This is a genomic window from Sphaerimonospora cavernae (assembly GCF_042435035.1).
Lineage (GTDB): Bacteria > Actinomycetota > Actinomycetes > Streptosporangiales > Streptosporangiaceae > Sphaerimonospora > Sphaerimonospora cavernae.
Genome location: NZ_JBHMQT010000018.1, coordinates 114665 through 171285 on the forward strand (window position 1 = coordinate 114665; position 56621 = coordinate 171285).

The following is a 56621-nucleotide window of genomic DNA, read 5'->3' on the forward strand; positions in this document are numbered from 1 at the left end:
AGCGGATGCTGCTCACCGAGGCGCACACCCTTGCCGAGGGCGCGGGTGCGGCCGCCCTGGCGGCGCTGCTGGCCCGCCGAGAGCGCTTCGCCGGACGTAGAGTCGCCGTCATCTGTACCGGAGCCAACGCCGGCCCCGCCGAACTCGCCCGCCTCCTCACCGCTTGACCCGCTGAAGCGTATGGCCCTGGTTAGCCATCTGTGACGATCGGCAACTAACGTGGGTCGCCGTTCGTCGGGATAAGTGCTGACACTTCCCCGGGTTGGCCATGGAGGACGGATGTACCCCCCACAACAGCAGAGGCGCCGCCGCAGCCTCGCCCCGTTCATCGTCGCGGTCATCATCGCGGGCGCGCTCATCGTGGGGCTGAAGATGTTCTTCGGTGGGGGCGGCGCGGGCGGTGACGGCGATGACAAGGCCGCCAAGAGCCGTGCCTGCGGCGACGGTGGCGTGACGCTGACCATCGCGGCGTCCAGCGAGAAGGCAGAGCTCCTCGGCAAGATGGCCAAGGGATACAGCGGGCGGAAGGTGGACGGGCACTGCGTCGACGTGGTCGTCAACTCCAAGGCGTCCGGCGAGGCGATGCAGTCCCTGGCCCGCGGCTGGGACAAGCGGGTGGACGGGCCGAAACCCGACGTGTGGACGCCCGCCAGCGCTGGCTGGATCACCCTGCTCCAACGGCGGGTCGAGGGCGACGACCGGGCCGGCCTCGTCTCCTCCGAGAACCCGACGATCGCCAAGTCACCGCTGGTGATCGCGATGCCGGAGCCGATGGCCAAGGCGCTCGGCTGGCCGGCCAAGAAGATCGGCTGGTCGGACGTGCTGGAGCTCGCCAACGATCCGAAGGGGTGGGCGAAGTACGACCACCCCGAGTGGGGAGCGTTCCGTCTTGGCAAGACCAATCCGAACTTCTCCACCTCCGGCCTCAACGCGACCGTCGGCGCCTATTTCGCCGCCACCGGCCTGTCGGGAGACCTTTCGGACAAGGACGTGACGGCAGCGCGTACGCGTGACTTCGTGAAGGGCGTCGAGCGGTCGATCGTCCACTACGGCGACACCACGCTGACGTTCCTGTCGAACCTGCAGAACGCCGACGACTCCGGCGCCGCGATGTCGTACGTCTCGGCGGTGGCCGTCGAGGAGAAGTCGGTATGGGACTACAACCAGGGCAACCCCACGGGCGACCCGGCGACCCTCGGCAAGCGCGCCAAGCCGAAGGTCCCGCTCGTGGCCATCTATCCGAAGGAGGGCACGCTCTTCTCGGATCATCCGTACGCCGTGCTGTCCTGGGCGGACGCCGACAAGAAGGCGGTAGCGGCCGATTTCCTGAAATATCTGCAGTCGTCGGACCAGCAGGACAAGTTCGCGGAGTACGCCTTCCGTCCCTTCGACGGAAAGCCGGGCAAGCTGATCACCAAGGCCAACGGTCTCGACCCCAAGGAACCCGCGACGACGCTCAGCGTGCCCGCGCCGGGCGTGCTGGACCGGGTGCTGAAGAGCTGGGCCGAGCTGCGCAAGCCCGCCAACGTGCTGATGGTCCTCGACGTCTCGGGCTCGATGGGCGCTGAGGTGCCAGGCACCGGCAAGACCAAGCTCGACCTGGCCAAGCAGGCGGCCGTCAACGCGCTGCCGCAGTTCGGCCCCAACGACAGCGTCGGACTGTGGATGTTCTCCCTCAATCAGGACGGCAACAAGGACTACCGCGAACTGGTGCCGATGGGACGGGGAAACCAGAGCCGGCTGAAGAGCCGGATCAACGGCCTCATCCCGAACGGCGGCACCGGCCTGTACGACACGGCGCTCGCGTCCTATCAGCACGTGCTCAAGCGGCAGAGCGGCGACGCCATCAACGCGGTGGTCCTGCTCACCGACGGCAGGAACGAGGACAACTACTCGATCTCGCTGGACGATCTGCTCGCCGAGCTGCACAAGGAGGCCGGACGGGACACGGTCCGGCTGTTCACCATCGCGTACGGCGCCGACGCCGACCTGGGGGTGCTCCGGAAGATCTCGCAGACCACGGACGCGGCGGCCTACGATTCACGCAAGCCGGGAAGCATCGATCAGGTGTTCACCGCAGTGATCTCCAACTTCTGAGCCGGAGCCCAACTTGTCCCGCTTCAGTGAGGAACTCCGCGACCCCTGGGCGCTACTCTTGGGCGCCACCGCGGGAGGCGCGGCCTGGGCCGTGAACGTGCACCCGGTCGGCGCGGCCTTCGTCGGCGTCGCCGTCTGGCTCGTCAAGGCGTTCGCCTCCGCGTGGCAGTCGGCCGGAGGCGAGAGCCGTACGGAGGAACGGGAGGAGTTGCCGGTCGCCAGAGGCAGCGCGGAGGAGGGGTGGCTGCGGCGGGCCGAGCGGGCGACCGGGACCTTCGCCGACCTGACCGCCTCGATGCGCGGGCAGATCCTGCTCGACCGGATCGCCGCGATGCGGCCCCAGGTGGACGACACGGTGGCGACGCTGCGCCGGCTGGCCGGTCAGGCGACGGTCACCGGCTCGGCGCTCGCCCGCTTCGATCCGCGGTTCCTTCACCAGGAGCGCGAACGGCTCACGCGCGCCCGGCGGTCGGCCCGCGCGGAGGTCGCCGGTGAGCTCGACCGGTCGATCGCGTCGCTGGCGGCCCAGCAGGAGGTGTACGACCGGGTGTCGGGCACACGGCAGCGGCTGCTGGCCCGGCTCGAGTCCGGCGCGATCAGCCTGGAGGGCCTGGTCGCCCGGGCGGTAGAGCTCTCCACGATGGCCGCCACCTCGTTGGAGGCGGACGGCGGCATGAAGGCGCTCGAGGACCTCACCTCAGAACTGGAGCTCACCCGGCAGAGCCTGCGCGAGGTCGAGGAGGCCACCCGAGACGATCTCGGCTGAAGCCGCGTTCTCTCCCCGGTCAATCGGGCGGGTCGGCATCGAGTGCCCGGGCGATGGGGACGCCGGGCCGGTACGGAATGTGCAGGTAGGTCGGCGCCTGCAGGACCGTGAGGTCGGCCCGGTGGCCGGGTGCGATGACCCCGATGTCGTCCCGGCGCAGCGCCCTGGCGCCGCCCGCCGTGGCCGCCCACAGCGCCTCCGCCGGGGTCATCCGCATCTCCCGTACGGCGAGGGCCACGACCAGCGGCATCGACGAGCTGTAGCAGGAACCGGGATTGCAGTCGGTGGCGAGCGCGACCGTCACGCCCGCGTCGATCAGCCGCCGGGCATCGGGATAGGGCGACCGGGTGGAGAACTCGACCCCGGGCAGCAGGGTCGCGACCGTGTCGCCGTCGGCGAGGGCGGCCACATCGGCGTCGGTCAGATGGGTGCAGTGGTCGACGCTCGCGGCGCCGAGTTCGACGGCGAGCCGCACGCCCGGCCCGGCGGACAGCTGGTTGCCGTGCACCCGCGGGCCGAGCCCGGCGTCCCGCCCGGCCGTGAGGATCTCGCGTGCCTCGTCCCCGTCGAACGCGTGCGGGCTCGCGGGTTCGCAGAAGACGTCGATCCAGCGGGCGTGCGGCGCACAGGCCCTGAGCATCTCCCCGGTCACCAGCCGCACGTAGTCGTCCCGGTCCACCCCGGCCGGCACGACGTGCGCCCCGAGATAGGTCGTCTCCGGCGTGACCTCCGCGGCCAGGCGCAGCGCCCGCACCTCGTCGGCGACGGTGAGTCCGTACCCGCTCTTGACCTCGACGGTGGTGGTGCCCTGGACGCGCATCTCCGAGATCCGGTCGCTGAGCAGTTCTCGCAGCTCGGCGTCGTCTGCCGCCCGGGTGGCGGCGACCGTGGTGGCGATGCCGCCGCCGTCATACCGGGTGCCCGCCATGCGGGCGGCGAACTCGGCGGCCCGGTCCCCGGCGAAGACCAGGTGGGCGTGGGAGTCGACGAAGCCGGGGATGACCGCCTGTCCGCCCAGGTCGCGCCGCCGGTCGGCGTCGGGGGCGCGGCCGGCGGGCCCGACCCACACGACGCGCCCGCCTTCGACGACCAGCGCGGCGTCCCGGAACAGGCCGAGGGGCGAGCCGTCGCCGACGGACGGGTCGTTGGTGACGAGCTCGGCGATCCCGGTGAGCAGGGTGGACGTCATGCGGTCTCCCACAGCGGTTCGATGGCCGCCGTCAGCAGCGCCGCGACGTCACCCAGGACATGGCGGCCCTCGGAGACGACGACCCGCCCGTCGACGACCACGGTGTCGACGTCCGCGGCGGTCGCGGCGAACATGATCTGATCCGGCGCGGCCCCGGCGGTACGCGGGGTGTCCAGCCGCACGGCGACGAGGTCGGCCCGCGCGCCCGGCTCCAGACGGCCCGCGTCCGGCCAGCCGAGGCCGTCGTGGGCGGTCGCCGCGCCGAGCAGCTCTTCAGGAGTGAAGCGGCCGCGCCGCAGCGTGCGCAGCCGCTCGTGCGTCTCCAGCGCGCGAGCCTCCTCCAGCAGGTCGATGACCGCGTGCTGGTCGGAGCCGAGCGACAGCGGAGCCCCGGCGTCCCGCAGCGCGCGGGCGGGGCCGAGGCCGTCGGCGAGGTCGCGTTCGGTCGTCGGGCACAGGCAGGCCGTCGTCCGGGTGCGGCCGAGGGTGGCGATGTCCGCCTCCGTCAGGTGGGTGGCGTGCACGGCGGTCGTCGACGGGCCGAGCAGGCCCTCGGCTTCGAGCAGCCGGGTGGGGCTGAGGCCGTAGAAGACCTCGCACGCGGCGTTCTCCGCAGGCTGCTCCGACAGGTGGATGTGCAGTGGCCGTCCCGCCGCGGTCTCGACCACCCCCGCCAGGGCCTCGCGGGGGACCGCGCGCACCGAGTGCGCGGCGACGCCGACGCGCATGCCCGCCGACGGCTTCAGCCCGGCCACACGGTCGGCCCAGCCCGCGACGTCGCCGTCGCCGTACCGCCGCTGCGGCCCGTCCAGCGGCGCGTGCCCCTCGGCCGTCAGGCCGCCGGCGAGATAGATCGTGTCGAGCAGCGTCAGCCGGATCCCCGCCTCGGCCGCCGCCTGCCGCAGCGCCTCGCCCATCGCGTTCGGGTCGTCGTACGGCGTGCCGTCGGGGCCGTGATGCAGGTAGTGGAACTCCCCGACGCAGGTGATCCCCGCGAGCGCCATCTCCGCGTACGCCGCCCGGGCCAGGGCGAGACAGCTGTCCGGGTCGAGCCGCCGCGCCACGCCGTACATGCGCTCGCGCCAACTCCAGAAGTCGCCGCCGCGGTCGTGGGTGCGGCCGCGCAGCGCCCGGTGGAAGGCATGGCTGTGGGCGTTGGCGAGTCCCGGCAGCACGACGCCCGGCAGGCGCCGCGCCGCGCCCGCCTCGCTGCCGGGGCTGACGGCCGTGAACCGACCGTCCTCGATCTCGAAGGCGACGTCCCGGGCCAGTCCGCCGGGCAGCCACGCGTACGGCGCGTGCCAGCGTGTCGCGCTCATCCGGCTCCTCCAGCCAGGTCCTCGATGACCCGGGCGAGTGCGGCCACCCCCGCCAGGCAGTCCTCGCGTGAGGCGTGCTCGGCCGGCGAGTGCGAGACACCGGTCGGGTTGCGTACGAACAGCATCGCCGTGGGGACGCCGGCCGCGGCGAGGATGCCCGCGTCGTGGCCGGCACCGGTGCCGAGCGCCGGCGCGTCTCCGAGGAGGGCGGCGAGCCGGTCGCGCAACTCCACCGAGAAGATCGTCTCGGCGGTGAACGACTCCTCTGCCGCTCCCGCGGCAGCGGCCCGCGCGACCTCCTCGACCACCGCACGGACGTCGGGCTCGTCCGGGCCCCGGGCGTCCAGCCAGGCCCGTACGGCCGAGGGGATGGCGTTGACGCCGTTCGGCTCGACCCGCACCTTGCCGATCGTGGCCACGCAGCCGCGCGCGGCGGCGGCCTCCCGCGCCGCGGTGATGGCGGACGCCAGCGCGAGCATCGGGTCCCGGCGGTCCGCCAGCCGGGTGGTCCCCGCGTGGTTGGCCTCGCCGGCCAGATCGAGTCGCCAGCGGCCGTGCGGCCAGATGGACGACGCGACCGCGACCGGGCGGCCGAGGTCGACCAGCCCCCGGCCCTGCTCCACGTGCAGTTCCACGAAGACGCCGATCCGGCGCAGCGTCTCCGGATCCGGGCCGACCCCGGCCGGGTCGTGCCCCGCCCGCGCCATCGCCTCCGCCATCGCGATCCCGTCTCCGTCGCGCAGCCCGCGCGCCCGGTCGGCGTCCAGGGCGCCGGTGATGATCCGGGAACCGGCGCAGGCCACCCCGAAACGGGCGCCCTCCTCGTCGACGAAGTTCACCACGCCGATCGGCCTGCCCGGCTCGAACCCTCCGGCGCGCAGCGCGTCCAGCGCGGCGAACGCCGACACCACGCCCAGCGGGCCGTCGTAGGCGCCGCCATCGGGCACCGAGTCGAGGTGCGACCCGACCACGACGCCCCCGGCCGGCCCGGCGGAGTCGGGGTCGCCCCACCACGCCCACTGGTTGCCGGCCCGGTCGACGACGAGGTCGAGACCCCGCGCGGCGGCCTCACCGGCGAACCACTCGCGCAGCGTCGCGTCCTCACCGGTCCAGGCGAAACGGCGGTAGCCGCCGGTGCGGCCGTCCCGGCCCACCGGCTCGATCGCCGTCCACAGGCCGTCGAAGCTCTCCACGGTCACGCGTCGGTCTCCCGCATCGGGACGCGTACCCCGCGCTCGGCCGCGACCTGGTCGGCTAGGTCGTAGCGCGCGTCGACGTGCCGGATGACGCCCATGCCCGGGTCGTTGGTCAGCACCCGCTCGATCTTCTGCCTGGCCAGGTCGGTGCCGTCGGCCACGGTGACCTGCCCGGCGTGGATCGAACGCCCGATGCCGACGCCGCCGCCGTGATGGATCGACACCCAGGTCGCGCCGGACGCGGTGTTGACCATGGCGTTGAGCAGCGGCCAGTCCGCGATCGCGTCCGACCCGTCGGCCATCGCCTCGGTCTCCCGGTACGGCGAGGCGACGCTGCCGCAGTCCAGGTGGTCGCGTCCGATGACGACGGGGGCCGACAGCTCGCCGGAGGCGACCATGTCGTTGAATCGGACGCCCGCCCGGTCGCGTTCGCCGTACCCCAGCCAGCAGATGCGGGCGGGCAGCCCCTGGAAGGCGACGCGCTCGCCGGCGGCGTCGATCCACCGGTGGAGGTGGTCGTCGTCCGGGAAGAGCTCCTTGACCGCCTTGTCCGTGGCGTGGATGTCCCGGGGATCGCCCGACAGGGCGGCCCACCGGAACGGGCCCTTGCCCTCGCAGAAGAGCGGCCGGATGTAGGCGGGGACGAAACCGGGGAAGGCGAAGGCGCGGGCGAAACCGCCGAGTCGGGCCTCGTCGCGGATGGAGTTGCCGTAGTCGAAGACCTCGGCGCCCGCGTCCAGGAAACCGACCATCGCCTCGACGTGCCTGGCCATCGACGCCCGCGCCCGCTCGGTGAACTCCTCCGGCTTGCTCGCCGCGTAGTCGTGCCAGTCCGCGACGTCGACGCCCTCCGGGAGATAGGACAGCGGGTCGTGGGCGCTCGTCTGGTCGGTGACGATGTCGACCTCGACGCCGCGCGCGAGCAGATCGGGCAGCACGGTCGCGCAGTTGCCGACGAGGCCGACGGACAGGGCGTGCCGCTCCCGCCTGGCGGCCAGGCAACGCTCGATCGCGGTGTCGAGCGAGTCGGCGACCTCGTCGAGGTAACGGTGCTCGACCCGGCGGCGCAGCCGGTCGGCGTCGACGTCGATGACGAGGCAGACGCCGTCGTTCAGGGTCACCGCCAGCGGCTGGGCGCCGCCCATGCCGCCGCAGCCGCCGGTGACGGTCAGCGTCCCGGCCAGGGTGCCGCCGAAGCGCTTGGCCGCGACCGCGGCGAACGTCTCGTAGGTGCCCTGCAGGATGCCCTGGGTGCCGATGTAGATCCAGGAACCTGCGGTCATCTGGCCGTACATCGTGAGGCCGAGCTTCTCCAGACGGCGGAACTCCGGCCAGTTCGCCCAGTCGCCGACGAGGTTGGAGTTGGCGATGAGGACCCGGGGGGCCCACTCGTGGGTGCGCAGCACCCCGACCGGCTTGCCGGACTGTACGAGCATGGTCTCGTCGTCCCTGAGCGTGGTCAGTGTGCGGACCATCGCGTCGTAGGCCGACCAGTCGCGGGCCGCGCGGCCGGTGCCGCCGTAGACCACGAGGTCGTCCGGCCGTTCGGCCACCTCCGGGTCGAGGTTGTTCATCAGCATCCGCAGCGGGGCCTCGGTCTGCCAGCCGCGAGCGGTGAGCGTGGTGCCCCGGGGGGCACGCACGGGACGGGCACCTTCCATCACGCTGTTCCTTTCTGGTTTACCGGAGTGGGTCTCACTCCGGGACGCCGGGAAAAGCCTCTGCCGGGCCCGGCCCGCCGATCAGGTCATGATCAGATCCGGGCCGTCGCCGGGAGCAGTTGGCGCCGCTCAGCTCATCCTCAGCCCTGGGCGTACTCGCTCAGGAAGATGGCCTCGGCGGTGATGACGCGACGCAGCTCGTCCAGAACCACCCGCTCGTTCGGCGCGTGGATGGAGGCGTGGTCATCCTCGGCACCGTAGAGGAGGATCTCGGCCTCCGGGAAGAGCCGGGAGAGCGAGGCGACCAGCGGAATCGAGCCGCCCTGGCCGACCTCGCGCGGCGCCTGGCCGAACGCGTGAGCCATCGCACGGTTGATCGCGCCGCGCGCCCGGCCGCCGGCACCCGCGCGGAACCCGGCGCCCGTGACGAAGTCGCTGAACGACACCTGCACGCCCCACGGGGCGATCTTCCTGAGGAAGTCGGTCACGTCCTGGAGTGCCGTCTTCGCGTCGCCGGACGGGGGGATGCGGATCGTGACGCGGGCCCGCGCCACAGCCTGGACCGCGTTGATCGCGCCATGCACATCGGGCACGTCGAGCCCGGTGACGGTGATGGCGTACGACGCCCAGATGCGGTCGGCCACGCTGCCTGTGCCGACGAGCGAGACCCCGTCGAGGACGCCCGCGGTGGCGCGCAGTTCCTCTTCGGTGCAGCCCTGGCCGGAGAACGTGCCGCGGGTCAGTCCGGGCACGCACACGTCTCCGGCTTCGTCGTGCATCGCGGTGAGCATGCGCATGAGCGCGGCGAGCGCGTCCGGGGCGGCGCCGCCGAAGGCGCCGCTGTGGACGGCCTCCGCCAACGTACGGACCTCCACCGTGAACGCGGCCATCCCGCGCAGTGACGTCGTCAGCGCGGGATCGCCGATGTACGGGTTGCCCACGTCGGCGATGACCATCGCGTCCGCGCGAACCAACTCGGGATCGGCTTCGATGAAGTGCTGGAGGCGCTCCCCGGCGTACTCCTCCTGGCCCTCGATGATGACCTTGACCCCGACCGGGAATCGGCCCTGGAAGGTGCGCAGCGCCGCCACGTGGGTGATCACGCCGCTCTTGTCGTCGGCGGTGCCCCTGCCGTACAGCACGCCGTCGACCCTGGTCGGCTCGAACGGCGGGGTCTTCCACAGCGCCGGATCGCCGGCGGGCTGCACGTCGTAGTGCGCGTAGAGCAGCACGGTGGGTGCCCCGGGCGGCGCGGGAGCCTCGGCGAAGACGGCGGGGAAGCTGCCCTCGATCGGGATCTGCCGGACGTACGGGAGGCCTGCCGCGCGCAGCAGCCGCTCGGTGAATGCCGCCGCCTCGTGGACCGGCGCCTCCGGATGGCCGGGGAAGGCGACGGACGGAATGGCGGCGAGCCCTTCGAGGTCCTCGATCGTCTGCGGCATGCCCGCCTGGACGGCGGCCTCGATCTCCTCAGGTGTCACGGCGTCTCTCCGGGTGGTGCGAGTTGTCGATCATGGTTGGCTGCCGGTCCAACCCATTGGATCACACCGCGGAGACACCGGAGGAACGGTCGGGAGGGCGGGTGGGCGCGCGGGCGGCCAAGAGTAGATCGACTTTGACGGATTTCGTTGTTACTGCCCGACGTCATCGCGAATTTCGAGGTGTTTCCACATTGACACCACGCAATCACTTGGCAAAACCTTGTCGAGACGGGCAGACTGGTGGGAGCACCGATCACATCAGGGAAGGTTGCGATGACCCGCGTTCCCAAGGCCGCGCAGGACAATCTCTGGATGCACTTCACTCGTCACGGCGCTTACGACGAGGTCGAGGTGCCGATGATCGTCCGAGGTGAGGGCGCCTACGTCTACGACATCAACGGCAGGCGCTACCTCGACGGGCTGGCGGGACTGTTCGTGGTCCAGGTCGGCCACGGCCGCGTTGAGCTCGCCGAGGCCGCCGCGAAGCAGGCCCAGGAGCTGGCGTTCTTCCCGCTGTGGTCCTACGCCCACCCAAGGGCGGTCGAGCTGGCCGAGCGGCTGGCCGGGCTCACCCCCGGCGACCTCAACCGGGTCTTCTTCACCACCGGCGGCGGTGAGGCGGTGGAGTCGGCGTGGAAGCTCGCCAAGCAGTACTTCAAGCTCCGCGGCAAGCCGCTGAAGACGAAGGTCGTCAGCCGCTCCATCGCCTATCACGGCACGACCCAGGGCGCGCTGTCCATCACCGGCATTCCCGGGCTGAAGCAGGACTTCGAGCCGCTGGTGCCCGGGGCGATCAAGGCGCCGAACACCAACGTCTACCGGGCCGACGAGATCTCCGGCTTCGACGGCCTGGACAAGGACGCCGAGGCGTTCGGCCGCTGGGCCGCCGACCAGATCGGCAAGGCCATCGAGATGGAGGGCCCGGACACCGTGGCCGCCGTGTTCGTCGAGCCGGTGCAGAACTCCGGCGGCTGCTTCCCGCCGCCGCCCGGATACTTCCAGCGGCTGCGCGAGATCTGCGACACCTACGACGTGCTGCTCGTCTCCGACGAGGTCATCTGCGCGTTCGGCCGCCTCGGCACGATGTTCGGCGGGCAGAAGTTCGACTATGTTCCGGACATCATCACCTGCGCCAAGGGGCTGACCAGCGGCTATGCCCCGATCGGCGCCATGATCGCATCCGAGCGGCTATTCGAGCCGTTCCGGCACGGCACGACGATGTTCGCACACGGCTACACCTTCGGCGGTCACCCGGTGTCCGCCGCCGTGGCCCTGGCGAACCTCGACATCTTCGAGCGTGAGGACCTGCTCGGCCACGTGGCCGCCAACGAGCCGGTCTTCCGCGGCACGCTGGAGAAGCTGCGCGACCTGCCGATCGTCGGCGACGTCCGCGGGTCGGGCTACTTCTACGGAATCGAACTGGTCAAGGACAAATCAACCAAGCAGACGTTCAACGAGGAGGAGTCCGAGCGGCTACTGCGCGGCTTCCTGTCGAAGGCGTTGTACGACGCGGGGCTCTACTGCCGGGCCGACGACCGCGGCGACCCGGTTGTCCAGCTCGCTCCGCCGCTGATCTGCGGGCCCAAGGAGTTCGACGAGATCGAGTCGATTCTCCGTTCTGTCCTCACCGAGGCGTGGGCTCGCCTCTGACGGTTACCCTCGTACGGCTGCGCCTATCGGCGCGCGGACTTTGCCGAGCACCGTATGAAAGGACTCTTTCATGAAAATCGGTGTGCCAACCGAGGTCAAGAACCACGAGAACAGGGTCGCCGCGACACCCGCCGGCGTCCACGAGTTGGTCCGCAGGGGTCACTCCGTCAGCGTCCAGAAGGGCGCGGGACTCGGCTCCCACATTCCCGACGAGGAGTACCTGGCCGCCGGAGCCGAGCTCGAGGAGAGCGCGGACCGTGTCTGGGCCGAATCCGAACTGGTCCTCAAGGTCAAGGAGCCGGTGGCGGAGGAGTATCACCGGCTCCACGAGGGCCAGGTGCTGTTCACCTACCTTCACCTCGCGGCCTCCCGCCCGTGTACGGACGCGCTGCTGTCGGCCGGGATCACCGCCATCGCGTACGAGACGGTGCAGGCCGGCGGCACGCTGCCGCTGCTCGCCCCGATGTCGGAGGTGGCGGGCCGCCTCGCCCCGCAGGTCGGCGCCTACAACCTCATGCGAGTCAACGGAGGCCGGGGGGTGCTGCCCGGAGGCGTGCCCGGCGTTCCCCCCGCCAAGATCGTCGTCATCGGCGGCGGCGTCTCCGGTTTCAACGCCGCACAGGTCGCGGTCGGCATGGGCGCGGATGTCACGATCCTCGACGTCAACATCGACAGGCTGCGCTACATCGACGCCATCTACCAGGGCCGTATGAAGACGATGGTGTCGACCTCCTACGCGATCGAGCAGGCCGTGCTCGAGGCGGACCTGGTCATCGGCGCGGTGCTGATCCCGGGCGCCAAGGCTCCGACGCTCGTCTCCAACGAACTGGTCGCCCGGATGAAGCCGGGCGCGGTGCTCGTCGACATCGCGATCGACCAGGGCGGCTGCTTCGAGGACTCCCACCCGACCACCCACGACCAGCCGACCTTTCCGGTGCACGGCGCCGTCTTCTACTGCGTCGGCAACATGCCCGGTTCCGTGCCCAACACCTCCACCTACGCGCTGACCAACGCCACGCTGCCGTACGTGCTGAAGCTGGCCGATCAGGGCTGGCAGAACGCGCTCCTCGGCGACCCCGCGCTCCGGACGGGACTCAACACCCACGCCGGCACGGTGACCAACGGGCCGGTCGCGGTCGCGCACAAACTGCCGTTCACGCCGGTCGACGTGGTCCTCGCCGCCTAGTGCCGCGACCTGGTTCAGCGTGATCTAGCGGAGGCCGAGACCCTTGCGCAGGTCGCGCGCGGTCACCAGGACGTGCGCGACCTCGGCGGGAGTCGGCCAGGGAGCCGTGCCCGGACGCAGCAGGGTCGCCCGCACCGAGCAGAGATGCTCGATGGACGTCGCGTGCAGACCGCTGGTCTCGGCGAGACGGCCGATCGGGTCCGCCTGCTCCGGCAGCCCCCGGATGACCAGATCCCAGGTGCCGATTATCTCGATCAGGTCGCGCTCGCCGGGTGCGGGCTCGCCCCGGCGTCCGGAGGCGAGCACCGCCAGCTCCGCCCGCGCGGACTGTTCCGGCGTCACCGGGCGGTCCCAGTACGGCGGAGGCGGATAGAGCAGGGGCTCCTCCCCATGGGGGCAGGCGAGCACGGCGCGCAGCTCCGAGGCGGCCCGGCGGTGGCCCCGCGCGGCGGCCATCCGGAACCAGTGCCGCCCTCCCGTGAGGTCACCATGCTCGGAGACCAGCAGCAGCCCCAGGTGGTAGGCGGCCTCGGGATCGTCGGCGGCGGCGGCAAGACCGAGCCAATGGCCGGCCACCGCCCGTTCGCCCATCTCCACGCAGACGATGCCCGCCATGCGCAGACCCTCGACGTGCCCGGTGCCCGCGGCCAGTTCGAAGTACGCCCTTGCGGTGGGAAGGTCCCTCCCGGCCAGTGCGAGGCCGCCGAGACGGCAGGCGGCGCCGGGGTGATCCGCCCGGGCCCGGAGCGCGAGCCGGTAGAACGTTCGCGCCCGATCGTCGTCCCGGAGTGCCTGCCGCAGCAGACCCAGATGGTAGGCGCCCTCCGCGTGCCCGCCGCGGGCGGCGTACTCCCACCACTGGCCGGCCTCGGTCTCGTCGCCGGCCGCATACCCGAGGACCCCGAGGTCGTGGGCGGACCGCAGCTCACCCTCCAGAGCCGCCTTCACATGCCAGGTACGGGCTGCGGTGATGTTCCCCTCGTCCTCACACAGCAGGGCGAGTCGCCGGGCCGCCCGGCCCGAGCCGTTCTCGGCCGCCGTCTCGAGCCAGCGCCGCGCGGTCGGCATGTCGTCCCGCCGGTCCAGCAGAAGAACGGCCAGGCGGAACGCGGCCTCCGCGTCGCCGGCTCCGGCCACGAGTTCGTACCAGCTCATCGCCTCTGACGGCGTGCCGTGCCGCTGGTGCCAGACGCCCAGGTTGAACGCGCTGTCGACGTTTCCCGCCCGGGCGGCCCGCTCCCACCACTGCCTGGCGGCCCACCGGTCCCCACGCTCGGCGTGCCGGCGGCCGAGACGGTGCGCCGCGTCCGGGTCACCGGCTCGGGCGGCGGCGAGCAACGCCGCCTCCGCCGCATCCCGCGGGACCTGGACGCCCTGGACCTGGATGCCCCGGAGTGGGATGTCCGGCCGGGCCGGCGCCGCCTCGGTGGTTCCCACGAAAGTCATGGGAGACAGCGTGACACGTAACCCGGCCATCACGGAGCGTTATTGCAAAGTCCTTTGGCCTGCGGGAATGCTCTCGAAAGTGACGAAACCGACGTACATCCCCATGCCGCAGGCGTAGCGGAGCCGTCCGGGTTCTCGCGGCGGAAGCCGTACCGTCTGCCGGCCGGTGACGGGCAGCACCACGTCCCGGCCGTCGATCGAGAGCGTGCGCGTGCAGCCCCGGTTGTCGTGGGAACGGAAGACGATCTCGATCGGGTGGCCCGCGGCGGCGCGGGCGATTCCGGGGCGGAATCCCTCGCCGGTGGCCCAGATCGTGAGGTGCTGAACGCCGTCCGGTCCCTGTCGGGCACGTGCCGCGGACGCCGACGCGGAGGACCCGGCGGCCGAGCCGAGGTCGGGGAGCCAGCCGCCCAGTCGGAGCCCCGACCCGATCGTGAAGACTCCGGCGACGAGGGCGGCGACCCCGGCCAGCGTGGTCAGCGTGCCCGACCGCCTCTCGGTGACCCCGCGCAGGAGCAGGCCCAGCGCGGCGAGGACAGGAGCCGTTCCGACGGCGAATCCGGCGAGAACCGCGGCGCCGCCCAGGGCGCTTCCCGTGGAGACCGCCACGATCTCCATGCTGATCGTCACCCCGCAGGGCACGAGGATCGTGGCGAGTCCGAGGAGCGCGGCACCGGGGACTCCTCCGGGTTCACCCGGTCTCGGCGCCCTGTTTGTCGCGCATTCAGCCTGATGCGCCGGGCGATCCGAGGAGCGTCCGCCCATGCGGAGCAGGCGTACGGCGAAGGTGAGCACCGCGATCCCGGCGGCGACGAGGAGCACCGCCCTGACACGCGGACCGATCTGTACGGCCGAGCCCACCAGGCCGAGCAGCGCTCCGGCGGCGAGGTGAACCAGCAGCCTCGCCGACAGAAACGCCCCCACTGTGGCGAGGTCCCGTCTCGACCGGCCCGATCCCTGCTGGCCCGATCCCTGCCGGTCGGGCTTCTGACTGTCCGACCTCTGGCAGGACGGGTTGACCAGGCCGATGAGCAGGCCGCCCTGTACCGCCGTGCATGAGGCGGTGCCGGCGGCGAGACCGGCGGCTACCCCGCCGACGAACAACGCTGCCGGGTTCATTCTCGCAACGTAACGTGCTCAATCGACAGCGACCAGTAACATTTGGCTGCCTCGCAGGCAAACGACTCCTTTCCGGAAGGAAGCTCGGTCTCGTCTCTCGAACCCGTTGCCGCGTGATGCCCCGAGCGGTGCTTATGCGCCGCCTTCGGCATGCGCGCGAATCGCGGTGGTGAGCCATTCGAAGGCGGGCACGCTCGGTTCGAACGGAGGCGTCCCGTTGATCACGCCCAGCAACTGCCAGTATCGCTCCACCCTGCGGTCGGTGAACCGCTCCATCTGGTCGGCGAGCCGTACGCGCTCACCGGCCGGCATGCCGGGATCGATCAACCGATCCAGGACCTCGCGGCCCCGGGTGGAGTCGGGAGCGACGCCCTCCGCCATGGCGGCGCGAACCCGATCGAGGACGGCCTGAGGGTCGTAGGGCGGCGGTTCCGGCACGTCCGTGCCGGCGCCCGCGACCGCCATCTCGCGGGCCCGTCGGCGGAAGTCGGGGTCGGCGACCAGCTCGGCGAGCTCCATCCAGGCGTCCACCTGCTCGGCGGTGGGATCATCGGGCAGCTCCGCCGGCAGTTGGCGCATGCAGTTCGCGATCGCCGCCCCGGGTGTCTCAGGATCGGTGCCGGCGAAGACCTCGTCGACGAACCCGTCGATGACGCGCTGTCGTTCGGCCGCCGACAGCCGGGCCAGTTCGTGCATGAGCTTCATCTCCTCAATGGTGCTTGCGCGTTCGGCGACCGACCGCAGCACCGCCCGGCGGGCACGGAGAATGCTGATCTCCGCGTCCAGGGCGGCGACATGCGCCCGCGCGACCTCCGCCACGGTGGCCTGTCTGGCCAGCACCCGCTGGACGGTCGGCAGGTCGATTCCCAGCTCGCGCAGCGTACGGACCAGGTCCAGCCGCGCCACCGATTCGGAGTCGTACAGCCGATAACCTCCGGCCGTACGGTCACTCGGCGGGATGACGCCGATGTCGGACCAGAAGCGGATGGTGCGGACCGGCACGCCGGTCCGGCGTGCGATTTGCCCGATGGTGAACACTTCGCCGCGGTCGGTCACGCACACAGCCTCCACCCTCCAGCAGGTGGAGACTCAAACTGTTTTCACGGCCCGTTCCCGTTTGAGTCTCCAGCTTGAGTCTCCAGCCGCTGGAACTCCTAGCGTCCATCTGCGCAGGAAGACCAGGAAGAACGGACGGAAGGGGACGGGCCGTGGCAGCGAAGCGCAAGGTTTTCGAGGCGACCATCCAACTCGAGGCGGGCGACGCCGCGGTGGCGGAGTTGGGGAAGGTGCTCGGGCCGACGGGTGTCAACATCGTCGCGATCAAGCGCGAGTACGACGAGAGCACATCGAGGCGGCGCGGTGAGATCGTGCCGGTCGTGGTCACTGTGCTCGAGGACCGGACGGTGGAGCTTCGGTACAAGACGCCTCCGACGTCGTTCCTGATCCGGCAGGCACTGGGTGGCAAGGGCGCGGCCAGACCGGGCCACGACGGGGCTCGTCGGCTGACGAACGCCCAGCTCCGGGCCATCGCGGTGCGCAAGCTGCCCGACCTGAACACCAACGACGTCGACGCGGCGATGCGCATCGTCGCGGGTACGGCACGCTCAATGGGCGTGACGGTCTCGGAGAGCTGATCCAGAGCGTTTTGGGCGACGCGTTTTGGTCGACGCGTTTTGGCTGGCACGAGCGTTTTGGCGGGCACGGGACCGGCGGTTGAGAGCATCCCGCTCCCTGGAGCGGTCGCCGCCGACGATCGCAGAGTGTGAGGGGTTGTGTCGACATAGTGTTCGAGGTAGGGTTGGGGCAGTCGTTACGGGTGAGCTTAGCTGGCGGGCCGTTCGAGGCCATGCGCCGAGTGATGAAGTAGCCGTTTCCGCATCAGGAAGGTCCCTGGTCCTGATGGCCGGGGGTGGTCGTTGCTTTCGACTCGGTGAGGGGGTGCCCGCCATGTCCGTTCCGCTGCGTGAGCCGGTCGTTTCCGGCGAGCCTGTCGCACCGCGCCTTGCGGCCCTGCCCGGTGAGGACGCGTCTGTATCCGCCCCTGCCGATGCTGCCGGTGCCGGTGAACGCGCTCCCGGTGAACGTGCGGCTGGTGTGAATGCGCGTGCCCAGACTGGGGGTGGCGAGGCTACCGGTTCCGATGCCGAGGTCGCGGCCGTTGAGGTCGAGGCGGGTGCCCGGATCGGGGCGGCGATCGGTGTCGGATCAACGGAGGGTTCCCCTGGCTGTAGTGGAGTGTGGGCGGGGTGGCTGGATCGTGGGGGTCCGGAGCCGGTGCCGTTGCCGGTGGGCGTGGCGGATGCGGTGCCGGGGGCGGAGTTGGCGGGGTTGCTGGCCGGGGTGGATGTGGGCCGCGTGTCGGGGTTCGACACGGTTGAGGTGCTGAAGGCGGCCTACCGGCAGGTGTGTCATGCGCGGGCGTGGTTTTTGCTGGCGTTGCTGGAGGTGGGGCTGCGCGAACAGGGGTCGGGGGATGGCGTGTGCCGGGTGGAGACGCCGGATGAGTTCGCTCCCGACGAGGCGCGGGCGGCGCTGGTGTGGTCGCGGCGGCGTTCGGATACGACCTTTGAGCTGGCGTGGAATGTGCATCGCCGGTTGCCGGTGCTGGGGGAGGCGATGCTGGCGGGGGTTTTGGACGAGCCGAGGGCGGTGGCGTTCGTACGCTGGACGGGAGGGTTGACCGATGAGCAGGCCCACCAGGTGTGTGAGCAGTTGGTGGGCCAGGCGCCGGGCTGGACGGTCGGGGAGTTGGTCGAGCGCATCCAGCAGATGGTGCTGGCGATCGATCCGTTGTGGGCGCACAAGCGGTATGCCGAGGCGGTGCGGCGGCGCCGGGTGGTGGGAGTGCGCGGCGAGGACGGCACGGCGAGCGTGTCGGGGTTGGATCTGCCGCTGGATCGGGCGGCGGCTGGATGTGAGCGGATCGATGTGCTGGCACGGGCGTGTAAGCGGGCGGGGGACCGGCGGCCGATCGACCATATTCGGGCGGATCTGTTTCTGGGGTCGCTGGACGGGTCGTTTGAGCGGTTGAGCGATGAGGAGATCATCGCTCATGTCCTCGCGCATCCCTTCATCGACCCCGATCCCGACGCCGGTCCCGGTCCCGGCTCTGGCCCCGATCCCGACGCCGGTCCCGGTTCTGGCCCCGATCCCGACGCCGGTCCCGGTTCTGGGCCCGGGTCCGGGTCCGATCACGATCCTGCTCCCGGTCACCATGACAGCTCTGATAGCTCTGGTAGTTCTGAGAACTCTGATGGCTGTGATGGCTGTGATGGCTGTGACGCTGACGGCTGTCTCGTGGCGCCTGCGGTTGGCCCCGATGGCGACCACAACTCGGGCGAGATCTGGGATGGCCTGAGGATGGCGTCCGGCGGCTGTCCCGGTGGCGGCCGGGGTGATGTTCCCGCTGGCCGCCACGAAGATGGACCGGACCGGGGTGGCCCGGTTGCGGGAGGCCGGGGATGGGCGGTGGGGGAAATCCGCGTCGGGGTGACCACCCTGATGGGGCTTGATGAGCATCCCGCTCATGTGCCTGGCTGGGGATTCCTGCACGCGGGCCTGGCCCGCCAGGTCGTCGCCGGGATGCTGTCGGGAGAGTGGCGTTTCGCCGTGTGCGGTGACGACGGTCGTCTCCTGCATGCAGGGATCACCCGTCACCGCCCGCAGCCGGCCACCGCCTCTTCCGGACGTGCTGCCTGCCCGGCCGGTGACGTTCGCCCGGCCCGTGACAGGCGCCGGGGCGGGATCGTGGAACTGCAGGTCACCTGGGCACGCCTGTGCGAGTTGACGAGTCGGCCCGTCGCCGGGGACGCCTGGTCGAAACTGCTGGCCGATCTGCTCCGCCAGACCCGCCCGCGCGTGGAACACCACCTTGGGGAGGGAGCTGCGCTCGCCGACGATGACGGCCGTCATTCCGAACCTGAGCGTGGCAGTGGTCCCGACCCCTGGTCCGGCGGTGATCCCGGGACCGGTCCTGATCCCGGTCCTGATCCCGGTCTTGGGTCCGACCCTGGGCACGGTCCCGCCTTCGGTCGTGATCGTGATCCTGGTGTCGGCAGCGGTCCCACACGCGATCTCTGTTCAGCATCCCTTCCCGGGTTGGACGCTGCTCCTGGGCGGGATGCTGCTCCCGGGCGTGGCTCTGGAGCCGATCACGGCCAGGATCCCAGTGCCGGCCATGACCGTGGTCCTGGTTCTGGGTGGAGTCCTGGTTCTGGGTGGAGTCACGGTCGTGGTGGGGATGGTCGGCGGGCCGATGCCGTCCTACGGCGCTATGTCCAAATCCGTGGCCGGGTGTGCTCCTGGCCCGGCTGCCGCGTGCCCGCCACCAAGACCGACCAGGACCACATCGTCGACTGGGCCTCGGCCGGTCCGACAAGCGCGGGCAACCTGGAGTTGGCCTGTCGTCACGATCACCGGGCTAAGCACGAGGGCGGCTGGCGGGTGACCAGGCCCGAGCCGGACATGATCGTCTGGACCAGCCCTCTCGGGCATGTCTACCCGGTCCGGCTCCCTCCGATCATGGTCGCCCTGCCCGATCCGCGGCCGCGGAACTGGCCGAAGGCACCGCCCGGCCACCTGCCCGAGAACTATGAGCCGATCATGGAGGAGAGCATGGCGGATGAGGCCTCGACCGGAGGCTCGGCATCAGGACCGGGGCCGGTGGGTCAGGGCTCTCACGGGCAGGGCTCTCACGGGCAGGGCTCTCACGGGCAGGGCTCCTCGGGGGACCGCACCACGGATATCGAACCCAGGTTTTTCCTTGATTCTGATCACGACGTCCCTCCCTTCTGACAGCCTTCCGGCAGCTTTCCAGCGCAGCCCGTTCCTGAGGCGTCCTGCCCTCGGTCTAGCGCCAGCCGGGCTTGACCAGGCCGGATTCGTAGGCGATGACGACGAGCTGGGCACAGTCGCGGGCCTGGAGCTTCATCATCGTGCGGCTCACATGCGTCTTGGCCGTCGCGGGCGACAGGCACAGCTTGGCGGCGATCTCGTCGTTGGTCATGCCGCCGCCCACGAGTGTGAGAACCTCACGTTCGGCCCAGATCCGGAGACCTGAGCTGGCCGAGTTGGGCGCCTCTCGTGCCGACGACCTGGATTACGCCGACGACCGCCGACCAAATCAGATCTTTCCCATGAAATTGGGTGATGCGGGAGCGCACACCCGCACGTTAGGCCACCGCGGCAGATCATCGCATCCGCCCGAGGTGGCACCGCCCCGTACGCCTACCGGAGTATGACCGACGGCGCCAGAGCCTGGACACGGCAAGCCCGGCCACCCGCGTCCACAACCGGACATTCCCGTGCTGATCCTGACGTCGTGAGTCATGCTGAGGTGACCCGCAGGATGGTGGAGGCAGCCGGAGTGGAGGCGGCCGCAGTGGGGGCAACTGGACTGGGGCAACTGGACTGGGGGCAGCAGGGGCGGAGGTCGCGGGATGAGAAGTGCCATGGTCGCGTCGCTGGGGCTGGTCACGCTTGCCGGCCTGGTGACCCCGCCGACTGTTCTCCCGCCGGCAGCCCTCGCGTCGGCAGCCCTCCCGCCGGCCTTGGCCGCGCCCGGGCCGTACGCCGCGGACCCGGCGGGGATGTCGGCCCAGCGCAGACCGGATCCCAAGCAGCCGGTGGCGGAGGGGTACGGCGGGGCGGTGGCGACCGTGGACCTGGACGCGAGCCGGGCGGCGCTGAAGGTGCTGCGTCAGGGCGGCAACGCGATGGACGCCGCCGTGGCCGCCGCGGCGACGCTCGGCGTGACCGAGGTGTACTCGGCGGGCCTGGCGGGCGGCGGCTTCATCGTCTACTACGACGCCCGCACCCGGAGGGTCACCACGATCGACGGCCGGGAGACCGCGCCGCGGGCCATGACCGCCACGACGTTCGAGGGAATCCCGTTCGACGAGGCCGTGACCAGCGGTCTGTCCGTCGGGGTGCCGGGCAGCGTCGCGCAGTGGGACCTGGCGCTGCGCCGGTTCGGCACGATGTCGCTGCGGCAGGCCCTGCGCCCGGCGATCGAGACGGCCGAGAAGGGCTTCGTCGTCGACCAGACCTTTCATGACCAGACCGCGCAGAACGCCGCCCGCTTCAAGGACTTCACCTCGACCGCCGCCCTCTTCCTGCCCGGTGGCCGCCCGCCGGCCGTCGGGTCGGTCTTTCGCAATCCCGACCTCGCCAGGACGTACCGGGAGCTGGGCAGGCGCGGGCCGGCCTGGCTGTACGGCGGGGCGCTCGGCCGGGAGATCGTGGCCACGGTCAAGCGCCCGCCGGTGGCTCCCGGCTCCACCCGGACGGTCCGGGCCGGGCTGATGGAGAAGGCCGACCTCGCCGTGTACCGCGCGATCGAGCGCCCACCCACCAAGGTCGCCTATGAGGGACTCGACGTGTACGGCATGGCGCCGCCGTCGTCGGGCGGATCGACGGTCGGCGAGGCGCTGAACATCCTGGAGGCGCTGCCGCGGGTCGAGTCTCGAAGCCAGGAGTCGCGGACGCAGCGGCTGCATCGGTATCTGGAGGCTTCGCGGCTCGCGTTCGCCGACCGCAACGCGCATGTGGGCGACCCGGCCCACGTGAACGTGCCGCTCGACGGGCTGCTTTCCGATGTCTTCGGCAAGGAGCGCGCCTGCCTGATCGGGCCGGTCGCCATGCCGCATCCGGCGGCGCCGGGTGCACCGGACGGGCCCTTCACGGCCTGCAGCGCGCCGTTGTCTCCCGCGCCGTCCCGGGGTTCCTCACCCGAGGGGGAGCAGCCGGAGGGGCCGGAGACGACCCATCTCGTGGTCGCCGACAAATGGGGCGACGTGGTGGCGTACAACATCACGATCGAGCAGACCGGCGGCAGCGGCATCGTGGTGCCCGGCCGCGGATTCCTGCTGAACAACGAGTTGACCGACTTCACCTTCGGCCCCGCGCCGGGCGACCCCAACCTGCCCGCGCCGGGCAAGCGGCCCCGCTCGTCGATGGCGCCGACGATCGTGCTCAAGGACGGCAGGCCGTTGCTGGCGGTCGGATCGCCCGGGGGCTCGACGATCATCACGACCGTGCTCCAGATCCTGGTCCAACGGATCGACTTCGGGATGTCGCTGCCCGAGGCGATCGCCGCTCCGCGGGCGACCCAGCGCAACACGGCGGCCACGCAGGCCGAGCCCGCGTTCCTCGAGCGGTACGGCGAGGCGCTCACCGCCCTCGGTCACACGCTTGCCCCGGTCCCGGGCCCGCCGACCGGTGAGATCGGCGCGGCGACCGGACTGGAGTTCCTCGGCGGTGGAAGGATGCGGGCGGTCGCCGAGCCCTCCCGGCGCGGGGGCGGCAGCGCCCTCGTGCTGAGGACGCGCTGAAGTCACTCCAGCTCAGCTCAGCCGAGCATGAGATAGGCCACCACGCCGAGCGCCACCAGGAGCACCACGGCGACGGCGATCCATATCGGCAGCCGGGACGGCTGCTCCTTGGCGGCCGCGGCGTCCTGCTGATGCGCGAACGCGCGGAACGCCTGGGTGTTGCCGGCCGGGTCAATCTGAGGGTCGGACATGGGCGCAACTCTAGCGACCCCCGAGAGCCCTCGAAGCGATTTGTCGGATTTTCCGCCGGGTGCGGGACCGATGCCATCAGCGGATAGCGTGTTGTGCATGTTGCGTACCCTGCTCGCTCCCCGGCTGGTGGCCCTCCACCTGCTGGTGATCGGGGTGCTCGTGTCCTTCACCCTGCTCGGACGCTGGCAACTCGGCGTCTTCGAGGCGTCGGGCCAGCCCAGGCTCGCCGCGGATCCGCCGCCGGTCGCCGTGACCGAGTTGACCCAGGCGGGCCGGCACACACCGGTTGAGGCGGCGGGCCGGCGGGTGACCGCCACGGGCACCTACGACGCGGGTGGCCAGCTTCTGGTGGCCGACCGGGTGGCCGACGTGGACGCCCCCGGAGGGCGGGCGGCCAGGGACCAGGGATTCTGGCTGCTCACCCCGCTGCGACTGACGGACGGCACGCTCGTCGCCGTGATCCGCGGCTGGGTGTCCTCGCCGCAGGACCCGGCGGCAGCCGTGCCCGAGGGGACCGTGACGGTGACGGGACGGCTGCGCCCGGCCGAGCAGACCGACGCGGTGCAGCGCTCGGCGCGGGCGCTGCCGGCGGGACAGGTGGCCACCGTGTCCACCTCGGAACTCATCAACGTGTGGACCGACGCTCCGCTGCGCGACGGCTTCGTCGTCGCGACCGCGCAGGAGCCGGCCTCCCTGGCCACGCCCGTCGCGGTGTCGCCGCCCACCGAGGGCATGGGGCTGACGTGGCGCAATCTGGCATACGCCGCCCAGTGGTGGGTCTTCGCGATCTTCGCGGTCTACATGTGGTTCCACTTCGTACGCGACGCCGTACGGACCGACCGGGCGAACCGTACCGGCCAGGCCGCCCCGGCGGCGCCGGGAGGACCGGCCCCCGGTGCGGATATCGTGTGATGAACGGCTTCCAGCAGAGGTAATGATCAACGTGGCTACCGCGCTCAAGTTCTACCGGGTCATGGCGTACATCGTCGGCGTGATGCTGCTCGCGCTCTGCGGCGCCATGGTCGCCAAGTACGGATTCGACAGCCCCACAGCTGTGGTGGTCGTGGGACAGGCCCACGGTTTCCTGTACATGGTCTACCTGGTGGCCGCGTTCAACCTCGGCCTCAAGGCCCGATGGGGCATCGGCTACCTGATCCTCGTGCTGTTCTCGGGGACGATCCCGTTCCTGTCCTTCGTCATGGAGCGGAACGCCACCGACCGCGTCCGCAAGCAACTCGCGGTCGCGGCGGTGTAGGACGCCTCCCTGAGACCTCGGGGGCAGGCCCTTCAGCAGGACCTTCAGCGGCCGATCTGGCGGCGGCGGATCCGGCGCAGCCGCGCACGCTGCGACTCGTCGAGCATGAAGTAGGCGACGACCGGGCCGCCCAGCACGCCGAGCACGATCAGCCAGGTCAGGATCGAGGGGAGCGGCAGGAGGATGGCGAGCACGGCCACAATCCCCGCACCCACGTAGTACTTTCCGAGTGGCGACATCGTTCGGCCTTTCGTGTTCTCTGCTGCGTCGCCCAAGAGAACGTACGAGCCTGTCGCCGAGTTCCCCTTCCTCGGGCACGGCCTGCGACCCTCGGTCGGGCCGCGGCCGTGCCGCGCGGATATCACACGGTTTCAGCCTTTGCCGGACTCTGACTTGCCCATCGCCTTGCGGATCACGTCGCGTGCCCGGTCCATCATCGCGATCGGCGGGCCGAGCAGGATGTTCCCGGTCGCCGACTCGGGGCCGCCCGGGTGCGGGTGCGTGGGGGCCATCGCTTCGGCGGCCTTGACTCCCACGGCCATCGACCTGCGCTCGGCCTCACTGGTCGTCGCCTTCAGCTCGGCGAACTCATAGCGCTCCTCGGCGGCGGCGTGGGCGAACACGGCTGCCCTGAGTCTCTCCAGTTCCTGGGTGAACTCGGGCGTCGTCACGTCCATGTCGTCGAGGCGGCTGAGCATCTCCTTCGCCTCACCCTCCTCCTGCAGGCGACTGTCGACGATGTTGTCGCCACCGACCAGCTTGCGTCGCGCAAAGGGATGGACGATCTCCTCCTCGGCCGTCTCATGAACGGCGAGCAGGCGGACGAGTCGGCTGAACGCTTCCTTCCGCTCATCCCCCCGGCACCTGTCGATCTCGTCGAACAGATCTCTGATAAGGGAATGCTGCCGGAGCAGAAGGTCGATGACGTCGTTCTCCTTCATTGTTTCCGGCCTGGTCTGGCGGTCCATTCGCGCCTCCTCTCTGGTCGTATTCGGGCTACCCCCAACCAGGGACCGAAACGCCCACCCTTAGCTGCGGATTTCGTAGTTTCGCCCCTCCGGCGATCCTCGACCGGCTGCTGCCCGGCCTGGACGGGCTGGACCCTGATGCGAGAGTGGCGGAGACCCAGTTGGCCGTACGCGGCGTCGACCGCCTGGACCACCGCTACCTGGAGAATCTCGGGGCCGAGGCCGTGCCTGCCCTGGACCGGCTGCCCGAGCCGGACCGGAGCTGCGTGCTGTTCGAGGTCGTCGTGGCCAACGAGCTCTACCGCCGGGACCCGTGGAACGGCTGGAACCTCGCCCGTGAGCAGGCACGCGACGTGCTCGCACGCCGGCCGGTGCAGCGGCGCATCGAATGCCCCGTCCCATAATGGTCCTGCCCGGTTGAAGGTCCTGCCTGGTTCGGGATGGCTTGACCGGTCCAGTACGATCCAGCGAGGTAGCTGTGCCGTCCGGCCGGCGTTGAGGGGCCCACTGATGAGCGGGACGATGAGGGGGACGAGGTGAGTTTCGCGGACCGCCTCGAGCGTCCCGAGATCGTCATCGACTGGAGCACTCGCGGCTTCCTGCGGCCAGGTAGTCCGATCGCGGCCGAGGAGTTCGCCGTCGCCGGTCACTCGCTGTTCGGCGGGGCGTTCACCTGGCCGGTCATGGTGGCCAAGCGGTCGGCGCTGGAGCACAACCTCGCCGCGCTGGCCCGGTTCGCCGCGGAGCACGGCCTCGCTTTCGCGCCGCACGGCAAGACCACGATGTCTCCCGAGCTCTTCCAGGCCCAGCTCGACGCCGGAGCGTGGGGGATCTCCGCGGCGACGCCCGCCCAGGTGCTGGTCTGCCGGAAGTTCGGCGTGCCGCGCGTGCTGCTCGCCAACGAGATCTTCGATGTGGCGGCGCTTCGCTGGCTGGCAGCCGAGATCGAGCATTTCGAGTTCCTCTGCTATGTCGACTCCGCCGAGGGGGTGCGGGTTCTCGACGAGGCCGCCGGCGCCGTGCCGTTCCGGGTGCTCATCGAGCTCGGCCACGAGGGAGGCCGGACCGGCTGCCGGGGCACCGCCGCGCTGCTGGAGGTAGCAGAGGCGGTGCGCGAGGCCCGCGGAGTCGAGCTCGCGGGGGTCGCCTGTTATGAGGGCACCCAGCCGGGGGCGGGCGGGGTACGCGCCTTCCTGCGCGAGTTCCGAGAGGCGGCCGAGGCGGTGGCGCCGTACGTTACGGGCCAGATGATCGTCTCGGCGGGGGGAAGCGCGTGGTTCGACCTGGTCGCCGAGGAGCTGTCGCCGCTGACCGGCGAGTCGGGCCTGAACGCGCTCGCCATCCTGAGGAGCGGCGCCTACATCGCCCACGACGACGGGTTCTACCGGGAGCACACGCCGTACAACCGGATCGCGCCGGGGGCCGGAGGCCTGGTTGGGGGCCTGGTTGGGGGCCAGGTTGGGGGTATGGCCGGGCTGCGACCGGCGCTGGAGGTGTGGGCGCAGGTGCTCTCGGTGCCGGAGCCGGGCCTGGCGTTCGTGGGCATGGGCAAGCGGGACGTCCCCTATGACCTGGACCTTCCGGTCGCCCGTGCCGTACGGCACGGCCCGTCGGGCGAGACCATGCCGATCAATGGGCCGAACCGGGATGGGCCGAACCGGGATGGGCCGAAGGTCGTCAAGGTCTGGGACCAGCACGCCCAGGTGGTGTGGAACGCCCAGGGCGCGGCCGGGGCGGGTCCTCAGCCGAGAGACCTGGGGCCGAGAGACCTGGGGCCGGGGGATCTGGGGCCGGGGGATCTGGTGGCCTTCGGCATCTCGCACCCGTGCACCGCGTTCGACAAGTGGCGGGTCATCCCGGTGGTCGACGACGATTACGTCGTGGTCGACCTGATCGCCACGTTCTTCTGAACCTTCCGAGCTTTCCCAGGGAGCGGTGAGCATGGACGGCGCCCTTTACGCCTTCGTCGAGGACTTCCGCGACGAGGGCGTGAACCAGGTCCTGGACCGCGTCACCGCGTACGGCCTGCGGGGTGTGACGGTCGCGGCGGCCTGCGAGCAGGCGAGGGACCTCACCCCGCACGGGGCGTCCCGGCTCACGCTGCGCCGGGACGGGGTGCACTTCCCGCCGGCCGAGGACGTGTTCGCCGGGCTGCGGCTCGTCCCGCCGGTCCAACCGGGGGCCGGGGACCGGCCGCTCGCCGAACTGCGCCGGGCATGCGACGAGCGGGGGCTCGAGCTGCACGGCTGGACGGTGTTCCTGCGCAACGCCGCGCTGGGCCAGGCTGATCTCGACGTCACGGTGCGCAGCTGCTTCGGTGACCGCGGTTCGCCGGCCGATCTGTGCCCGTCCCATCCCGACGTCCGGTCATACGCTGTGGCGCTGGCCCGCGCGGTGGCCCGTCAGGGGGTGGACACGGTCGTGGCCGAGGCGCTGCACTTCGGCATGTTCGCGCACGGTTGTCACCATGAACGGTGCTTCGTCGAGTTCGGGCCGATGGACGCCTTCCTGTTCGGCCTGTGCTTCTGCCACCACTGCATGCGCCGGGCGACCGATCTGGGCGTGAAGGCGGAGGTGGCCAGGGAGGAGTGCGCCAGGATCGTCGCGGGCGTGCTCGACGGCGACCCTCCCGCGGAGGGCGAGGTCACCCGGGCCGCTCTCACGGCCTATGCCGGGCCGGAGGTCGTGGCGTACGCCAGGGCGCGGTCCGAGAGCGTCACGTCGCTGGTCGCCGAGGTGTCCGCCGCCGTCACCGCCGAGGGCGCCGTGCTGACGTTCCTGGACGCCACCGGGGCCTGGAAGGGCTATGCCGACGGGCTGCCCCCGGCCGGGCTCGCCGCGCACGACGCCTGGCAGTTCGGGGTGGACCTGGTGGCCCTGGGCGACCTCGTGCCGTCATTCGCCGTCCCCGCGTACGCCAGGGACCCGCGGCGGGTGGCCGAGGACCTGGCGGCCTACCGCCGCTCGATCGGCAAGAATCCCGGGCTGCGCGCGGTGCTGCGGCCCGGCGTCCCGGACGCCGACTCGGCGGAGCAGCTGGCGGCCAAGGTCCGCGAGTCCGGGGAGGCGGGGGCCGACGCCGTCGACTTCTACGCGTACGGCCTGGCCCCCTTCAGCGCACTCGACCGCATCCCCATGGCGTTGGAAGGCTGAGCCTCTGGCGTTGGAAGGCTGAGCCTCACCCGGACTCGCGGACGACGAGTTCGGTAGGGAGGATCACGGGATCGGCCGGGCCGCCCTCGAACAGGCCGAGCAGCAGCCGGACCATCGCGGCCGCCTGCTCGACCACCGGATGCCTCATCGTGGTCAGCGGTGGCTCGGTGTAGCGGGCGGCCTCTATGTCATCGAACCCGACCACCGCGACGTCGTCCGGCACCCGCCGGCCGGCCTGGCGCAGCGTCTGCAGCACGCCGACCGCCATGAGGTCGTTGGCGACGAACACCGCGTCCAGAGCGGGATCGTCCTCCAGCAGGTGCCGCATCGCGACCGCGCCGGACTCGCGGGTGAAGTCCCCGACCGCGACGATCGAGCGGCGGTCGGCGTCACGCAGCGCGTTCCGGTAACCGGTGAGCCGGTCCTGCCCGGCGATCATGTCCTGCGGTCCGGCGATGGTGGCGACGCGGCGTCGTCCCCGGTCCAGCAGGTGCCGCGCCGCCTTCTCCGCGCCGCCCACGTTGTCGTTGTCCACGTACGGCAGGGGCACGGGCACGGCGGGCCTGCCGTACGAGACGACGGGGACGCCCATGCGGGCGATCGCGGCGGGCAGCGGGTCGGCGCCGTGCATGGAGATCAGCATGACGCCGTCGACGTGACCGCCGGCGATGTACCGCTCGATCCTCGCATGGCTCTTGGCCGACCCGGCCAGCATCAGCACGACCTGCCGGTCGGCCGCCTCAAGTTCCAGGCTGGCCGAGCGGATGACGGTCGCGAACATCGGATCTTCGGAGAAGACCCGGGTCGGCGGCTCGGACACGACCAGGGCGATCGAGCCGGTCCGCTGGGTTACCAGGCTGCGCGCCGCCGAGTTGGGGACGTATCCCAGCTCGTCGACCGCGCGCAGCACCGCCTCCCTGATCTGCGGAGTGACGGTGAGCTGACCGTTCACGACCCGGGAGACGGTCGCGCGGGACACCCCCGCCCGTGCCGCGACCGCCTCCAGCGTGGGTCGCCTCATTCATTCCCCCCGAAGCCCGTTGCGTTTGATGACTTCCCGGTACCACAGTGCGCTGTCCTTGGGGAGGCGCCGCTGGGTCGTGAAGTCGACATACACGATTCCGAACCTCTTGTGGTAGCCGTAGGCCCACTCGAAGTTGTCCAGTAGGGACCATACGAGATAACCGCGTAGGTCCACGCCGGCGGTGATCGCGGCGTGTGCGGCTCGCAGGTGCCCGTCGACGTAGTCGATCCTCTCGGGGTCGTGGACCCGTCCGTCCCTCACCTCATCGTCGAAGGCCGCGCCGTTCTCGGTGATCAGCAGCCCGACCTCCGGATAATCACGCGACAGCCGTAGGAGAAGGGACTCCAGGCCCGCCGGTTCGATGGGCCAGCCCATCGCGGTCACCGGCCCGGCCGGCGGTTCGAACCGGATGTCTTCGGTGCCGGGATAAGCAGGATTGGCCGGCTCGCCGGGCGAATGCGAGACGGTCGTGGGGCAGTAGTAGTTGACCCCGAGCAGCTCGATCGGCTGGTGGATCACGGCGAGATCGCTGTCCCTGATGTGATCGAGACCCCCGTGCCCGGCCGCGATCTCCAGGACCTCCGCCGGGTAGCGTCCGCGCAGCGCGGGGTCGAGGAACTGCCGGTTCAGCAACGCGTCGACCCGGGCGACGGCCTCCTCGTCCTTACCCAGCACCGTGCCGAGGTTGAGGGTGAGCGCCAGCTCGGCCGCGCCGGCCGAACGCAGGGCCGAGACCGCCAGGCCATGTCCGAGCAGCAGATGGTGCGCCGCCCGGAACCCCTCGGCCGGGCTGTGCCGCCCGGGCGCGTGCACCCCGGAGCAGTAGCCGAGGAACGCCGACACCCAGGGCTCGTTCAGCGTCGTCCACGTCCGCACCCGGTCGCCGAGCCGGTCGTGTACGGCCAGGGCGTAGTCGGCGAACCGGAAGGCGGTGTCCCGGTTGGTCCAGCCGCCCCGGTCCTCCAGCGCCTGCGGCAGGTCCCAGTGGTAGAGCGTTGCGTAGGGGGCGATGCCCCGGTCGAGCAGCTCGTCCACCAGCCGGTCGTAGAAGTCGAGACCGTCTGCGTTGACCGGTCCGGCCCCGGTCGGCTGGATGCGGGGCCAGGCGATCGAGAAGCGGTACGCCCCCAGGCCGAGGTCGGCCATGAGCCGGACGTCCTCGGCGTACCGGTGGTAGTGGTCGCAGGCGACGTCGCCGGTGTGTCCGTCGGTCACCTTCTCCGGGGTGTGGGAGAACGTGTCCCAGATCGACGCGCCCCGGCCGCCCTCCGCGACCGCGCCCTCGATCTGGTAGGACGCCGTCGCGGCGCCCCAGATGAAGCTCTCAGGGAAGCGGCTGAAGTCGTCAGGAAAACTCATCAACCCTTAACAGCTCCCTGCATGATTCCTCCGATGATCTGCTTTCCGAGCATGACGAAGATGAGCACGAGCGGCAAGGTCGCCACCGCCGTGCCGGTCAGGCCGAGCGTGAAGTCCCTGACGTACCCGCTGGCGAGCTGGGACAGCGCGACCTGCACCGTCGGGTTGTCCGGGGTGAGGACGACCAGCGGCCAGAAGTAGTCGTTCCAGGCGGTCATGAACGTGAGCATGCCGAGCACCGCCGCGGCCGGGCGGGCGGCCGGGATGACGACGTGCCAGAAGAGGCGCCACGCGCCGCAGCCGTCCATCCGGCCGGCCTCCAGCAGCTCGGTGGGCAGCGCGCGGCTCAGATACTGCGTCATGAAGAACACGCCGAACGCGCTGACCAGCGCGGGAACGATGACCGCGTACATCGTCCCGGTCCACTCAAGTTTGATCATGAGCATGTAGAGCGGGATGATGCCGAGTTGCGTCGGCACCATCATCGTCGCCACCGTCAGCAACAGGAGCACGTTCCGCCCGCGGAAGCGCAGCTTGGCGAAGGCGAAGCCGGCCAGCGTGGAGAAGAGCATCACCGAGAGCGTGATCGCGCCGGCCACGATGACCGAGTTGAGCAGCGCCAGCGCGAACGGCGCGGTGTCGAAGACCCGCCGCACGTTGGCGAAGAAGTTGCCGCCGGGCAGCAGCGGCGGCGGCACCTCCGCGAGCGCCGCGTTGTCGTGCGAGGCGACGATCACACTCCAGTAGATGGGGAAAGCCGAGAAGAACGCCACCGCGGTGAGCGTGAGATAGGTGAGCGGATGCCTGCGCAGTGATCTGAATGGCGATCTCAATCCAGCCCACCTCGCATGCGCCGTACGACCAGGTAGTTGAAGCCCACGACGAGGACCACGAGCAGGAACATCACCCACGCGGCCGCCGAGGCGTAGCCGAACTCGAAACTCCGGAATCCCTTCTCGTAGAGGTAGAGCGCCAGGGTCTGGAACTGCCTGTCGGTGCCGCCGGTCACTGAGGCGCCATTGCTGACCTGTGCGCCGAACAGCAGCGGCTCGGCGATGATCTGCATCGAGCCGATCGTGGTGACGATGACCGTGAAAATGATCGTCGGCCGGATCATCGGGATCGTGATCCGTCGGAGCTGCCTGGCGCCGGACGCCCCGTCGAGGGTCGCGGCCTCGTACAGCTCGCGTGGCACGGCCTGCATCGCGGCGAGGTAGATGAGCGTGTTGTAGCCCGTCCACCGCCACATGATCATCAAGGCGATCGCGACGTGTGAGCTGCCCACGTCTGCCTGCCAGTTCACCGGGTCGATCCCGAAGACGCCGAGCACCAGGTTGACCAGCCCGAACTCACGTCCGAACAGCTGACTGAAGATGACCACCACGGCGACGACGCTCGTCACGTTGGGCAGCAGCAGCGTGATCCGCCACAGCGTCTGCGCGCGCAGCGGCCGGTTCAGCAGGTGCGCGAGCACCAGCGCCAGCGCGAGCTGGGGGATCGCCGACAGCAGCCCGATGGACAGTGTGTTGAACGCCGCGTTCCAGAAGTAACCGTCGGCGAAGAGTTCCCGGTAGTTCTCCAGGCCGATGAACGGGTTCTCGCTGCTCAGCAGGTTCCAGTCGTGCAGCGAGACCCAGGCCGTGTAGATCAGCGGGAAGACGCCGAAGGCCGCGAAGAGCAGGAAGAAAGGAGAGACGAAGGTGTACGGCGTGGCCGTACGCCCCATCCGGTGGCTCAGCCGGGCGACCAGTGGCCGACGGCCGCCGCCTGCCCTGGCCGCGCGGGCCTGGGCAGGCGGTCGGCTCTCCTGTTCGACGAACGAACGGGTCGAGGAACTGCTTTCTCGGGTCATCCGGACTACTTGATGTTCTCGACGTCCTTGAGGACCTGGGCCCACGCCTCGTCGGGCTTCTGGCGGCCCTGCTCGACCCGGCCGAGGCCGTTGCCGATCGCCGTCCGCACGTCGCCCTCACGGGGGCCGAGGTGCTGGGGCTTGAGGTTCCTGACCGCGTCAGAGTAGATCTTGCCGACCGGGGCGCCGTTGAAGAAGTCCTTCGTGAAGTTCTGGATGTCCGGCTGGTCGTACAGCGCGGGGGTCGACGGGAAGTTGCCGATGGCCTTGAACACGGCGGCCTGGCTCTGCGTCGACGTCAGGAAGTCGGCCAGTTCGGCGGCCTCCTTGGGGTGCTTGCCCTGCTTCGGCACGGTGAGATGGGTGCCGCCGGCGTTGCCCGCCCCTCCGGGGACAGCGGCGATGTCCCACTTGCCGGCCGCGTTCTTGGCCTGGTCCTGGATGTAGGCGGTCATCCACGCCGGGCAGATGATCGTGGCGAAGGAGTCCTTGGCGAATCCGGTGTTCCACTCGGGCGTCCAGGCGCCGATCTTGGCGGACAGGCCGTCCTCAATCATCTGGACCGACAGGTCCCATGCCTTCTTGACGTCCGGATTGGTGCCCACGACGATGTTGTCCTGAGCGTCGTAAACGCCGACCGGCGCCTGGGCGATCATCGCACGCATGATCTCACCGGGGCTGTCGAAGAACTTGGCGTCCTTGGGCGCCGCGGCGGCGAACTTCTTGCCGGTCTCGATGTACTGCTCCCATGTGGGCCACAGGGCCGACACCTCGTCGCGCCCGGTCGGCAGCCCGGCCTTCTCGAACAGGTCGGTGCGGTAGCACATGGCCAGGCCGCCGACGTCGGTGCCGAGGCCGATGAGGGAGCCGTCGGGGGCGAGGCCCTGCTGCCACTTCCAGTCGAGGTAGTCGCTCTGCCGCTTGTCCAGCCCGAACTGCTTGAGGTCGACGAATTTATCGGGCTGCGGGGTGAATCGGCTGATGTAGCCGACCTCGATGGCCTCGACGTCCGCCGCACCCGCGCCGGTGGCCAGGTGGGTGGCGAGGTTCGTGTGATGGTCGTCGGCGGCCGCCTGGCGCTCCTCGATCTCGACGTTCGGGTGCGTCTTCTTGAACTCCTCGTACAGCGGCGTGAAGCCGAAGTCGCCGAACAGCCCCACCGTCAGCTTGATCTTCTCGGCCGATCCGTCGGAGCCGCCCGACTGGGGGGAGGTGTCACTTCCGCCGCCGCACGCTGCCGCGGCGAGGGTGAGCAGGGTGGCGGCGAGCATGGGGGCGGCGAACCGGGTTATGCGATTTATCCGGGTTATCCGGGTTCTCCGGGCTGAGGGGGAGACGCGGGGGATGCTCATGAACCCTCCTTGGGCTCCGCGTATTTATGATCTTGAGGAGAGCGCTCTCTGCACCTTTCAGAGCACAGGCTGGACTGCGGTGCGTGTGGCGTCAATACGTGGATCGGTAACGATTCTCGTTATCTGGGATTCACCTCGCACAGAGATGGGAGAGTGCTTTCTCTCCGTGGACGCAGGGCCTGGCCGGGCGCCTCCGCTCGTGGGCGGAGCCCTCGGCGGAGAGGGCCGCGACATGACCGTCGATCCGGAGAGCTGTTAGAGAGCGCTCTCACAATTTGCCCAAGTCAAGAGCTATCTGATGGGAAAGCGCTCTCGCAAACACTACTCGGACACTTGACTGAGGTCGGATGAAGGGGGAAAGTGTCGGCAGGTCGGCCCGCGGCCGCGGCGAGCGGGCCGTACCCCCAAACCCCCCACCCCCATTCCACCTGCCCTCGACGTATCTCCGTGCGAGGAGATCCGCACATGGAGGCCAGGGAGAAGAGGCAGTCAATGCACGAGTCCCAACCCCCCGCGTCACCCCCCGCATCCCATCCCCCCGCATCCCATCCCCCCGCGCTGTCCTCGGCGCTGCCGCGAGACGCGCGACCGCGATGGCTCCGCCGGCCGCTCGTGGCCCTGCTCATCGCCGTCGCGGCGGTCGTCGCGGTCGCCGTACGGCCGGCTGTCGCGGCGGTCCCGGCCACCCCATCGGGCTGGTCGCTGGTCTGGGCGGACGACTTCAACGGTTCGGCCGGATCGCTGCCGTCGTCCACCAACTGGATCATCGACACCGGTCACGCCTATCCCGGCGGTCCGGCCAACTGGGGCACCGGGGAGATCCAGAACTACACGGCCGATCCCGCCAACGTCAGCCTGGACGGCAACGGCAACCTTCGCATCACCCCGATCAGGAGCGGGCAGAACTGGACCTCCGCCCGCGTCGAGACCCGCCGCGCCGACTTCAAGCCGGCCCCGGGCCGCACCCTGCGGATCGAGGGCCGCATCCAGATGCCGAACGTGACCGGCGAGGCCGCCCTCGGCTACTGGCCGGCCTTCTGGGCGCTCGGCTCGCCCTACCGGGGCAACTACTGGAACTGGCCCGGCATCGGCGAGCTCGACATCATGGAGAACGTCAACGGCCTCAACACGGTGTGGAGCACCCTCCACTGCGGCGTCACCCCCGGCGGACCGTGCGACGAGACCAACGGTCGCGGCGCCAGCCGGGCCTGCCCGGGGTCGACCTGCCAGTCGGCCTTCCACACCTACCGGTTCGAGTGGGACACCGGCGTCACGCCGAACCAGCTTCGGTGGTACGTGGACGGCCAGCAGTTCTTCAGCGTCAGCCAGAACCAGTTCGACGCCACGACCTGGTCCAACATGACGTCACACGCCGGGTACTTCCTCCTGCTGAACGTCGCGATCGGCGGTGCCTTCCCCAATGGTGTGGCCGGCCGCTCCACCCCGTCCTCGGCCACCGTCTCCGGGCGGCCCATGCTCGTCGACTACGTCGCGGTATGGCAGAGCGGCGGCTCCGGCGGTCCCTCGTCGCCCAGCCCGTCGCCCACCTCGCCACCGCCCGGCGGTGGCGGCGTCGACGCCCGCTCCACCATTCAGGCCGAGAACTACCAGGCCCAGAGCGGAACCTCGGTGGAGGCGACCAGCGACACCGGCGGCGGGCAGAACGTCGGCTACATAGCCAACGGGGACTGGCTCCGCTATGACCGGATCGACTTCGGCTCGACCCCGGCCACGCAGTTCAAGGCAAGGGTGGCGTCGGGTGCGCCGAGCGGTGTGAGCGGTCTCATCCAGGTCCGGCTCGACAGCCTGACGGCCGCGCCGATCGGCAGCTTCGCGGTCGCCGACACGGGCGGCTGGCAGAGCTGGCGCACCGTGCCGGCGAACATCTCCGCCGTGACCGGCACGCATACCGTCTACCTCACGTTCAGCAGCGGCCAGCCCGCCGACTTCGTCAACGTCAACTGGTTCACGTTCTCGACGTCCTAGACACCAGGGAGCGCATGGCCGGTTCCGGCACGGCAGGCATCGCCGTACCGGAACCGGTCCTTGTCGCCCTCTCTGGCCGCCCTCTCTGGCCGCGCTGTCTGGCCGCCGGGCCTCGTCAGTCGGTCGGCTCGACCGTCTCCGGCCCCGCGGTCTCCGGTCCGGCGGTCTCCCCCGGAGTTCCACCAGGCGAGTACGGCGCGGGCACGCTTTCGGACGGCGCCGGCGCTCCCGGGCCGGTGGGCGCGGGCGGAGCCGAGCCTCCTGGACCTCCTGGACCTCCTGGACCTCCCGCGCCGTGTCCGGGCCACTGCGGCCGGGTCAGATCCATAATCATGAACGCGGTCGGCCGCTGGCCCTGGGCGGAACCGATCACCCAGACCTTGTCGCCGCTCCTGATCCCGGACATGCCCTCGGGTCCGGCGCAGACCCGGGTCGAGCCGTTGACGGCGTACGTGCGCGCACTGCCGTCATCCCCTTTCACAGAGATGGAGTTCTCCCCGGCCGAGGTGACGACCCCGGTCTGGGTGGTGAAGGTCTGGTACCCGCCGTTCGGCGCCGTCGCGCTGGCTCCGGGAGAGGGCTGAACTCCCGGTGGCTGGGCCGCGAGATGGACGCTCGCCGAGTTGCCGGCGGCGGCCACACCCGCTCCGGTGGCGATCACCGCAGCCGTGGCGACGCCGAGGATGAGCCGGCGCCCCGGGCTGCGCCGGGCGGGCCCCCGTGGCGGAAACTCGGGCGGGCGGATTTCGGAATCAGTCATCGGACGCTCCCTCCACCTCCACTCGTCGCCGTACGGGGGGTGCGAGGACATGGCGCCACCTGGCATGCGGATGATGGCATACGGAAGCGATGGCACGGCACGGCATGACGCGACGTGGTGGCCGGTGTGACTGGACTGTGCTTATGGGCCTCTACTTTGACCCCTGCTGACCACGGCCGGATGTGATGAGAACGCGCGAGCGTGCGGCGGAAGACATACGCCGACGCGCGATCCGGCCGGGGGGATTCTCACCGGTCAGCCGCTGCTCGGCCGCCGCGCTGAGACGGTCGGCGTGCCGGTGAATCCCCTGGCCGCCCTACCCCCTTCAGTACCACGCTCACCGCTCTTTCCGTAAAGTCCTCGTCGAGCGGCAGTCCGCGGAAGACCACCCGCAGCCAGACCGCCCCGGCGAGCAGATCCATGATCAACATCGGGTCGGTCGTCGCGTCGATCTCGCCGCGGGCGACGGCCCGCTCGAAGATCGCCAGCTCTCTGGTGAGCCGGTCGGCGAAGAAATCCTTGGCGGCGGCGGCGAGCTCCGGACTGTTCGCCGCCGCGCCGAGCGCGGCCACGGCGATGTCCGACGCGGGTGGCGTGGTGAGGAGCGCCGCGAGGCCGTCGGTCAGCGCCTTGAGATCGTCGTGGAGGCTTCCGGTGTCGGGCATCTCGATGTCGAGGCCCGGTGACTCGATCAGCGCCGCGCCGAGCACGGCGGCCTTGGAGGGCCACCAGCGGTAGATCGTGGTCTTGTTGACGCCGGATCGCTCGGCCACGCCCTCGATGGTCAGGCCCTCATAGCCCTTCTCTGTGAGGAGCTCGAGCGTGGCGTCCAGGATCTCGCGCCGCTTTCTCGGCCCCGGCGCCTTTCTCGGCTCCGCTCTCGGTTCCATGGGACGAACCTAGTGTTCGCAACGCATCGTTGCGTTGTGTTCTACTCAAGAGTCAACGCAACGAGGCGTTGCTTCAGCGGAAGGTGACGCCATGCTGCCGATCGTCTTCATCCACGGGACCCGCGTCAGCGGCACGATGTGGTCTCCGGTGCGGGCCCGTCTGGACAGGCCGTCGGCCGCGCCTGATCTGCCCGGTCATGGCACCCGGCGCGGCCTGCCGTTCGACATGGGCGCCGCATGCGAAGTCGTCGCCGACTCGATCGCGGAGTTGGGCGGACGGGCGCTCGTCGTCGGACACTCGCTCGGCGGGTACGTCGGCATCGCCACCGCCGCGCGGCATCCCGAGCTCGTGGCCGGGCTCATCGCGATGGGGTGTACGGCACGGCCGAGCGGACTCGCCGTCGGCGCCTTCCGGCTGGCCGGCCGCCTCGCCGTACGCCATCCCGCGCTGGCCGACCGTGCGAGCCGGTACGGCTTCCGCCGCGCGTTGCCCGGGCCCGTGGCGGAGGCGTTCGTCGAGGGCGGCATGTCCTGCGAGGTCGTGCCGTCGGTGATCGACGCCGTCGCCTCCGGCGACCCGATCGCGGCGCTGTCCGCCTATCCGGGCCGGGTCTGGTTGCTGAACGGCTCCCGCGATCACTTCCGCGTCGACGAGCGGAGATTTCTCGCGGCGTGCCGTGACGGAAGCCTCACACATCTGCCCCGGCGGGATCACATCACCATGCTCGCCGACCCGGGCCAGGTGGCTCGTTTCGTGGAGAACGCGGCTGAAAACGTGGCTGAGGACGCGGCACGGGCCGTACCGGTCAGAGCCTGACGCGGGCGGAGCCGGCCAGCAGGATGCCCTTGGGGGTCAGCACGGTGACGAGGACGTCGTGGACCAAACCTGGACCAATCCTGGACCGACCCGGATCAGGCGGCGGGTGTGTTCCGGGTGGCGAGGTCGCGGACGATCTGGATGAGCTCCGCGGGGTCGAAGGGTTTCGTCAGATAGGCGTCGACGCCGATGCCGAGCCCGCGCCGCCGGTCGTCCTCCTGCGCACGCGCCGTGATCAGCACGACCTTGATATGGCTGGTGCCCCGGTCGGTGCGCAGCCGGGTGGCCGTCTCCCAGCCGTCCATGCGCGGCATCATCACGTCGAGTGTGATCACATCGGGGTCGACCTCGCGTACGCGGTCCAGGCAGTTCTGCCCGTCGTACGCGGTCTCGACCTTGAACCCCTCCAACGTCAGATTGACCGCGATGAGCTGCCGGATGACCTCGTCGTCATCCACGACCAGCACTCGCCCGATAAGCTCGCCCACAGCCGCAAAGCTAACTCGCGAAAAGGGTTCACGTGTTGGTTTTGGGGATCTCGATGCGAAGCCGTCGGCCCGGCCGCTCAACGATGTGACGAGGCACCGCTGAGAACTGGTAGCCTTATCACCGGTCAGGCCCCCTTAGCTCAGGGGATAGAGCACCGGCCTCCGGAGCCGGGTGCGCAGGTTCGAATCCTGCAGGGGGCACCAGATCAAGACCATCTCACACACTGTGTGAGATGGTCTTTTTCATGTCATAAACGCTGTCGTGATCTCGCGTGACCTGCTTGCGGACGCGCTTTTCGGGCTTGTCGTGTCAGCGGCCTCTTCCCTCCGGACGGGGCCCTTTTCTAGAATCCAGGCTGGTCTCTGGTCGGCTTGCCGCGCGGATTTGTCGGTCCTGCCTGGCACCATGGGGCCGTTCGCAACCGCGCCACCAGGAGGCGGCTTGTCCAAGCACACGGTCGGGTTCGTCTATGTTCTGAGCAACGAGGCGATGCCGGGGATCGTCAAGGTCGGGATGACCACAGACCTCGCTGAGGGCCGCGCGAGGCGGTTCCACAGCGCGGATGTCCCGCTCCCGTTCGATGTCGAATTCCGCGCCCTGACGTCCCATCCGCGTGCGGTCGAGAAGTACGTTCATGAGTTTCTGGAGCCCTTCCGGGTCACTCCGGATCGGGAGTTCTTCGAGATCTCCCCGGACATGGCGATCGACACGGTCAGGGATGCCCTGCTGGAAGCCGCCGGCATCGACGCGTGGGACGCGGACGAGCCGCATTACGTCAGGAGCGGAGACCGGATCGCCCTGACCGCGTCGGCCGGCGACCTCTTCGTCGTCCTGGCGCTCCCGGCCCCCACGTCGAGCAGGGTCGAGCCGATCGACTTCTGGCAGGCCCACAGCGACGGCGACCTGCTGGAGTTGATGGGCACCCGGGACGCCGGGGCCGTCGCCGGGTCCTGCGACGGCGATCTGGACGCCGTCGTCGATCCCGTTCCCTGCCTCGAACGGGACGGCAGGGCGCCGGACGGAGCCGTCAACGGGCAAGAGCGCTTGGTGCCCGGCGACCGCCTGCTCTGGCTCACTCCGCTGGCCGACGGCCAGGTCTGCAAAATCGCTCTGTTCGAGATGCGGGACCACTGCCAGGTGGTCAGCCGGACCTGGGATGGGAAGCCCGGTCCCGGCGGCCATCCGCTCCTGCTGAACACGCCGACCTATGACGAGCTGTCGCCGGGTGCGGTTCGCGCGACTCAACTGGTGATGCGCATGCCGCCTCCCCGGTCATGGTCGCCCCGATCATAGGCTCTGTTCGGAGTGGACCGGGAGCATGCGGCCGACAGCGCGCAGGACCCGGCGGACGAGCTATCACGAACCGCCTACTTGAGCAGGCTCTCTCGGAGGGCTTTGAGGCTTCTCCGGTCGGAGGCCCGGTGCCAGGCGGCCCAGCCGTCGGTGTCCTGGCCCGAGATCGCTTTACAAGCGGGTGAGGGCTTCTCGAAGACCTGCCCGTTGTCGAGACGGAGGCAACCCCCGGGGAGCACCGTCGCGAAGTGGACCTGACCGAGCCGGGGCCTGCGCCACTCAAGGCGCTCCCCGGCCCGGAGCAGTCCCTTGGCGATGAGGTGCCTGAGCACCCCTTCCCGCTTGTTCTCCAGCCCTTCATCGATCCCGGTCATGCCGGCGGTCTCAGGCGTGCCGTCGGTCCCGAAGGCCTTGCCCAGGTCGCCCTCGACGAGCAGCCGCCGTAGAACGGCGTTCGGTGTGGTCTCGACCCAGGGCTTGGCCATCGCATGAAGCACCTTCAGGACATCGTCGTCCAGGTAAACATTGGGCTCCTCGGTCATTACGGCCTCCCGCCTCGTAGGTCATCTGGTTCGGACCGTACATTCCAAGTGTGAACGAACACAAGTACTTAGAGCTTTGGGAGGACTTTGTAGCTTTGATCTTTGGCTCTAGTGGATGGCTCGCGCAGGAGGGCATCCGCACCGCCTGACAAGCTCTGATCCTTCAGCCAGGGCCTACGTCGCGATCTGGACGGGCACCTGGATCTGGTTGGCGATCGGGGTGTAGATGTCCGTCGGGACCCCGGTGGACAGGGAGACCAGCAGGGCGTACCTCACGGGGACGTCCACCCGAGCACGGCGGTTGTTCTGCTTCCACCGCGTAGCCGCTCCAGAGGTCCGGAGTGGGGTGCATGGAGCCGGGCGCGTTCTGCCGATCTTTCGCATGGTGCTGCATGTCGTCTGGGATAGTGACCGGGTGAGTACCGTTCACATCGAGGCCAAACCTGATCATCTGCTTCGCCTCGCCCGGCAGAAGGATCCGGTGGGTGCGGTCGTGGAGATGATCTGCAATGCCCTGGACGCGGAGGCGAGCCTCGTCATCGTCGATTTGGAGATCAACGAACTGGGCGGCGTCGAGTCGGTCAGCATCACCGACGACGGCCATGGGATGCCTAACGCGTCCTGTAAGAGCTACTTCGGCGGCCTGGGCGGGTCGTGGAAGACGGCAACCAAGGTCTCCCCGCATCTCAAGCGCGGTCTGCACGGGCGGAGCGGGCAGGGCAGGCTACGTGCGTTCGCGCTGGGCGGGCAGGTCCGGTGGGTCACGGTCGCGGAGGTGGCCGGCGGGCGGGTTGAGCGTACGGTCATCAGCGGAGCCGTCGACCGCCCTACGGATTTCGACATCTCCGAACCGGAGTCCGTTCATCTCCCGCGTGGGACACGTGTGGAGGCGTCCGTCCCTGGGGACTTCGTGAGCCGCCTCACCCAGGAAGACACGGCCCAGCAACTCGCTTCGACGTTCGCGCCGTTCCTGGCGGCCAATCTCGATGTGCGGATCGTCTACCAGGGCACGCCTCTCGATCCCGCCACCGTTTGGACCGACATGGCCGAATACCCGCTGCCGTGGCCGGATTCGGATGGATATGCCGCGCCGCTGCTGCGCGTCATCGAATGGCCGAAGGATGTCGGTCGTGTGCTGGCTCTCTGCGATACCAACGGCATCGTCCTGGACGAGCCCTCACCAGGCATCCAGGCGCCCGGCTATCACTTCACCGCCTACCTGCTCTGGGACGGCTTTATTGAACGGCGGGATGATCTGCGGCTTGCGGAGATGGACGAACTCGGTCCTCTCCTTGAACTCGCACGGGAAACGCTCCGTGCCCACTTCAGAAGGCGTGACCAGGAGCGCCGAGTGCGGCTGATCCTGGAGTGGAAGGCCGAGGGGGTCTATCCCTACGCAGGGGAGCCCGCCGAGCCCGCGCAGGCGGTCGAGCGGGAGATGTTCGACGAGGTGGCGACCAGGATCGCCCGTCGGCTGCCGGGTGGGACGCAGAGCAAGAAGACCACTCTGCGGCTTCTCCGAGAGGTCATCTCCCATGATCCCGGCGGCCTTTATCCCGTGCTGGACGAGCTCTTCCGGCTGCCTCAGTCGGAGCAGGAGGAGCTCAAGCGCATCCTCCAGCGGACCAGCCTCTCCGAAGTGATCAAGGCGACGGGTCAGGTCACCGACCGGCTCGACTTTCTCGCCGTGCTCAAGACGCTCGTCTTCGAGCCGGAGGTCAGCAGGACGGTCAGAGAGCGGAGCGAGCTCCACAAGATCCTGGAGTGTGAGACGTGGATCTTCGGTGACGCGTATGCGCTGATGGTCAGCGACCAGAGCCTCGACGCGGTGCTGAGGCGGCATCTCAAGGAGTTGGGCCGTGAGCCTGAGAACGGTCAGCTCAATCCGGTGCGCCGCGAAGACGGCAGGAAAGGCATTGTCGACCTCATGCTGGGGAGGGCGCATCGGGGGAGCTTCGGTCGGGAGCATCTGGTGGTCGAGCTCAAAGCGCCCAAGGTCAAGATCGGCCAGGTGGAGGTCGCGCAGATCAAGAGTTACGCGGAGGCGATCGTCAGCGATCCGCAATTCCGCGACGCCCGTGTTTCCTGGGATTTCTGGATCGTCTCCACCGAGATGTCAGAGGTTGTCAGACGGGACGCCAGTGCGCCGAACCGCCCGCCAGGCTGCATCGCTGAGTGGGAGGGCGGGGTGCGCATCTGGGCGCGGACCTGGAGCGAGATCATCGACGACTGTGAGGACCGCCTCCACTTCTACCGAGACCGGCTGAACCATGACCCGGTCGCCGAGCACGCCGTGGAATACCTCCAGCGCGTCCACGGAGACGTCGCACCGGCGACTGCCACTGCGTGACATCGCATCGGACGGGGAGTGAGCACTGGGAAGAGTGCGAACGTCGAGGAGATCTTTGCGGTGATAGCCGGATAGTGGCCCGTGTTCGGGCGTGGAGGAGGTGAAGCGATGTCCTACAGCCCGAAGCTGGCCGCGGCGCTGTCGGGTGCCACGCTTCGCCAGCTCGCCCACTGGCGCAAGGCCGATTCGGGCCGTGGAGCCGTGTTGGTTCCCGAGATCTCCGCTGCCCGTCCCGTCCTGACTCATTCCGGGACGTGATGGCGTTGCGAACCTGCGTCAAGCTGCGCAATGACGCTTCGCTACAGAAGATCAGAAGGGCGTTGGACACACTCCGCGACGACCTGGGAGAGCGTGACAATCTCTCGGCGTATCGCCTGGTGGCTGACAACAGCGCCATCTACCTGGCAGCGCCCGATCTGGTTCGCAGTAAGGCCAACGTCGTCATCCACGAGATGGTGGACGTCCTGCAGCCCTTCTACCGTGACGGACGCCATATCCCTGACCTACTGCGACCACGTGATCATGTGACGGTCGATCCGGCGGTCCGGGGCGGGACCCCGGTGATAGAGGGGACGCGGGTGCCCTATGACGAGGTCGCCGCGCTTCTCCGAGACGGTGTTCCCGCTGATCGGATCCCTGTCTACTACCCGAGCGTAACGGCGACGGCCGCGCTGGATGCCGAGGATTTCGCCGACTACGTCGACAGCTACGACTCCCCCAGAGTGGATCTGCCCAAGTTCTGGATCTCCTCTATGGGCTGAGCCGCAATCCGAGTTCAGCGAGCCAGGGTGGAGAGGGAAATCAAGCTGGGTAGTCGAACTGGCCGGTCTTGACGCCGCCGATGAAGGCTCGCCACTCGGCGGGGGTGAAGAGCAGCTTGGGGCCGTCCGGGTCCTTGCTGTCCCGGACGGCGACCACCCCGGGCAGGTTGGCGGCCACCTCCACACACTGACCGCCGTTGTCTGAAGAACGCGATGACTTCCGCCACACGGCGGCGCTCAGGTCCATTCGCGTCTCACTTCCTCGATCATTCGGAGGGATATGCGCTCAGGATAGGCCTACAGCCGTATCGCCTCATAGTGCTTCCAGATAGCGGATACGAGATCACAGTCGGTAGTGATATGTCCCTGTGTGGGGGAGTCCGCATGGACGACGTCCGGCTCTCCGTTCGCAAACTCGGCGATCATGAAGGCTCCTGCCAGGCCCGCCACACATTCCGAGTCGACGACCTGGACGGAGACGGTAGGCCGGTGCGCGCTCTCCAGCAGGTGGCCGAGTTGCTTACGCATCAACTCGGAGTCACCGATTTGGCGGCGTAACACACCCTCGTCAATGAGGACCAAGCACATAGGAGGATTTTCCCGGTCGAGGATTCGCTGCCGTTGCATACGGGCTTCGACACGTTGCTCCACCTCGTCGCATGTGATTTGGGGCCCTCGGCTGAAGAGATGCCGGGCGTATGCCTCGGTCTGGAGGAGGCCGGGGATCAGGAGGGGGTCCCAGGAGCGGAGGATGCGGGCGGTGGGTTCGATCTCCTCGACCCAGCTGCGGAACCAGACCGGGCCGCCGGGCGGGGCGGCGATGCGTTGGAAGAGCCGGGTGAAGGAGACGCCGTCGGGGGTGCCGAAGAGCCGGTCCAGCCGTTCGGCGTCGGACTTCGACGGGGTCCGGGTGGCCTTTTCCAAGCGGCTCACCTGGGTCTGGGTGCAGCCGAGGCGGGCGGCCACCGCGGCCTGTGAGAGCTGCGCGGCCTCCCGCAGCCGGCGTAGCTCGGCGCCGAAGCGCACCCTGGGGGATCCGGGATCGAGAGACGGCATAACATCCATCGTGTTTCCTCCCGAATTAGACAAATTTGCTTGTTATCCGGTCGGTCATTCCGTACCTAGCCCGGAACAAGCCCAGAGCAGACCAGAGGCTGTCATGACCTGCACTGTTCCGGGCTGCTGAACCACTCGTCGACCCGATATCGGAAAGGCATTCTAGGCACGGATCTTCCGTTCCGGACAGTGCGGAGAAAAGTAGAGTGTCAACCTTTTCTGGCGGCTCGGATAATTCTGGCGACCCGGCTGATCGGCCGCAGGCGAACGTGGCGGAGCTACTCCGCGTCCCGGTGCGTGCTCCGGAATGTCCGGGGCCGTGCCGGCCGTGCCGTACGGCATCTGGCGGCGAGAGTTCCCCGGGGTCGAGAGGTCCGTCTCCGCGGCCCGGGAGTGGGCGCGCGGCCTGCTGGGAGAGCGGGTCGCGGCCCCGGTCCTCGACGACGTGGTGCTGCTGCTGAGCGAGGTGGTCACCAACGCGGTCGCGCATTCGGAATCGGGACGTGCGGAGGACGGACGGGTGACGGTACGGATGGCCTGCGACGCCGGAGGCGTTCACGTGGAGGTGCGCGACGGCGGATCGGCCACCAGCACACCGGCGGTGCGTGTGCCGGACGCCGCCGACGACGGCGGGCGCGGCCTCTGGCTGGTGGATCTGCTCGCCACCGCGTGGGGCGCGCGCCAGGACGGGACCGGCGGATCGGTCTGGTTCCGGGTGGCCGGGCGCGTATGACCGGACTGCGGAATGTCGGGAACTGCTGTGGCGGCCGTACGACGTAAGACGCCCGCGGTGCCGCTGGAGGAGTCGCTGCGGCAGGTCGACATGCCGGACAAGCATGGCTTGAGGCGGACGCCGGCGGCACCACGGAGAGACGAAGGGACATGCGTGGCGGCTGGTCGGACTGGTCGTTTCGGCGAGAAAACGATGTAACGGGCAACGGTGGCGGTGATATGTCTTCCCTATATCCATGATCCCGAGAGGAGCCCTCGGTGGCGGACCGTTCTCCCGAAGACTTTTTGACGTACGGCAGCCGGGTCAGGGGCTGCGTTCTGGGCGGAGCGATCGGGGACGCCCTCGGCGCGCCGATCGAGTTCTCCTCGCTGGGCGGGATCCGTGACAGGTACGGCCCGGCCGGCATCACCGGCCTCGTCCCTGACGGAAGCGGCAGGATCGGGCTGATCACCGATGACACGCAGATGACGCTCTTCACCATGGAGGGCCTCCTGCGGGCGGATGTCCGTCTCGCCCAGCGCGGCGTCTGCCACGTGCCCTCCGTGATCCGCTCCGCGTACCTGCGGTGGCTGGACACCCAGCAGTACGACGTCCCGCCGGCCCGTGACGATCGGCACGTCTTCCGTACAGGCGGCCTGCGCGAGCAGCGATGGCTGTACGCCCGCCGCGCACCGGGGAACGCCTGTCTGTCGGGCCTGCACGCCCAGGGTGGCCAGGCGACCGGCGAGGCGGGCCGCGCGCCACAGCTGGGTGTTCCCGGGCCGGTCAACCCGGGTTCCAAGGGTTGCGGCACGGTGATGCGCTCGGCGCCGTTCGGGCTGGTCGGAGGCTCCCCGCGTGAGGCCTTCGAGACGGCGGCGGAATGCGCGCAGCTCACCCATGGCCACCCCACCGGTTACCTCGCCGCGGGCGCCCTGGCCGTACTGATCCATTCCCTGGTCCAGGGTGCCTCGATCCGCCGGGCCGTGACCGACGCCATGAAGGTTCTCGGCGACTACCCCGCGCACGAGGAGACGACTGAGGCGCTGCGCGCCGCGGTCGCCCTCGCCGACGACGGTGACCCCACTCCGGAGAAGGTGGAGACCCTCGGCGGGGCCTGGGTCGCGGAGGAGGCGCTCGCCATCGCGGTCTACTGCGCTCTTGTGGACCACCCCGGGGCGCTGGCGGACCAGCCCGGGCCCGAGCCGCTGCGGCGGGCGCTGCTCCTCGCGGTCAACCACTCAGGCGACAGCGACTCCACGGGCGCCATCTGCGGCAACATCATCGGCGCGCGGTACGGAGATCTCGCGCTGCCCGGCGAATGGCTGGTCGAGGTGGAAGGACGTGCCCCCATCACCGGACTCGCCGACGACTTCGCCGTGCAGATGACCCAGGGACGGGCGGCCTGCCGCTCCGAAAGCCGGCTCGCCAGATATCCCGGCGACTGAGTTCGGCCGGGACCTGGGATACGAGGGAGAGCCGGTCGCCTGACCCTGGCAGGCCGTACGGCACACCGCTGGGGTGGCGGTGAGAGCGCGCATGCCCGGAGGGATGTGCGGTAGATCACCTTTGTCGGGACTTGATCAGAGAGTCTATTTAGGTAAACCTAACTTAGGTAAGGCTTAGTTTTGCTCTCGATCGGTATCTGCGACAGAGGTTCCTGTGCACTGCGATTCCCTCCGGCACCGGCTGCTCGGTGCTCTCGTCATTCCCGCACTGTTCGTCCTGGCCGCCTGCGGCAGTACGACCGCCCCAGGTTCCGGTGACTCCGCCGCGTCGTCCACGTCAACGTCATCCGCGTCGGCGGAGCCGGTGACCGTGACCCATGCGCAGGGGACCACCACGATCCCCGCGACGCCGAGCAAGGTGGTGGTGTTCGACATCGGTGTGCTGGTCACGCTGGACGAGCTCGGCGTGCCCGTCGCCGGGGTCCCGCAGCTCGACACCCTGCCCGACTCCCTGGCGAAGTACCGCTCCGATGACTACGCCAAGGTGGGGTCGCTCTTTGAGCCGGATTACGAGAAGGTGGCCGCGCTCGACCCCGACCTGGTCATCGTGGCCGGCCGCTCCTCGGCCGCCTATCCCGAACTCAGCAAGATCGCCCGTACGGTGGACCTGACGGTCGACAACGGGAACTTCCTGTCGAGCTTCCGGCAGCGCACCGAGGCGCTGGGCGCGATCTTCGGTAAGCGGGATCAGATCAAGCAGCGGCTCGACGCGCTCGACACCGTGGCGGCCGACGTCGCGGCCAAGGCACCCGCGAAGGGCACCGGCCTGGTCGTGCTGACCACCGGCGGCAAAATGAGCGCCTACGGCCCCGGCTCCCGCTTCGGCATCGTCTACGACCCCCTCGGTGTGCGGCCCGCGGTGGACGACCTGTCCACGGACACCCATGGAAACGCCATCTCGGCCGAGTTCCTCGCCAAGGCCGACCCCGATCTCCTCTATGTCATCGACCGTGACGCGGCCATCGGGGAGAGCGGCAAGGCGGCCGAGCAGATCCTGGACAACGAGCTGATCAAGCAGACGAAGGCGGCGAAGCACAACAAGATCGTTTATCTGGACGGTTTCGTCTGGTACGTCGCCCCGACCGGCCTGAGCTCGGTGGAGGCGATGGTCAAGGCGATCGGCGACAGCGTCTCGTGAACGATCTCCTCCGGCTGCGGCAGGAGGCGGCGGGCTCGCCCACGGACTCCGAGGGCGAGCCCCCGGCTCGGGACAGGTCTCCGGTTCAGGATGGGGTCCCGGCCCGGGGACGGGTTCGGCTCTGGCATCTGGTGGCCGGAGGGGCTCTGCTGGTCCTGTCGGCCTTCGGGTCGCTGTTCGTCGGCGTCGCCGACGTCACCCCCTGGGGGCTGCTGTACGCCGACTCGGCCGAGGTGCTGGTGTTCCTCGAATCCCGGGTGCCCCGGCTGTCGGCGATCCTGCTCGCCGGCACGGGGATGAGCGTGGCCGGCCTGGTGATGATGCACATCACCCGGAACCGCTTCGTCTCGCCCTCCACCGCCGGCACGACGGAGTCGGCGAGTCTGGGCGTGTTGGTGGCCACCGTTTTCGCCGGCTCCGAGGCCGTCTTCGTCAAGATGGGCATCGCCGTGGTCTTCGCGTTGGCCGGGACGTTCCTCTTCCTGGCGTTCCTGCGCCGGCTGACCTTCGGCGACATGCTCCTGGTCCCCCTCGTGGGCATCATGTTCGGCGCCGTCATCGGCTCCGTCACCACGTTCTTCGCCTACCGGGCCGACCTGCTGCAGACCCTCGCCGCCTGGACCGGCGGGGACTTCTCGGGAGTGCTGCGCGGCCGCTACGAGCTGCTGTGGCTGGCCGGCGCGGTGACCCTGCTCGGCTACCTCTACGCGGATCGCTTCACCGTGGCCGGGATGGGCCGGAGCTTCGCGATCAACCTCGGTGTCGCCTACGACCGGGTCGTCAACGCCGGCCTCGTCCTGGTCGCCGTGATCACCGCCGTGGTCGTCGTCACCGTCGGGGACATCCCCTTCCTGGGGTTGATCGTGCCCAACCTGGTGACGATCGTGCTCGGCGACAACCTGCGGCGCGTGCTGCCCGTCACCGCCCTGACCGGGGCGTTCTTCGTGCTCGTCTGCGATGTGATCGGGCGTCTCATCCGGTTTCCGTACGAGATCCCGGTCGCGACCGTGGTGGGGGTCCTCGGTGCGGGCGTGTTCCTGGCCCTGGTGCTGAAGAACCGGAACAGGACGGTTTGAGATGACGACGACGAAGACGGTTCAGGTGACGGCGAACCCACGCACTCCGGTTTCGGCTCCGGCTTCCGCCTCGGGTGAGGCGTTCCGGGCCGTACGGCGCCGCGAGCGCCGTACTCTCGCGGTGCTGGTCGTGGTGGCGCTCGCCGTCCTGGTGGGCTTCTGCACCATCGGGTTGGTCGGCAACTGGGAGTACGCCCTCGGCATCCGGCTGCGCAAGGTCGCCACGATGATCGTGGTCGGCTATGCCGTCGCCTGCTCCAGTGTGATCTTCCAGACGGTCACCGGCAACCGCATCCTGACCCCGGGCATCATGGGGTTCGACGCGATGTTCGTGCTGATCCAGACGCTGATCGTGTTCTTCTTCAGCGGGCTGGCGCTCACCACCACCGATCCCCGGCTGCTGTTCGCCTGCCAGGTGGTGATCATGGTGATGTTCGCGAGCGCCCTGTACCGCTGGCTGTTCGGCCGCCGCGGCCGGGACCTCTACGTCCTGGTCCTGGCGGGCGTCATCTTCGGCACGCTGTTCTCCAGCCTGTCCTCCCTGGCCTCGAGGCTGATCAACCCCAACGACTTCGTCGTGCTGCAGGACACCCTGTTCGCGAGCTTCAACCAGGTGCACCCCGGTCTGTTGCTGCTGTCCACCGTCCTGGTGCTGGCGATGACGGCCTGGGCGGCCCGCCTGTTCGCCCGGCTCGACGTGGTCGCCCTCGGACGTGACCACGCGGTCGGCCTCGGCGTCGACCACTCCGCCGTGGTGAACCAGGCCCTCGTCATGATCGCCGTCCTGGTGTCGGTGTCCACCGCGCTGGTCGGCCCGATCACGTTCCTGGGGCTGCTCGTGGCCAACCTCGCCCGGCAGCTCACCGGCGCCTTCCGGCACCGGGTCCTGGTCCCGGCGGCCGGCCTCATCTCGGTGATCGTCCTCGTGGGCGGCCAGCTCATCCTGGAGCGGGTGTTCTCCCTGAACACCGCGCTCAGCGTGATCGTCAATTTCCTCGGCGGTGTCTACTTCATCGCCCTGCTCGTCCGGGAGTCACGACGGTGATCCAGATCAACCACGTCACCAAGCGGTACGGCGACGCCGTCGTCGTCGACGACGTCTGCCTGTCGATCCCGAAGGGCGGCGTGACCTCCGTCATCGGGGCGAACGGCGCGGGGAAGTCGACGCTGCTGTCCGTCATCAGCCGGCTTCTGCCGGCCGACAGCGGCTCGGTCATCGTGGACGGCATGGACGTGGCCACCACCCCGAGCGAGCGGCTGGCCCGCCGGCTGGCCGTACTACGCCAGGAGAACCACATGAGCGTACGGCTCACCGTGCGCGAACTGGTGGCCTTCGGCCGCTTCCCGCACTCGGGAGGCCGGCTGACCTCTCATGACCTGGCCCTGGTGGACGAGGCCATCGGCTACTTCGAACTGACCGACCTGGCCCACCGCCACCTCGACCAGCTCTCCGGCGGGCAGCGCCAGCGCGCCCATGTGGCCATGGTGCTCTGCCAGGACACCGACTACGTGCTGCTGGACGAGCCGCTGAACAACCTGGACATGCGGCACTCGGTGCAGATGATGCGCCGGCTGCGCCGCATGTCCGACGAGTTCGCCAAGACCGTGGTCCTGGTCGTGCACGACATCAACTTCGCATCCTGTCACTCCGACACCATCATCGCGATGAAGAACGGGAAGGTGATCGCCCAGGGGGACACCGCCACGATGATGTCCCCGGAGGTGCTACGCGAGGTCTACGACCTGGACATCGACGTCCACGAAGTGGGCGGTCAACGCATCGGCGTCTACTTCTCCTGATGACGCGCTGAGCGGCTTCGCCGGTCCCCGGTCAGAGAGCCCCGGTCAGAGGTCCCGATCCGCGGCGTGTCACGCTTCGGGATCAAGATGATTCAGATCATATAAAGCAATCTTGCTCGGCTTGTGGATATCTGTCGAGATTTGCGGTTGATGCCACCGTTTCTCCGGAGGTTCCGCTTGCTACCCTTACGAGCAGCTCTCATGGGCTTAGCCCTGGTCATGGTGGGTGCCACCCCCGCTCATGCGACCGCCGAACCGGGCATCACCATCGATCGGGGGAGAACTCAACCGGTCTTCTCCTACGCCGATGCCATCCGCGAGCATGTCTACGTCGAGTCGAGCGTCGACAGCGACGCCGACGGGAGGCTCGACCGAGTGCGCGTCGACATCATCAGGCCGAGGGAGTCGGGTCCCGGGCTCAAGGTGCCCGTGATCATCGATGAGAGCCCCTACTACGACAACTCGGGCCGCGGCAACGAGGCCGAACGCAAGGTCTACGACGCCGACGGCAATCTAGCGAAATTTCCCCTGTTCTACGACAACTACTTCGTGCCGCGTGGCTACGCCGTCCTGAACGTCGACATGTCCGGTACCGCCAGGTCCGATGGCTGCCCCGATGTCGGCGGCCGGGGTGACGTGCTGGGCGGCAAGGCCGTCATCGACTGGCTGAACGGCCGCGCGACCGCGTACCGCGCCGACGGCACGACCGTGACCGCCGACTGGACCACCGGCAGGGCCGCCATGATCGGCAAATCCTATGACGGCACCCTGGCCAACGCGGTGGCGGCCACCGGCGTCGAGGGGCTGGAGACGATCGTCCCCATCTCCGCGATCAGTTCCTGGTACAAGTACCAGCGCTCCAACGGAGTGATCTACAACCGCGACTACATGTCCTGGCTGGCGCGCTACATCGACACCGACCCGGCCGCCAAGTGCGCGACCGTACGGGCCCGCATGGACGCCGAGGACGGAGACGACACCGGCGACTACAACCCGTTCTGGGCCGAACGCGACTACATCGCCGGCTCGCTGGGCGACGTGACCAGGGTGCGCGCCAGCGTCTTCGTGGTGCACACGGTCAACGACCTCAACGTCAAGCCCGACAACTTCTCCAAATGGTGGCAGGCCCTCGCCGAGCGGAACGTGCCCCGCAAGATCTGGGTGGGGCAGTACCAGCATGTCGACCCCTTCGACTTCGAGGGGCGCCGGGACATCTGGGTCGACACGCTGCACCGCTGGTTCGACCACTGGCTGCTCGGTGTGGAGAACGGCATCATGCGGGAGCCGCGGGCCGACGTGCAGATCGGCCCGGATCGGTGGATCACCCAGCGAGACTGGCCGGCGCCGTTCACCATGAAGGTCCCCTTCCGGCCGGCGGCCGACGGCTCGCTCGGTCTCCTCCCGGCCAGGAAGGGGCAGACGGCCACGTTCACCGATATCCGGCAGTCCGAGGATGCGATGATCGCCGACGTCGGTACGGCCAAGCCGGGGCGGATCGCGTTCACCACCGGAGTCCTGCCGCTGGACCTGCGCCTGTCCGGCTCGCCGGTCATCGATCTCCGCGTGGCTCTCGACAGGCCGACGGCCAACCTGACCGCCCTGCTCGTCGATTTCGGGGAGGAGACCCGGGTCGACTGGCGGCGCGGACAGGGCATCACCACCGTCGCCGAGGAGGACTGCCACGGTGAGAGCACCGCAACCGACGACGCCTGCTACAGGAAGGTGGTCACCAACCTGGCCACCCGGCCCCTCGAGATCGTCGGCCGGGGCTGGATCGACGTGCAGAACCGCGACTCGCTCAGCGAGCCATCGCCGCTGCCGGCTGGGACGTACGGCAAGGTCAAGTGGGAGGCACTGCCGCAGGACTACATCTTCAAGAAGGGCCACCGGCTGGCCCTCGTGATTGGCGGCACCGACTCGACCTACAGCGACGAGGCGGCCACCGGCGCGAACGTCACCGTCGACCTCGCCAAGAGCAGGGTGCTGCTGCCGCTGGTGCTCGTCATGCAGCTCGGTGACCTGCCGAAGGACAAGGCCAGGTGGCACGGTCCGCGGCAGCTCGACCTGCCGGTGCCGGACAACCGTTTCTTCTGATTCCCGCACTGAGGAGCGGCATGCGCCCGGCATGGTGCCGGGCGCATGCCCTTTTCAGCGGCCCGCACGGGCGATCAGACGTGCAGCTCGCCCGACCAGATGGTGACGGCCTGTCCGGCCAGCTCCACCCGGTCGCCCCGCAGCGTGGTCCGGATGGTCCCGCCCCGCTCGGAGAGTTGCGCGCCGACGAGCGCGTCCCGGCCGAACTTCGCCGACCAGTACGGCGACAGCACGCAGTGGGCGGAACCGGTGACCGGGTCCTCGGGGACGCCGACCCTGGGAGCGAAGAATCGGGACACGTAATCGGGTCGTTCCCCGTCCCTTTCATCGTCCCTGTCTGCGTCGTCGGCGGTCGCGGTCACGATGACGCCGCGGGCGTCGACGGCGGCCAGTCGTTCGAAGTCCGGCGCCGCAGACTGTACGGCCTGTGCCGACTCGACCTCGACCAGCAGGTCGAACCGGCTGCGCCCGACCCAGACGGGCTTGACCCCCAGCGCCTCGACCAGGCCCTCGGGGGCGTCGACGGCCGTGGCCCGGGTGGCGGGGAAGTTCATCGCGATCAGCCCGTCGGCGGTCTGTTCGGTGGACAGAGCGCCGCTCCTGGTGGAGAACTCGAGCCGGCCGGACCCGCCGAGGGAGTAGAGAACGTGTGCCGTGGCCAGTGTGGCGTGTCCGCACAGGTCGACCTCGACGGCCGGGGTGAACCAGCGCAGCGGGAGCGGCCCGCCTTCCTCAGCATCCCCCGGTGCGGGGACGAAGGCGGTCTCGGAGTGCCGCATCTCGGCGGCCACCGCCTGCATCCATTCGTCCGGCACGGTCTCGTCCAGCAGGCAGACCGCGGCGGGATTGCCACGGAAGGGCCGGTCGGTGAAGGAGTCGACGGTGAAGATGCGCATACCCGCGGATTCTAGGCCGTGCGTCCATTCAGACGCGGGCAGCACCTCCGTTCAGGAGCGAACAGCACCTCCGTTCAGGAGCGAACAGCGCAGAGCAGGCGGTTGTCGCCGCGCTGCCACAGGGTCCCGACCTCGTCGAAACCGGCGTCCCGCAGAGCGGCGACGTGGGTGGACAGGAGTGGGGTCTCCGAGCCGTCGTGGCCGGCGCTCCGCGAGGCCCTGATGGTGGATGCCTCGGCGAGCGCGGGCTCGGCCGTGACGGCGTCCCACCACGTGCGCCAGTCCTCGGGGCGCCCGTCGGTGAAACGCCGGTTCTCCTCGCTCTGGTGTACGGCCCGCTCCAGCCTCGCCAGCGTCGGAGTCGTGTCGTCGGCTCCGAGGTGGTCGCCGTTGAGGAAGAGCGCGCCGGGGCGCAGCACCGTCGCCAGTTCCGCGTAGACCCGGCGGAGGTGGGGCTCGGGCAGCCAGTGCAGCGCGGTCGTGCTCACGGCGGCGTCCGCCGGTCGATCGAGGGTGAGTTCGTCACTCCAGCCCGGAACGCGCAGGTCGAGGTCGGCGAAGTCCAGGCCGGCCATGTCGCCGTACCGCGCCCGGCCGAGCGAGAGCAGCAGGGGGTCGGTGTCGATCGCGATGACCCTGGCCAGGGGCAGGCGGCGCAGCAGCCTGGCCGAAAGCGATCCCGGGCCGCAGCCGAGGTCGAGCACGAGCGGGTCCGGCCGCCCGACTCCCACCTCGATCGCGTCGATCAGCGCGGTGAACCGTTCCTCGCGGTCGGGAAGGTAGCCCTCCTGTTGGCGGTCCCAGCGGTCGATCCACTCCCGGGCGGTGTCGAAAGTGACCACGAGCACCTCCTGTAACTGTCATATAAGCTTTAGGCAGTCACAAAGTTAAAACATGAGGCGTAACTGGTCAAGTGAATTTCAACAGTCACACAGATGCGGTCGTGGCGGTGGCCGTGTGTCTGGTCAACGCGCTCACCCTGGGTGAGGCTCGCGGGCGGCCCTATACGCCCCCTGAGGGTGAGGAGCGGCGCGCCGCCGTCGTCGAGGTTCTCGGAATGGGACGGCGTGCCGAATCGGTCGGCCCGGCGGAGGCCGACGAACTGACCGGTGTGGCCGGGGCGCTGCGCGTCGTCTTCGAGTCGGTCGACCGCGGCGACGTCGACACGGCCGCGGAGAGCCTCAACCGCCTGCTGGCAGAGACCGATGCCCGGCCGCATCTCGACCGGCATGATGGGGAGCCGTGGCACCTGCACTTCCACGGTGCGGGAGGCACCCTGGCGGGTGACTGGGCGGCCAGTTGCGCGACGGGTCTCGCCGTCGTGCTGGGCGGCGAACTGTACGACCGGCTCGGAGTGTGCACGGCCACGCACTGTGACCGGGTTTACGTCGACACCTCTCGCAACGGGACCCGCAGGTTCTGCTCCACGGCATGTCAGAACCGGGCCAAGACCGCCGCCTTCCGGGCTCGCAAACCCTGATGCGACCGGGGCCGGCGGATGCGGCCCCGGTGAAACGTCAGCCGGCCTCGGTGTCGGCCTCGGTGTCGGCCTCGATGTCGGCGACGATGCAGGAGATGTTGTCGGGGCCGCCGCCCTCGTTCGCCAGGTCGATCAGGCGGCGCACCGTCTCCTCCGGGTCGTCGACCGTCGTCAGCACCTGGTGCAGCGCCTCCGGATCCAGCACGGCCGTGAGCCCGTCGGAGCACAGCAGATAACGATCCCCCGGGCTGGCGTCCCGCAGCGAGAGGTCGGGATCGGCGGTGCCGCTGGTCTCGAGCGCCCGCAGCAGCAGCGAGCGGCTCGGATGCCTGGCCGCCTGATCCGGGCTCATCCGTCCGTCGTCCACCAACGACTGGACCAGCGTGTGGTCTCTCGTGATCTGGTAGAGGTTCCCCTCGCGCAGCATGTACGCCCTGGAGTCGCCGACGTGCGCGAGAGCGAACCTGCCCTGGCCGTCCCACAGCATGGCCGTGACCGTCGTGCCCATCCGCTCCATCGCGGGATCGCGCTCGGCCAGCTCGCTCAGCCGTCGACCGGCCTCCAGCACCGCGCCTTCGATCGCGGCGACGGGGTCCTCGGGCGGCTGGCCGTCTTCCAGCGTCGCCAGAGCACCGATGGCGACCGCACTGGCGACGTCCCCGTGGCCGTGTCCGCCCATGCCGTCGGCTATGGCGAGAACGCGCTCCCCCACGTGCACCGAATCCTCATTCTTGCTGCGGGAGCGCCCGACGTCAGTGCCGGCGGCGTAGCGAATGCGGTTGTGCGTCATGATTTTGAGTAAACCACTGGTTGAATCACTTCACAAGTATGATGCTAGCCTGAGCCTCATGAGCCACGAGATCCCGGCTGCGCGTGAGGCCACGGTTCCTGAGGCCACGATACGAGAGGCCACGGTGAACGCCGGCGAGATCGCCCGTCTGGCCGGTGTGGGCCGGGCGGCGGTCAGCAACTGGCGTCGCCGCTATGAGGACTTCCCGCAGCCGGTGGGGGGTACCGCCTCCAGCCCGCTCTTCTCCCTTCCCGAAGTAGAGGCGTGGTTGCGCCGCAACGGCAAGTCTTTCGAGCTGTCGATCGGCGACCGGGTCTGGCAGCGGCTGCGGGCAGTGGCCGACGACCTGAGGCTGGGGGAGATGGTCGGCCACGCCGGGGCGTTCCTGCTCTACCTGAGGCGTGATCCCGCCGGATGGCGGCGGCTCGCCCGCGATCCCGGTGGCCTGGCCGTACGGCTCGGGCCCGCCGTCGAGGCCGCGACCGGCGATCTCCCGGCCAGGATGGCCGGCCCCGGCCTCATCGATCCGGAACTGATCCGCCTGATCGCGGAGATGGCCGAACGGCAGGGCGACGCGGCCACGTTCG

General features: G+C 69.5%; 53 protein-coding genes, 1 tRNA gene and 1 pseudogene (2 of these 55 running past the window's edge). 29 read left to right on the forward strand and 26 right to left on the reverse strand.

The window, feature by feature from the left end; all coding sequences use genetic code 11:
• The 3 genes from ACFHYQ_RS11070 to ACFHYQ_RS11080 form a co-directional block, all read left to right on the forward strand.
• Positions 1-167, forward strand: partial view of a threonine ammonia-lyase gene (locus ACFHYQ_RS11070; RefSeq protein ID WP_394301022.1) — the 3' portion only. It extends 778 nt beyond the left edge of the window; 167 of the gene's 945 nt are visible here — the last part of the coding sequence; the start codon falls outside the window, past its left edge; its stop codon occupies positions 165-167.
• Between the two features lie 112 nt (positions 168-279).
• Entirely contained in the window at positions 280-2097 is a 1818-nt protein-coding gene (locus ACFHYQ_RS11075; protein WP_394301023.1) for a substrate-binding and vWA domain-containing protein, read from the forward strand.
• 13 nt (positions 2098-2110) lie between these two features.
• A complete protein-coding gene (locus ACFHYQ_RS11080; RefSeq protein WP_394301024.1) occupies positions 2111-2863 on the forward strand; it encodes an HlyD family secretion protein in 753 nt (250 codons plus the stop codon).
• A gap of 19 nt (positions 2864-2882) precedes the next feature.
• Here ACFHYQ_RS11080 and hutI read toward each other — a convergent pair whose 3' ends face one another.
• The 5 genes from hutI to ACFHYQ_RS11105 form a co-directional block, all read right to left on the reverse strand.
• Positions 2883-4052 (reverse strand): imidazolonepropionase, encoded by a 1170-nt coding sequence (gene hutI, locus ACFHYQ_RS11085; RefSeq protein ID WP_394301025.1) that lies wholly within the window; start codon positions 4050-4052, stop codon positions 2883-2885.
• Positions 4049-5371, reverse strand: coding sequence for a formimidoylglutamate deiminase (locus ACFHYQ_RS11090; protein ID WP_394301026.1), 1323 nt, complete (start codon positions 5369-5371; stop codon positions 4049-4051). Before ACFHYQ_RS11090 ends, hutI begins: the two co-directional genes overlap by 4 nt.
• Positions 5368-6570: an allantoate amidohydrolase gene (locus tag ACFHYQ_RS11095; protein ID WP_394301027.1), complete on the reverse strand. Its 1203-nt coding sequence runs from the start codon at positions 6568-6570 to the stop codon at positions 5368-5370. Before ACFHYQ_RS11095 ends, ACFHYQ_RS11090 begins: the two co-directional genes overlap by 4 nt.
• Complete coding sequence (gene hutU / locus ACFHYQ_RS11100) at positions 6567-8228, reverse strand: urocanate hydratase (RefSeq protein ID WP_394301028.1); 1662 nt, start codon at positions 8226-8228, stop codon at positions 6567-6569. The genes ACFHYQ_RS11095 and hutU overlap by 4 nt, the downstream gene beginning before the upstream one ends.
• A gap of 140 nt (positions 8229-8368) precedes the next feature.
• Positions 8369-9709 carry a M20/M25/M40 family metallo-hydrolase gene (locus ACFHYQ_RS11105; protein ID WP_394301029.1) on the reverse strand — a complete coding sequence of 447 codons (1341 nt, stop codon included), beginning with the start codon at positions 9707-9709 and terminating at the stop codon, positions 8369-8371.
• Between the two features lie 273 nt (positions 9710-9982).
• Here ACFHYQ_RS11105 and ACFHYQ_RS11110 point away from each other — a divergent pair, with 273 nt between their 5' ends.
• Positions 9983-11359, forward strand: a complete 1377-nt coding sequence (locus tag ACFHYQ_RS11110; protein WP_394301030.1) for an aspartate aminotransferase family protein — start codon at positions 9983-9985, stop codon at positions 11357-11359.
• A 70-nt stretch (positions 11360-11429) separates the two neighbouring features.
• Positions 11430-12545, forward strand: a complete 1116-nt coding sequence (gene ald / locus ACFHYQ_RS11115) for an alanine dehydrogenase (protein WP_394301031.1) — start codon at positions 11430-11432, stop codon at positions 12543-12545.
• Between the two features lie 24 nt (positions 12546-12569).
• Here ald and ACFHYQ_RS11120 read toward each other — a convergent pair whose 3' ends face one another.
• From ACFHYQ_RS11120 to ACFHYQ_RS11130, 3 genes are all read right to left on the reverse strand, one after another.
• The gene (locus ACFHYQ_RS11120) at positions 12570-13991 is read right to left on the reverse strand and encodes a tetratricopeptide repeat protein (RefSeq protein ID WP_394301032.1); all 1422 of its coding nucleotides are present in this window, start codon (positions 13989-13991) and stop codon (positions 12570-12572) included.
• Between the two features lie 39 nt (positions 13992-14030).
• Positions 14031-15110, reverse strand: a complete 1080-nt coding sequence (locus ACFHYQ_RS11125; RefSeq protein WP_394301033.1) for a sulfite exporter TauE/SafE family protein — start codon at positions 15108-15110, stop codon at positions 14031-14033.
• Positions 15111-15242: 132 nt separating this feature from the next.
• A complete protein-coding gene (locus ACFHYQ_RS11130; RefSeq protein WP_394301034.1) occupies positions 15243-16166 on the reverse strand; it encodes a MerR family transcriptional regulator in 924 nt (307 codons plus the stop codon).
• Between the two features lie 152 nt (positions 16167-16318).
• Here ACFHYQ_RS11130 and ACFHYQ_RS11135 point away from each other — a divergent pair, with 152 nt between their 5' ends.
• Together ACFHYQ_RS11135 and ACFHYQ_RS11140 are read left to right on the forward strand one after the other, a co-directional pair.
• Positions 16319-16744, forward strand: a complete 426-nt coding sequence (locus ACFHYQ_RS11135; protein ID WP_394301035.1) for an uL11 family ribosomal protein — start codon at positions 16319-16321, stop codon at positions 16742-16744.
• Positions 16745-17384: 640 nt separating this feature from the next.
• Positions 17385-19904 (forward strand): HNH endonuclease signature motif containing protein, encoded by a 2520-nt coding sequence (locus ACFHYQ_RS11140; protein WP_394301036.1) that lies wholly within the window; start codon positions 17385-17387, stop codon positions 19902-19904.
• Positions 19905-19959: 55 nt separating this feature from the next.
• Here ACFHYQ_RS11140 and ACFHYQ_RS11145 read toward each other — a convergent pair.
• A pseudogene (locus ACFHYQ_RS11145) lies at positions 19960-20148 on the reverse strand (response regulator transcription factor); the annotation flags it as partial.
• A 400-nt stretch (positions 20149-20548) separates the two neighbouring features.
• On the opposite strand from ACFHYQ_RS11145, the gene ggt reads away from it, so the two are divergent.
• The gene (gene ggt / locus ACFHYQ_RS11150) at positions 20549-22441 is read left to right on the forward strand and encodes a gamma-glutamyltransferase (protein WP_394301037.1); all 1893 of its coding nucleotides are present in this window, start codon (positions 20549-20551) and stop codon (positions 22439-22441) included.
• 17 nt (positions 22442-22458) lie between these two features.
• Here ggt and ACFHYQ_RS11155 read toward each other — a convergent pair whose 3' ends face one another.
• A complete protein-coding gene (locus ACFHYQ_RS11155) occupies positions 22459-22632 on the reverse strand; it encodes a hypothetical protein (RefSeq protein ID WP_394301038.1) in 174 nt (57 codons plus the stop codon).
• Positions 22633-22729: 97 nt separating this feature from the next.
• On the opposite strand from ACFHYQ_RS11155, the gene ACFHYQ_RS11160 reads away from it, so the two are divergent.
• On the forward strand, positions 22730-23545 hold the full coding sequence (locus tag ACFHYQ_RS11160) for an SURF1 family protein (protein ID WP_394301039.1): 816 nt from the start codon (positions 22730-22732) through the stop codon (positions 23543-23545).
• A 22-nt stretch (positions 23546-23567) separates the two neighbouring features.
• Entirely contained in the window at positions 23568-23888 is a 321-nt protein-coding gene (locus tag ACFHYQ_RS11165; protein WP_394301040.1) for a DUF3817 domain-containing protein, read from the forward strand.
• A 44-nt stretch (positions 23889-23932) separates the two neighbouring features.
• Here the strand turns inward: ACFHYQ_RS11165 and ACFHYQ_RS11170 are convergent, their stop codons facing one another.
• Both ACFHYQ_RS11170 and ACFHYQ_RS11175 read right to left on the reverse strand, forming a co-directional pair.
• The gene (locus ACFHYQ_RS11170; protein ID WP_394301041.1) at positions 23933-24127 is read right to left on the reverse strand and encodes a tail-anchor membrane protein; all 195 of its coding nucleotides are present in this window, start codon (positions 24125-24127) and stop codon (positions 23933-23935) included.
• Positions 24128-24259: 132 nt separating this feature from the next.
• Positions 24260-24856, reverse strand: coding sequence for a hemerythrin domain-containing protein (locus tag ACFHYQ_RS11175; RefSeq protein ID WP_394301042.1), 597 nt, complete (start codon positions 24854-24856; stop codon positions 24260-24262).
• Positions 24857-25002: 146 nt separating this feature from the next.
• Here ACFHYQ_RS11175 and ACFHYQ_RS11180 point away from each other — a divergent pair, with 146 nt between their 5' ends.
• The 3 genes from ACFHYQ_RS11180 to ACFHYQ_RS11190 all read left to right on the forward strand — a co-directional run bounded on the left by ACFHYQ_RS11180 (position 25003) and on the right by ACFHYQ_RS11190 (position 28009).
• Positions 25003-25260, forward strand: a complete 258-nt coding sequence (locus tag ACFHYQ_RS11180; protein ID WP_394301043.1) for a hypothetical protein — start codon at positions 25003-25005, stop codon at positions 25258-25260.
• A 132-nt stretch (positions 25261-25392) separates the two neighbouring features.
• Positions 25393-26766: an alanine racemase gene (locus tag ACFHYQ_RS11185; protein WP_394301044.1), complete on the forward strand. Its 1374-nt coding sequence runs from the start codon at positions 25393-25395 to the stop codon at positions 26764-26766.
• A 31-nt stretch (positions 26767-26797) separates the two neighbouring features.
• Positions 26798-28009: a hypothetical protein gene (locus ACFHYQ_RS11190; protein WP_394301045.1), complete on the forward strand. Its 1212-nt coding sequence runs from the start codon at positions 26798-26800 to the stop codon at positions 28007-28009.
• Between the two features lie 25 nt (positions 28010-28034).
• Here the strand turns inward: ACFHYQ_RS11190 and ACFHYQ_RS11195 are convergent, their stop codons facing one another.
• From ACFHYQ_RS11195 to ACFHYQ_RS11215, 5 genes are read right to left on the reverse strand one after another with little or no spacing between them, the layout of a single operon-like run.
• Complete coding sequence (locus tag ACFHYQ_RS11195) at positions 28035-29030, reverse strand: LacI family DNA-binding transcriptional regulator (RefSeq protein WP_394301046.1); 996 nt, start codon at positions 29028-29030, stop codon at positions 28035-28037.
• Positions 29031-30392 carry a GH1 family beta-glucosidase gene (locus tag ACFHYQ_RS11200; RefSeq protein ID WP_394301047.1) on the reverse strand — a complete coding sequence of 454 codons (1362 nt, stop codon included), beginning with the start codon at positions 30390-30392 and terminating at the stop codon, positions 29031-29033. It lies immediately after the preceding gene.
• Positions 30392-31225, reverse strand: coding sequence for a carbohydrate ABC transporter permease (locus ACFHYQ_RS11205; protein WP_394301048.1), 834 nt, complete (start codon positions 31223-31225; stop codon positions 30392-30394). Before ACFHYQ_RS11205 ends, ACFHYQ_RS11200 begins: the two co-directional genes overlap by 1 nt.
• Positions 31222-32244 (reverse strand): carbohydrate ABC transporter permease, encoded by a 1023-nt coding sequence (locus tag ACFHYQ_RS11210; RefSeq protein WP_394301049.1) that lies wholly within the window; start codon positions 32242-32244, stop codon positions 31222-31224. Before ACFHYQ_RS11210 ends, ACFHYQ_RS11205 begins: the two co-directional genes overlap by 4 nt.
• Before the next feature lie 5 nt (positions 32245-32249).
• Positions 32250-33596: an ABC transporter substrate-binding protein gene (locus tag ACFHYQ_RS11215; RefSeq protein ID WP_394301050.1), complete on the reverse strand. Its 1347-nt coding sequence runs from the start codon at positions 33594-33596 to the stop codon at positions 32250-32252.
• Between the two features lie 612 nt (positions 33597-34208).
• On the opposite strand from ACFHYQ_RS11215, the gene ACFHYQ_RS11220 reads away from it, so the two are divergent.
• Positions 34209-35582, forward strand: coding sequence for a glycoside hydrolase family 16 protein (locus tag ACFHYQ_RS11220; protein ID WP_394301051.1), 1374 nt, complete (start codon positions 34209-34211; stop codon positions 35580-35582).
• Positions 35583-35697: 115 nt separating this feature from the next.
• On the opposite strand, the gene ACFHYQ_RS11225 is transcribed toward ACFHYQ_RS11220, so the two are convergent.
• Positions 35698-36342, reverse strand: coding sequence for a hypothetical protein (locus ACFHYQ_RS11225; RefSeq protein WP_394301052.1), 645 nt, complete (start codon positions 36340-36342; stop codon positions 35698-35700).
• A 248-nt stretch (positions 36343-36590) separates the two neighbouring features.
• On the reverse strand, positions 36591-37232 hold the full coding sequence (locus tag ACFHYQ_RS11230) for a TetR/AcrR family transcriptional regulator (RefSeq protein WP_394301053.1): 642 nt from the start codon (positions 37230-37232) through the stop codon (positions 36591-36593).
• A gap of 91 nt (positions 37233-37323) precedes the next feature.
• Between ACFHYQ_RS11230 and ACFHYQ_RS11235 the strand changes: the two genes are divergently transcribed.
• The gene (locus tag ACFHYQ_RS11235) at positions 37324-38049 is read left to right on the forward strand and encodes an alpha/beta fold hydrolase (protein ID WP_394301054.1); all 726 of its coding nucleotides are present in this window, start codon (positions 37324-37326) and stop codon (positions 38047-38049) included.
• Between the two features lie 95 nt (positions 38050-38144).
• On the opposite strand, the gene ACFHYQ_RS11240 is transcribed toward ACFHYQ_RS11235, so the two are convergent.
• On the reverse strand, positions 38145-38537 hold the full coding sequence (locus tag ACFHYQ_RS11240; protein WP_394301055.1) for a response regulator transcription factor: 393 nt from the start codon (positions 38535-38537) through the stop codon (positions 38145-38147).
• A gap of 129 nt (positions 38538-38666) precedes the next feature.
• Here ACFHYQ_RS11240 and ACFHYQ_RS11245 point away from each other — a divergent pair.
• Both ACFHYQ_RS11245 and ACFHYQ_RS11250 read left to right on the forward strand, forming a co-directional pair.
• A tRNA-Arg gene (locus ACFHYQ_RS11245) sits at positions 38667-38741 on the forward strand.
• A 238-nt stretch (positions 38742-38979) separates the two neighbouring features.
• Entirely contained in the window at positions 38980-39831 is an 852-nt protein-coding gene (locus ACFHYQ_RS11250) for a GIY-YIG nuclease family protein (protein ID WP_394301056.1), read from the forward strand.
• Positions 39832-39905: 74 nt separating this feature from the next.
• On the opposite strand, the gene ACFHYQ_RS11255 is transcribed toward ACFHYQ_RS11250, so the two are convergent.
• Complete coding sequence (locus tag ACFHYQ_RS11255) at positions 39906-40373, reverse strand: restriction system modified-DNA reader domain-containing protein (protein ID WP_394301057.1); 468 nt, start codon at positions 40371-40373, stop codon at positions 39906-39908.
• A gap of 415 nt (positions 40374-40788) precedes the next feature.
• On the opposite strand from ACFHYQ_RS11255, the gene ACFHYQ_RS11260 reads away from it, so the two are divergent.
• From ACFHYQ_RS11260 to ACFHYQ_RS11270, 3 genes are all read left to right on the forward strand, one after another.
• The gene (locus tag ACFHYQ_RS11260; protein WP_394301058.1) at positions 40789-42723 is read left to right on the forward strand and encodes an ATP-binding protein; all 1935 of its coding nucleotides are present in this window, start codon (positions 40789-40791) and stop codon (positions 42721-42723) included.
• A 108-nt stretch (positions 42724-42831) separates the two neighbouring features.
• Entirely contained in the window at positions 42832-42981 is a 150-nt protein-coding gene (locus ACFHYQ_RS11265; RefSeq protein ID WP_394301059.1) for a hypothetical protein, read from the forward strand.
• 62 nt (positions 42982-43043) lie between these two features.
• Positions 43044-43484 (forward strand): DUF433 domain-containing protein, encoded by a 441-nt coding sequence (locus ACFHYQ_RS11270; RefSeq protein ID WP_394301060.1) that lies wholly within the window; start codon positions 43044-43046, stop codon positions 43482-43484.
• Positions 43485-43524: 40 nt separating this feature from the next.
• Here ACFHYQ_RS11270 and ACFHYQ_RS11275 read toward each other — a convergent pair whose 3' ends face one another.
• Entirely contained in the window at positions 43525-43731 is a 207-nt protein-coding gene (locus ACFHYQ_RS11275; RefSeq protein ID WP_394301061.1) for a DUF397 domain-containing protein, read from the reverse strand.
• 50 nt (positions 43732-43781) lie between these two features.
• Positions 43782-44549, reverse strand: a complete 768-nt coding sequence (locus tag ACFHYQ_RS11280) for a helix-turn-helix domain-containing protein (RefSeq protein WP_394301062.1) — start codon at positions 44547-44549, stop codon at positions 43782-43784.
• A gap of 298 nt (positions 44550-44847) precedes the next feature.
• On the opposite strand from ACFHYQ_RS11280, the gene ACFHYQ_RS11285 reads away from it, so the two are divergent.
• The 7 genes from ACFHYQ_RS11285 to ACFHYQ_RS11315 all read left to right on the forward strand — a co-directional run bounded on the left by ACFHYQ_RS11285 (position 44848) and on the right by ACFHYQ_RS11315 (position 52868).
• On the forward strand, positions 44848-45273 hold the full coding sequence (locus tag ACFHYQ_RS11285; protein ID WP_394301063.1) for an ATP-binding protein: 426 nt from the start codon (positions 44848-44850) through the stop codon (positions 45271-45273).
• 257 nt (positions 45274-45530) lie between these two features.
• The gene (locus ACFHYQ_RS11290) at positions 45531-46700 is read left to right on the forward strand and encodes an ADP-ribosylglycohydrolase family protein (RefSeq protein WP_394301064.1); all 1170 of its coding nucleotides are present in this window, start codon (positions 45531-45533) and stop codon (positions 46698-46700) included.
• Positions 46701-47064: 364 nt separating this feature from the next.
• The gene (locus ACFHYQ_RS11295; protein WP_394301065.1) at positions 47065-47898 is read left to right on the forward strand and encodes a siderophore ABC transporter substrate-binding protein; all 834 of its coding nucleotides are present in this window, start codon (positions 47065-47067) and stop codon (positions 47896-47898) included.
• A complete protein-coding gene (locus ACFHYQ_RS11300; RefSeq protein WP_394301066.1) occupies positions 47895-48974 on the forward strand; it encodes an ABC transporter permease in 1080 nt (359 codons plus the stop codon). The genes ACFHYQ_RS11295 and ACFHYQ_RS11300 overlap by 4 nt, the downstream gene beginning before the upstream one ends.
• Position 48975: 1 nt before the next feature.
• Positions 48976-50019 (forward strand): iron chelate uptake ABC transporter family permease subunit, encoded by a 1044-nt coding sequence (locus tag ACFHYQ_RS11305; protein ID WP_394301067.1) that lies wholly within the window; start codon positions 48976-48978, stop codon positions 50017-50019.
• Positions 50016-50774, forward strand: a complete 759-nt coding sequence (locus ACFHYQ_RS11310; protein WP_394301068.1) for an iron ABC transporter ATP-binding protein — start codon at positions 50016-50018, stop codon at positions 50772-50774. The genes ACFHYQ_RS11305 and ACFHYQ_RS11310 overlap by 4 nt, the downstream gene beginning before the upstream one ends.
• A 201-nt stretch (positions 50775-50975) precedes the next feature.
• Positions 50976-52868 (forward strand): Xaa-Pro dipeptidyl-peptidase, encoded by a 1893-nt coding sequence (locus ACFHYQ_RS11315; protein ID WP_394301069.1) that lies wholly within the window; start codon positions 50976-50978, stop codon positions 52866-52868.
• Between the two features lie 74 nt (positions 52869-52942).
• Here the strand turns inward: ACFHYQ_RS11315 and ACFHYQ_RS11320 are convergent, their stop codons facing one another.
• Together ACFHYQ_RS11320 and ACFHYQ_RS11325 are read right to left on the reverse strand one after the other, a co-directional pair.
• Positions 52943-53764, reverse strand: coding sequence for a PhzF family protein (locus ACFHYQ_RS11320; RefSeq protein WP_394301070.1), 822 nt, complete (start codon positions 53762-53764; stop codon positions 52943-52945).
• Between the two features lie 74 nt (positions 53765-53838).
• The gene (locus tag ACFHYQ_RS11325; RefSeq protein WP_394301071.1) at positions 53839-54606 is read right to left on the reverse strand and encodes a class I SAM-dependent methyltransferase; all 768 of its coding nucleotides are present in this window, start codon (positions 54604-54606) and stop codon (positions 53839-53841) included.
• A 71-nt stretch (positions 54607-54677) separates the two neighbouring features.
• Between ACFHYQ_RS11325 and ACFHYQ_RS11330 the strand changes: the two genes are divergently transcribed.
• Positions 54678-55244, forward strand: coding sequence for a CGNR zinc finger domain-containing protein (locus ACFHYQ_RS11330; protein WP_394301072.1), 567 nt, complete (start codon positions 54678-54680; stop codon positions 55242-55244).
• A 37-nt stretch (positions 55245-55281) separates the two neighbouring features.
• Here ACFHYQ_RS11330 and ACFHYQ_RS11335 read toward each other — a convergent pair whose 3' ends face one another.
• The gene (locus ACFHYQ_RS11335) at positions 55282-56034 is read right to left on the reverse strand and encodes a PP2C family protein-serine/threonine phosphatase (RefSeq protein WP_394301073.1); all 753 of its coding nucleotides are present in this window, start codon (positions 56032-56034) and stop codon (positions 55282-55284) included.
• Positions 56035-56092: 58 nt separating this feature from the next.
• Here ACFHYQ_RS11335 and ACFHYQ_RS11340 point away from each other — a divergent pair, with 58 nt between their 5' ends.
• Positions 56093-56621, forward strand: the 5' portion of a protein-coding gene (locus ACFHYQ_RS11340; protein ID WP_394301074.1) for an N-6 DNA methylase. Its footprint extends 1571 nt past the window's final position; 529 of the gene's 2100 nt are visible here — the first part of the coding sequence; the start codon lies at positions 56093-56095; the stop codon falls past the right edge of the window.

Bases quoted from the DNA above. Each gene is read 5' to 3' on its own strand.
- ACFHYQ_RS11320 (WP_394301070.1), bottom strand. From the start codon at position 53,764: ATGCGCATCTTCACCGTCGACTCCTTCACCGACCGGCCCTTCCGTGGC.
- ACFHYQ_RS11210 (WP_394301049.1), bottom strand. From the start codon at position 32,244: ATGACCCGAGAAAGCAGTTCCTCGACCCGTTCGTTCGTCGAACAGGAG.
- ggt (WP_394301037.1), top strand. From the start codon at position 20,549: ATGAGAAGTGCCATGGTCGCGTCGCTGGGGCTGGTCACGCTTGCCGGC.
- ACFHYQ_RS11160 (WP_394301039.1), top strand. From the start codon at position 22,730: ATGTTGCGTACCCTGCTCGCTCCCCGGCTGGTGGCCCTCCACCTGCTG.
- ACFHYQ_RS11195 (WP_394301046.1), bottom strand. From the start codon at position 29,030: ATGAGGCGACCCACGCTGGAGGCGGTCGCGGCACGGGCGGGGGTGTCC.
- ACFHYQ_RS11275 (WP_394301061.1), bottom strand. From the start codon at position 43,731: ATGGACCTGAGCGCCGCCGTGTGGCGGAAGTCATCGCGTTCTTCAGAC.
- ACFHYQ_RS11315 (WP_394301069.1), top strand. From the start codon at position 50,976: ATGGGCTTAGCCCTGGTCATGGTGGGTGCCACCCCCGCTCATGCGACC.
- ACFHYQ_RS11265 (WP_394301059.1), top strand. From the start codon at position 42,832: ATGTCCTACAGCCCGAAGCTGGCCGCGGCGCTGTCGGGTGCCACGCTT.
- ACFHYQ_RS11125 (WP_394301033.1), bottom strand. From the start codon at position 15,110: ATGAACCCGGCAGCGTTGTTCGTCGGCGGGGTAGCCGCCGGTCTCGCC.
- ACFHYQ_RS11120 (WP_394301032.1), bottom strand. From the start codon at position 13,991: ATGACTTTCGTGGGAACCACCGAGGCGGCGCCGGCCCGGCCGGACATC.
- ACFHYQ_RS11215 (WP_394301050.1), bottom strand. From the start codon at position 33,596: ATGAGCATCCCCCGCGTCTCCCCCTCAGCCCGGAGAACCCGGATAACC.
- ACFHYQ_RS11190 (WP_394301045.1), top strand. From the start codon at position 26,798: ATGGACGGCGCCCTTTACGCCTTCGTCGAGGACTTCCGCGACGAGGGC.
- ACFHYQ_RS11230 (WP_394301053.1), bottom strand. From the start codon at position 37,232: ATGGAACCGAGAGCGGAGCCGAGAAAGGCGCCGGGGCCGAGAAAGCGG.
- ACFHYQ_RS11255 (WP_394301057.1), bottom strand. From the start codon at position 40,373: ATGACCGAGGAGCCCAATGTTTACCTGGACGACGATGTCCTGAAGGTG.
- ACFHYQ_RS11090 (WP_394301026.1), bottom strand. From the start codon at position 5,371: ATGAGCGCGACACGCTGGCACGCGCCGTACGCGTGGCTGCCCGGCGGA.
- ACFHYQ_RS11305 (WP_394301067.1), top strand. From the start codon at position 48,976: ATGACGACGACGAAGACGGTTCAGGTGACGGCGAACCCACGCACTCCG.
- ACFHYQ_RS11075 (WP_394301023.1), top strand. From the start codon at position 280: ATGTACCCCCCACAACAGCAGAGGCGCCGCCGCAGCCTCGCCCCGTTC.
- ACFHYQ_RS11335 (WP_394301073.1), bottom strand. From the start codon at position 56,034: ATGACGCACAACCGCATTCGCTACGCCGCCGGCACTGACGTCGGGCGC.
- ACFHYQ_RS11200 (WP_394301047.1), bottom strand. From the start codon at position 30,392: ATGAGTTTTCCTGACGACTTCAGCCGCTTCCCTGAGAGCTTCATCTGG.
- ACFHYQ_RS11235 (WP_394301054.1), top strand. From the start codon at position 37,324: ATGCTGCCGATCGTCTTCATCCACGGGACCCGCGTCAGCGGCACGATG.
- hutI (WP_394301025.1), bottom strand. From the start codon at position 4,052: ATGACGTCCACCCTGCTCACCGGGATCGCCGAGCTCGTCACCAACGAC.
- ACFHYQ_RS11175 (WP_394301042.1), bottom strand. From the start codon at position 24,856: ATGGACCGCCAGACCAGGCCGGAAACAATGAAGGAGAACGACGTCATC.
- hutU (WP_394301028.1), bottom strand. From the start codon at position 8,228: ATGGAAGGTGCCCGTCCCGTGCGTGCCCCCCGGGGCACCACGCTCACC.
- ald (WP_394301031.1), top strand. From the start codon at position 11,430: ATGAAAATCGGTGTGCCAACCGAGGTCAAGAACCACGAGAACAGGGTC.
- ACFHYQ_RS11225 (WP_394301052.1), bottom strand. From the start codon at position 36,342: ATGACTGATTCCGAAATCCGCCCGCCCGAGTTTCCGCCACGGGGGCCC.
- ACFHYQ_RS11110 (WP_394301030.1), top strand. From the start codon at position 9,983: ATGACCCGCGTTCCCAAGGCCGCGCAGGACAATCTCTGGATGCACTTC.
- ACFHYQ_RS11165 (WP_394301040.1), top strand. From the start codon at position 23,568: ATGATCAACGTGGCTACCGCGCTCAAGTTCTACCGGGTCATGGCGTAC.
- ACFHYQ_RS11280 (WP_394301062.1), bottom strand. From the start codon at position 44,549: ATGGATGTTATGCCGTCTCTCGATCCCGGATCCCCCAGGGTGCGCTTC.
- ACFHYQ_RS11285 (WP_394301063.1), top strand. From the start codon at position 44,848: ATGTCCGGGGCCGTGCCGGCCGTGCCGTACGGCATCTGGCGGCGAGAG.
- ACFHYQ_RS11170 (WP_394301041.1), bottom strand. From the start codon at position 24,127: ATGTCGCCACTCGGAAAGTACTACGTGGGTGCGGGGATTGTGGCCGTG.
- ACFHYQ_RS11155 (WP_394301038.1), bottom strand. From the start codon at position 22,632: ATGTCCGACCCTCAGATTGACCCGGCCGGCAACACCCAGGCGTTCCGC.